53 protein-coding genes and 1 tRNA gene (1 of these 54 cut by a window edge) are annotated in these 57,196 nt (G+C 72.3%); 29 read left to right on the plus strand and 25 right to left on the minus strand.

What is annotated here, in order from left to right; translation table 11 throughout:
• The 6 genes from I847_RS22790 to I847_RS0109060 form a co-directional block, all read left to right on the plus strand.
• Positions 1-1,958 (plus strand): acyltransferase family protein (locus I847_RS22790; protein ID WP_034609698.1); only part of this gene is annotated, 1,958 nt, incomplete at its 5' end.
• Between the two features lie 103 nt (positions 1,959-2,061).
• On the plus strand, positions 2,062-3,180 hold the full coding sequence (locus I847_RS25530; protein WP_196804521.1) for an O-methyltransferase: 1,119 nt from the start codon (positions 2,062-2,064) through the stop codon (positions 3,178-3,180).
• Between the two features lie 59 nt (positions 3,181-3,239).
• Positions 3,240-5,717: a glycosyltransferase family 2 protein gene (locus I847_RS0109045; RefSeq protein ID WP_028049437.1), complete on the plus strand. Its 2,478-nt coding sequence runs from the start codon at positions 3,240-3,242 to the stop codon at positions 5,715-5,717.
• A 157-nt stretch (positions 5,718-5,874) separates the two neighbouring features.
• Positions 5,875-8,061, plus strand: coding sequence for a hypothetical protein (locus I847_RS22800; RefSeq protein ID WP_051274666.1), 2,187 nt, complete (start codon positions 5,875-5,877; stop codon positions 8,059-8,061).
• On the plus strand, positions 8,058-8,630 hold the full coding sequence (locus I847_RS0109055) for a hypothetical protein (protein WP_028049438.1): 573 nt from the start codon (positions 8,058-8,060) through the stop codon (positions 8,628-8,630). The genes I847_RS22800 and I847_RS0109055 overlap by 4 nt, the downstream gene beginning before the upstream one ends.
• Positions 8,631-8,737: 107 nt before the next feature.
• A tRNA-Gly gene (locus tag I847_RS0109060) sits at positions 8,738-8,808 on the plus strand.
• A 37-nt stretch (positions 8,809-8,845) separates the two neighbouring features.
• On the opposite strand, the gene I847_RS0109065 is transcribed toward I847_RS0109060, so the two are convergent.
• Positions 8,846-9,370, minus strand: a complete 525-nt coding sequence (locus I847_RS0109065) for a MarR family winged helix-turn-helix transcriptional regulator (protein WP_028049439.1) — start codon at positions 9,368-9,370, stop codon at positions 8,846-8,848.
• Between the two features lie 86 nt (positions 9,371-9,456).
• Between I847_RS0109065 and idi the strand changes: the two genes are divergently transcribed.
• From idi to I847_RS0109105, 8 genes are all read left to right on the plus strand, one after another.
• Positions 9,457-10,026, plus strand: coding sequence for an isopentenyl-diphosphate Delta-isomerase (idi, locus tag I847_RS0109070; protein WP_028049440.1), 570 nt, complete (start codon positions 9,457-9,459; stop codon positions 10,024-10,026).
• Positions 10,023-11,057, plus strand: coding sequence for a polyprenyl synthetase family protein (locus I847_RS22805; RefSeq protein WP_051274668.1), 1,035 nt, complete (start codon positions 10,023-10,025; stop codon positions 11,055-11,057). Before idi ends, I847_RS22805 begins: the two co-directional genes overlap by 4 nt.
• Positions 11,054-11,971 (plus strand): squalene/phytoene synthase family protein, encoded by a 918-nt coding sequence (locus I847_RS0109080; protein WP_051274670.1) that lies wholly within the window; start codon positions 11,054-11,056, stop codon positions 11,969-11,971. The genes I847_RS22805 and I847_RS0109080 overlap by 4 nt, the downstream gene beginning before the upstream one ends.
• Positions 11,968-13,542: a phytoene desaturase family protein gene (gene crtI, locus I847_RS0109085; RefSeq protein ID WP_028049442.1), complete on the plus strand. Its 1,575-nt coding sequence runs from the start codon at positions 11,968-11,970 to the stop codon at positions 13,540-13,542. Before I847_RS0109080 ends, crtI begins: the two co-directional genes overlap by 4 nt.
• Positions 13,539-13,865 (plus strand): lycopene cyclase domain-containing protein, encoded by a 327-nt coding sequence (locus I847_RS0109090; protein ID WP_028049443.1) that lies wholly within the window; start codon positions 13,539-13,541, stop codon positions 13,863-13,865. Before crtI ends, I847_RS0109090 begins: the two co-directional genes overlap by 4 nt.
• Entirely contained in the window at positions 13,862-14,188 is a 327-nt protein-coding gene (locus tag I847_RS0109095) for a lycopene cyclase domain-containing protein (RefSeq protein ID WP_028049444.1), read from the plus strand. Before I847_RS0109090 ends, I847_RS0109095 begins: the two co-directional genes overlap by 4 nt.
• Positions 14,185-15,087, plus strand: coding sequence for a prenyltransferase (locus tag I847_RS0109100; protein ID WP_028049445.1), 903 nt, complete (start codon positions 14,185-14,187; stop codon positions 15,085-15,087). Before I847_RS0109095 ends, I847_RS0109100 begins: the two co-directional genes overlap by 4 nt.
• Before the next feature lie 97 nt (positions 15,088-15,184).
• Positions 15,185-15,820: a hypothetical protein gene (locus I847_RS0109105; RefSeq protein WP_028049446.1), complete on the plus strand. Its 636-nt coding sequence runs from the start codon at positions 15,185-15,187 to the stop codon at positions 15,818-15,820.
• A 115-nt stretch (positions 15,821-15,935) separates the two neighbouring features.
• On the opposite strand, the gene I847_RS0109110 is transcribed toward I847_RS0109105, so the two are convergent.
• Positions 15,936-16,541, minus strand: a complete 606-nt coding sequence (locus I847_RS0109110; RefSeq protein ID WP_028049447.1) for a GNAT family N-acetyltransferase — start codon at positions 16,539-16,541, stop codon at positions 15,936-15,938.
• A 56-nt stretch (positions 16,542-16,597) separates the two neighbouring features.
• Between I847_RS0109110 and I847_RS0109115 the strand changes: the two genes are divergently transcribed.
• Positions 16,598-18,514, plus strand: coding sequence for a glycoside hydrolase family 15 protein (locus I847_RS0109115; RefSeq protein ID WP_028049448.1), 1,917 nt, complete (start codon positions 16,598-16,600; stop codon positions 18,512-18,514).
• A gap of 364 nt (positions 18,515-18,878) precedes the next feature.
• Positions 18,879-21,377, plus strand: coding sequence for a hypothetical protein (locus I847_RS0109125; protein WP_028049450.1), 2,499 nt, complete (start codon positions 18,879-18,881; stop codon positions 21,375-21,377).
• Between the two features lie 116 nt (positions 21,378-21,493).
• Here I847_RS0109125 and I847_RS0109130 read toward each other — a convergent pair whose 3' ends face one another.
• From I847_RS0109130 to I847_RS0109170, 9 genes are read right to left on the minus strand one after another with little or no spacing between them, the layout of a single operon-like run.
• Complete coding sequence (locus I847_RS0109130; RefSeq protein WP_028049451.1) at positions 21,494-22,516, minus strand: NADPH:quinone reductase; 1,023 nt, start codon at positions 22,514-22,516, stop codon at positions 21,494-21,496.
• Positions 22,517-22,560: 44 nt separating this feature from the next.
• The gene (locus I847_RS0109135) at positions 22,561-22,938 is read right to left on the minus strand and encodes a nuclear transport factor 2 family protein (protein ID WP_028049452.1); all 378 of its coding nucleotides are present in this window, start codon (positions 22,936-22,938) and stop codon (positions 22,561-22,563) included.
• Positions 22,939-22,970: 32 nt separating this feature from the next.
• Positions 22,971-23,396, minus strand: a complete 426-nt coding sequence (locus tag I847_RS0109140) for a cupin domain-containing protein (protein WP_155856081.1) — start codon at positions 23,394-23,396, stop codon at positions 22,971-22,973.
• Positions 23,397-23,440: 44 nt separating this feature from the next.
• Positions 23,441-24,019: a hypothetical protein gene (locus I847_RS25535; protein WP_155856082.1), complete on the minus strand. Its 579-nt coding sequence runs from the start codon at positions 24,017-24,019 to the stop codon at positions 23,441-23,443.
• Positions 24,016-24,549 (minus strand): DUF6286 domain-containing protein, encoded by a 534-nt coding sequence (locus I847_RS0109150; RefSeq protein WP_028049454.1) that lies wholly within the window; start codon positions 24,547-24,549, stop codon positions 24,016-24,018. Before I847_RS0109150 ends, I847_RS25535 begins: the two co-directional genes overlap by 4 nt.
• A complete protein-coding gene (locus I847_RS0109155; RefSeq protein ID WP_028049455.1) occupies positions 24,546-24,917 on the minus strand; it encodes an Asp23/Gls24 family envelope stress response protein in 372 nt (123 codons plus the stop codon). Before I847_RS0109155 ends, I847_RS0109150 begins: the two co-directional genes overlap by 4 nt.
• Positions 24,910-25,089 carry a hypothetical protein gene (locus tag I847_RS0109160; RefSeq protein ID WP_028049456.1) on the minus strand — a complete coding sequence of 60 codons (180 nt, stop codon included), beginning with the start codon at positions 25,087-25,089 and terminating at the stop codon, positions 24,910-24,912. Before I847_RS0109160 ends, I847_RS0109155 begins: the two co-directional genes overlap by 8 nt.
• Before the next feature lie 19 nt (positions 25,090-25,108).
• The gene (locus I847_RS22815; protein ID WP_196804522.1) at positions 25,109-25,447 is read right to left on the minus strand and encodes an Asp23/Gls24 family envelope stress response protein; all 339 of its coding nucleotides are present in this window, start codon (positions 25,445-25,447) and stop codon (positions 25,109-25,111) included.
• Complete coding sequence (locus I847_RS0109170) at positions 25,444-25,896, minus strand: Asp23/Gls24 family envelope stress response protein (RefSeq protein WP_028049457.1); 453 nt, start codon at positions 25,894-25,896, stop codon at positions 25,444-25,446. The genes I847_RS22815 and I847_RS0109170 overlap by 4 nt, the downstream gene beginning before the upstream one ends.
• Positions 25,897-26,069: 173 nt before the next feature.
• Here I847_RS0109170 and I847_RS0109175 point away from each other — a divergent pair, with 173 nt between their 5' ends.
• Positions 26,070-28,631 (plus strand): circularly permuted type 2 ATP-grasp protein, encoded by a 2,562-nt coding sequence (locus tag I847_RS0109175; RefSeq protein ID WP_028049458.1) that lies wholly within the window; start codon positions 26,070-26,072, stop codon positions 28,629-28,631.
• Positions 28,628-29,545: a transglutaminase family protein gene (locus I847_RS0109180; RefSeq protein ID WP_028049459.1), complete on the plus strand. Its 918-nt coding sequence runs from the start codon at positions 28,628-28,630 to the stop codon at positions 29,543-29,545. The genes I847_RS0109175 and I847_RS0109180 overlap by 4 nt, the downstream gene beginning before the upstream one ends.
• 31 nt (positions 29,546-29,576) lie before the next feature.
• Here the strand turns inward: I847_RS0109180 and I847_RS0109185 are convergent, their stop codons facing one another.
• The 4 genes from I847_RS0109185 to I847_RS0109200 all read right to left on the minus strand — a co-directional run bounded on the left by I847_RS0109185 (position 29,577) and on the right by I847_RS0109200 (position 33,482).
• Positions 29,577-30,473 carry a hypothetical protein gene (locus I847_RS0109185; RefSeq protein WP_028049460.1) on the minus strand — a complete coding sequence of 299 codons (897 nt, stop codon included), beginning with the start codon at positions 30,471-30,473 and terminating at the stop codon, positions 29,577-29,579.
• A gap of 362 nt (positions 30,474-30,835) precedes the next feature.
• The gene (locus I847_RS0109190; protein WP_028049461.1) at positions 30,836-31,366 is read right to left on the minus strand and encodes a DinB family protein; all 531 of its coding nucleotides are present in this window, start codon (positions 31,364-31,366) and stop codon (positions 30,836-30,838) included.
• Positions 31,367-31,653: 287 nt separating this feature from the next.
• Positions 31,654-32,934, minus strand: coding sequence for a GAF domain-containing protein (locus tag I847_RS0109195; RefSeq protein ID WP_028049462.1), 1,281 nt, complete (start codon positions 32,932-32,934; stop codon positions 31,654-31,656).
• A 143-nt stretch (positions 32,935-33,077) separates the two neighbouring features.
• Positions 33,078-33,482, minus strand: coding sequence for a hypothetical protein (locus I847_RS0109200; RefSeq protein WP_155856083.1), 405 nt, complete (start codon positions 33,480-33,482; stop codon positions 33,078-33,080).
• A 166-nt stretch (positions 33,483-33,648) separates the two neighbouring features.
• Between I847_RS0109200 and I847_RS0109205 the strand changes: the two genes are divergently transcribed.
• The 6 genes from I847_RS0109205 (at position 33,649) to I847_RS0109230 (ending at position 40,590) form a co-directional block, all read left to right on the plus strand.
• A complete protein-coding gene (locus I847_RS0109205) occupies positions 33,649-34,314 on the plus strand; it encodes a response regulator transcription factor (protein ID WP_028049464.1) in 666 nt (221 codons plus the stop codon).
• Positions 34,311-36,143 carry a sensor histidine kinase gene (locus I847_RS22820; protein ID WP_051274675.1) on the plus strand — a complete coding sequence of 611 codons (1,833 nt, stop codon included), beginning with the start codon at positions 34,311-34,313 and terminating at the stop codon, positions 36,141-36,143. The genes I847_RS0109205 and I847_RS22820 overlap by 4 nt, the downstream gene beginning before the upstream one ends.
• A 36-nt stretch (positions 36,144-36,179) precedes the next feature.
• Positions 36,180-36,788, plus strand: coding sequence for a TetR/AcrR family transcriptional regulator (locus I847_RS0109215; protein WP_028049465.1), 609 nt, complete (start codon positions 36,180-36,182; stop codon positions 36,786-36,788).
• An 81-nt stretch (positions 36,789-36,869) separates the two neighbouring features.
• Positions 36,870-37,919 carry a methyltransferase gene (locus I847_RS22825; RefSeq protein WP_034609707.1) on the plus strand — a complete coding sequence of 350 codons (1,050 nt, stop codon included), beginning with the start codon at positions 36,870-36,872 and terminating at the stop codon, positions 37,917-37,919.
• Positions 37,920-38,008: 89 nt separating this feature from the next.
• Positions 38,009-40,270 carry a DUF4157 domain-containing protein gene (locus tag I847_RS25540; RefSeq protein WP_051274676.1) on the plus strand — a complete coding sequence of 754 codons (2,262 nt, stop codon included), beginning with the start codon at positions 38,009-38,011 and terminating at the stop codon, positions 40,268-40,270.
• A 2-nt stretch (positions 40,271-40,272) separates the two neighbouring features.
• On the plus strand, positions 40,273-40,590 hold the full coding sequence (locus tag I847_RS0109230; RefSeq protein ID WP_028049466.1) for a hypothetical protein: 318 nt from the start codon (positions 40,273-40,275) through the stop codon (positions 40,588-40,590).
• Between the two features lie 6 nt (positions 40,591-40,596).
• Here the strand turns inward: I847_RS0109230 and I847_RS0109235 are convergent, their stop codons facing one another.
• Positions 40,597-41,511 carry a hypothetical protein gene (locus tag I847_RS0109235; RefSeq protein WP_028049467.1) on the minus strand — a complete coding sequence of 305 codons (915 nt, stop codon included), beginning with the start codon at positions 41,509-41,511 and terminating at the stop codon, positions 40,597-40,599.
• Positions 41,508-42,104 (minus strand): SigE family RNA polymerase sigma factor, encoded by a 597-nt coding sequence (locus tag I847_RS22835; protein ID WP_081680696.1) that lies wholly within the window; start codon positions 42,102-42,104, stop codon positions 41,508-41,510. The genes I847_RS0109235 and I847_RS22835 overlap by 4 nt, the downstream gene beginning before the upstream one ends.
• Positions 42,105-42,218: 114 nt before the next feature.
• On the opposite strand from I847_RS22835, the gene I847_RS0109245 reads away from it, so the two are divergent.
• The 3 genes from I847_RS0109245 to I847_RS0109255 all read left to right on the plus strand — a co-directional run bounded on the left by I847_RS0109245 (position 42,219) and on the right by I847_RS0109255 (position 45,316).
• Complete coding sequence (locus tag I847_RS0109245) at positions 42,219-42,587, plus strand: hypothetical protein (protein ID WP_028049468.1); 369 nt, start codon at positions 42,219-42,221, stop codon at positions 42,585-42,587.
• A 61-nt stretch (positions 42,588-42,648) separates the two neighbouring features.
• On the plus strand, positions 42,649-43,272 hold the full coding sequence (locus I847_RS22840) for a hypothetical protein (RefSeq protein WP_034609710.1): 624 nt from the start codon (positions 42,649-42,651) through the stop codon (positions 43,270-43,272).
• Between the two features lie 88 nt (positions 43,273-43,360).
• Positions 43,361-45,316: an NHL domain-containing thioredoxin family protein gene (locus I847_RS0109255; protein WP_028049469.1), complete on the plus strand. Its 1,956-nt coding sequence runs from the start codon at positions 43,361-43,363 to the stop codon at positions 45,314-45,316.
• Between the two features lie 220 nt (positions 45,317-45,536).
• On the opposite strand, the gene I847_RS0109260 is transcribed toward I847_RS0109255, so the two are convergent.
• The 3 genes from I847_RS0109260 to I847_RS0109270 form a co-directional block, all read right to left on the minus strand.
• Positions 45,537-46,973 carry a diguanylate cyclase gene (locus I847_RS0109260; protein ID WP_028049470.1) on the minus strand — a complete coding sequence of 479 codons (1,437 nt, stop codon included), beginning with the start codon at positions 46,971-46,973 and terminating at the stop codon, positions 45,537-45,539.
• A gap of 219 nt (positions 46,974-47,192) precedes the next feature.
• Positions 47,193-47,408 carry a hypothetical protein gene (locus I847_RS0109265; protein ID WP_028049471.1) on the minus strand — a complete coding sequence of 72 codons (216 nt, stop codon included), beginning with the start codon at positions 47,406-47,408 and terminating at the stop codon, positions 47,193-47,195.
• A 55-nt stretch (positions 47,409-47,463) separates the two neighbouring features.
• Entirely contained in the window at positions 47,464-48,492 is a 1,029-nt protein-coding gene (locus I847_RS0109270; RefSeq protein WP_028049472.1) for a hypothetical protein, read from the minus strand.
• A gap of 157 nt (positions 48,493-48,649) precedes the next feature.
• On the opposite strand from I847_RS0109270, the gene I847_RS0109275 reads away from it, so the two are divergent.
• Positions 48,650-49,351, plus strand: coding sequence for an alpha/beta fold hydrolase (locus tag I847_RS0109275; RefSeq protein ID WP_028049473.1), 702 nt, complete (start codon positions 48,650-48,652; stop codon positions 49,349-49,351).
• Positions 49,352-49,474: 123 nt separating this feature from the next.
• Here the strand turns inward: I847_RS0109275 and I847_RS27385 are convergent, their stop codons facing one another.
• The 5 genes from I847_RS27385 to I847_RS25550 all read right to left on the minus strand — a co-directional run bounded on the left by I847_RS27385 (position 49,475) and on the right by I847_RS25550 (position 56,126).
• Positions 49,475-49,813, minus strand: a complete 339-nt coding sequence (locus I847_RS27385) for a DUF6458 family protein (RefSeq protein ID WP_231384156.1) — start codon at positions 49,811-49,813, stop codon at positions 49,475-49,477.
• A gap of 92 nt (positions 49,814-49,905) precedes the next feature.
• A complete protein-coding gene (locus tag I847_RS0109285) occupies positions 49,906-51,975 on the minus strand; it encodes a prolyl oligopeptidase family serine peptidase (protein ID WP_028049474.1) in 2,070 nt (689 codons plus the stop codon).
• A gap of 124 nt (positions 51,976-52,099) precedes the next feature.
• A complete protein-coding gene (locus I847_RS25545; protein WP_231384157.1) occupies positions 52,100-53,041 on the minus strand; it encodes a type IV toxin-antitoxin system AbiEi family antitoxin domain-containing protein in 942 nt (313 codons plus the stop codon).
• A 276-nt stretch (positions 53,042-53,317) separates the two neighbouring features.
• Positions 53,318-55,417, minus strand: a complete 2,100-nt coding sequence (locus tag I847_RS22860; protein ID WP_034609714.1) for a cytochrome c oxidase assembly protein — start codon at positions 55,415-55,417, stop codon at positions 53,318-53,320.
• Positions 55,418-55,421: 4 nt separating this feature from the next.
• Positions 55,422-56,126 carry a copper resistance CopC family protein gene (locus I847_RS25550; RefSeq protein WP_051274680.1) on the minus strand — a complete coding sequence of 235 codons (705 nt, stop codon included), beginning with the start codon at positions 56,124-56,126 and terminating at the stop codon, positions 55,422-55,424.
• Between the two features lie 143 nt (positions 56,127-56,269).
• Between I847_RS25550 and I847_RS0109305 the strand changes: the two genes are divergently transcribed.
• Positions 56,270-57,196, plus strand: the 5' portion of a protein-coding gene (locus I847_RS0109305) for an MDR family MFS transporter (protein WP_028049475.1). 879 nt of this gene lie beyond the right edge of the window; 927 of the gene's 1,806 nt are visible here — the first part of the coding sequence; it begins with the start codon at positions 56,270-56,272; its stop codon lies beyond the right edge, outside the window.

Here is a 57,196-nt window from a genome sequence, read left to right on the forward strand (position 1 = left end):
TCGGTGTGGACGTGTTCTTCGTGATCTCCGGGTTCTTGATCACCGGGCTGATCGTGCGCGAGATCGAGTCCACCGGCCGCCTCAGCCTGTCCCGGTTCTACGCCCGGCGCGCCCGACGCCTGCTGCCCGCCACCGCCCTGGTCTTCGTGTTCGTCGCGGTCATGACCGTGGCCGTGCTGCCCGTGACCCGCTGGGACACCATCGCCCAAGACCTGCGCGCCGCCAGCCTCTACGTCATCAACTGGACCCTGGCCGCCCGCTCCGTGGACTACCTGTCCCAGGGCACCGCAGCCAGCCCCCTGCAGCACTTCTGGTCCCTGGCCGTCGAGGAACAGTTCTACGTCATCTGGCCCCTGCTCATCGTGGCCCTGGTCTGGGCCCTGCGCCGCGCCCGCGGGACCACGGGCGTGACCCGCGCGCACCTGGCCACCGGGCTGCTCGCGATCACCGTCCCGTCCCTGCTGTGGTCCTGGCACCTGACCGGCACCGACCCCGGCCGCGCCTACTTCGTCACGACCACCCGCCTGTGGGAGCTCGGCATCGGCGCCCTGCTCGCCGTCGGCGCCACCCAGATCGCCCGCATCCCCGCCCTGGCCCGCACCCTGGCCGGCTGGCTCGGGCTGGCCGCGATCGCCCTGGCCGCCTGGAAGTTCACCGCCGCGACGCCGTTCCCGGGCACCGCCGCCCTGGTGCCCACCCTGGGCGCCGCCGCGGTCCTGGCCGCGGGCCTGGGCACCAGCAAGGGCCTGCTCGTCCTGCGCATCCCGGCCATGCGCGACATCGGGACCCTGTCCTACTCCCTGTACCTGTGGCACTGGCCCCTGCTCGTGGGGGCCACCGCGATCTGGGGCGACGAGACCGGCCACCTGTGGGTCCCCACCGCCCTGCTCGTCGTCGGCTTCTCCGCCGTACCCGCCTGGCTGGCCTACTCCCTCGTCGAAAAACCCCTCCACCACAACCGCTTCCTCGCCGCCACACCCTGGCGCGCCGCCCTCGTCGCCCTCCTGTGCATCGGCCTCGGACTCGGCTCCGCCACCGCCGTCCAGCGGAGCGTCGAGCAGCCGACCTCCGCGGCGAGCGGAGCGGCGCGCGGCGCAGAGGCGCTCGGCGAGGACCCCACGAGCTCCCCCGCAGGAATCCCCGTCGACTCCGTACCGGCGTTCCTCCCGGCACCGCAAGACGCCAGCGGTGACAACGCCGACGTCTACGGCGACGGCTGCCACCAGGACCAGAAGGACGACAAGGCGCTGAGCTGCACCTATGGCGATCCGCAGTCGGACCGTGTGATCGCACTCGTGGGGGACTCGCACGCCGCACAGTGGCAGCCCGCGCTGCGCCTGCTGGCCGAGGAGAACGGGTGGCGGCTCGACACGTACACCAAGTCCGCGTGCCTCTTCGCTGATGTCGACGTGTGGCTGAGCTCCCAGAACGGCACGTACACGTCGTGCCGCTCCTGGGGAACGAACGTCGACAAGGCCCTGGCTGCGAACCCACCCGACGTCGTGCTCGTCTCGGAGAGCGGCGGATATGCCGTGTCGCGCGACGGCATCAAGGTCCCGCGGCCCGAGGCGGACCCGATCCTCGCCGCCGGGCTCGGCCGTACGTGGTCGCAGCTGCGGTCCCAGGGCAGCAAGGTTGTCGTCCTGATGGACACTCCGTGGGTCGGGATCGAGATCCCCGACTGCGTCGCCCTGAACCCGGACGCGTTGACGACGTGCGCTGCATCCCGGTCGGAGGCTGTCGACAAGTCCGCGCGCAGCTTCCAGGAGCTCGCGCTCGACAAGTCGCCCGACGCCGGGACCATCGACCTGCTCGACTACGTCTGCCCGCAGTCGCGATGCGCACCGGTGATCGGTGACGTGCTGGTCTACCGAGACTCGCACCACCTCACCGCGACGTACTCCAAGTCGTTGGCTTCGGCAGTCGGTGAGCGCCTGGCGGCCGCAGGCATCAAGTAGCCTCCGCAGGTGGCCTTTGGCAGAGCGGCGCGAGCGAACATGCGCGCCCGGCTTCTGTAGCGTTTCCATGCCGCCACCCGGCGGCTCCCTAGGAGGTTGTTTCATGCGACAGAGCCGCTCGTGGCGTATCGGGATCGCGGGAGCCGGAGTGCTGACCGTCGCGGCAGCGATCGCTTCCGCCGCCGGGGCAGCGCGGGTCGCAGGGGTCCTCGGGGCCCTCCTCCTGGGCTTGGGAGTGACCGTCGCTGTCGACATCCGCTCCCGCGCGGCGGATCTCGCACACATGTCGCGGCTGGCCGCCAAGCGGCGGACCGAGGACGGCGAGGCGGCGATAGCGCGGGACGCGGATGCCAGCCTGAAGCACGTCGAGCAGATGCAGCAGATGGAGCGACGTCTGCTCGTCGCGGTCGAGACCGAGCGGCTCCGGGCCGCGGATCGCCACCGTGAGGCGCTCGAGGGTCAGGCCGAGACGGCCGGCCACAACCGCGCGAGCTTCGACGCGCTCATCAGCGCCTCGAAGCACCTCCGCGCCGACATCGAGCTGCGAACGAAGAGCCTCCGAGGGGACGTCCTGGACGACGTCACGAAGATGACGCGCGACGAGGTCCGGCAGGTCGAGGCGCTGTTCCAGGTCCTCACACGCATCTCTCCACGGGCGCTCATGCCCCCGACTGGACGGTGGGCGATCGACGCCCGCAGCCTGACGCACCTGCTCGACATCGTCGCCGAGGAGAAGCCACGGAACGTGGTCGAGCTCGGAAGCGGCACGTCGACCGTGTGGCTGGGCTACGCCACAGAGGGCTTGGGCACCCGGATCACGAGCTTCGACCACGACGAGGAGTTCGCGTCGCTGACGCGAGCCGAGGTAGCACGTCACGGGCTTGCCGACACCATCGACGTGCGCACCGCGCCCCTGCAGCCCTGCGACCAGGCCGACGGCGCCCCGTGGTACGACACGGCCGTGATGGGCGACCTCGAGGCGATCGACCTGCTGATCGTCGACGGCCCTCCCGGCGGGACCAACCACCCCTTCGCACGCCGACCCGCCGTCCCGGTGCTCGCATCGAGGCTCTCGCCGAACGCCGTCGTGCTCCTCGACGACTCCGACCGTTCCGGCGAGGCCGAGGCAGTTCGGCAGTGGTGCGACGAGTACGGCTTCGAACGCCACGACGTCGGTGTCAGCCGGCTCGCGGTGCTTCGACGACCCACGACGGCACACTGAGTCGAGGGCGGCGTCGACATGACCCGTGCTCGATCCGTTCAACCCGACAGGCGCTGACTGTGTCCCACTCCCTGCCCTTCGAGTCGCTGCTCGCGGACTACGCCGCGCTCGCCCGTCGCCGCGGCGCGCCGACCCTGGAGGCAACGGCGCTCCGTACGCGGTCCCTCGCGCTGCGCGACATCGCCGCGTACCTGGGATCCGACGGTGGCGCGCTGTACGCGGACGTCCTCGCGTCCGCGCAGGTCCGCGAGGCCCTGTCGCCGAAGTGGGCCGCGAGCCTCGGCCGTATCGTCGGCCTGCAGCGGATCCTCGACGACGACGTGGCAGTCGCGATCGACCTGCTGAGCGACGCGGTGCCAGGCGTCCGCGAGGCGGAACGCCAGGTCTACGCGAAGCTGCAGGCCGAGCTTCTCTTCAGCGTGGGCCGTTACGCCGAGTGCAGCGCCGTGCTGGAAAGCCATCGGAAGCTCGCGACGGCTGAGCCTCACCTCACCACGGATCTCCTGAACCCGAACACCGGAAGCCCGTTCGCGGACGCCGACAGCTGGCTGGCGTCGTTCAACGCGCGATTCGTCACGCTGGGGCTCGCTCCCCTGGCCTTCGACCTCTCGGCCGAGATCCCGTTCGACGGCGTGACGAGCCAAGCACCCTCGCACGCCGGTGGGCCGCTGGTCAGCGTGGTGATGACGACGTACCAGCCGACCGAGCCCGCGCTGCGCGCCGCCATCCGCTCGATCCTCGACCAGACGTGGCAGGACATCGAGCTCGTCGTCGTGGACGACTGCTCGCCCGAGGACCCGGAACGGATGGTCCTCGACATCGCGGACGGCGACCCACGCGTGCGATTCCACCGCATGCCTCGCAACGGCGGCACCTACCTGGCTCGCAACGCCGGCATCGGGCTCGCCCAGGGCGACTACATCACGGGCCAGGACGACGACGACTGGTCGCACCCGGAACGCGTCGCACGCCAGGTCGAGGTGCTCCACGCGGACAGCTCGCTCGCCGGCACGCGGAGCAGGAGCGTCACCGTTCTCGACAACCTGGTCAACCAGCGGCCTGGCTACCCCGCGCATCGTCCGAACGCGTCCTCGTTGATGTTCCGCCGCGATCTGGCCGTCACGCTGGGCGGGTTCCTGCCCGTTCGCAAGGGCGCCGACTCGGAGTTCCACTTCCGGCTGGAGGCGTACACCGGGGGCCCGGTCGTCACCCTCAACGAGCCGCTCGCGCTGGTTCGCATCACCGTGGACTCGCTGTCCCGTGGCGACTTCCGCGCAGGTTGGCACCACCCGGGTCGTCGGGCATTCCGGGGCAGCTTCGAGCACTGGCACCGGACGTCGCCCCAGGCCGGGCTGCGCCTACGGCCTGGGACGCCGCTACCGTTCCCGGTGCCCAGCTCGTTCGCCGTCGACCGCCCCATCGAGCCACCCCGCTACGACGTCGTCTTCGCCGGTGAGTGGACCCGGTACGGCGGACCCCAGCGCTCGATGATCGAGGAGATCCGTTCGCTCGAGCCGCTCGGCCTGCGGATCGGCGTTCTCCACCTGCACGCCGCGCGGTTCATGGGTCGCGCCGAGCCGAGCCTGTGCGCCGCGGTGCAGCAGCTCGTCAACGAGGGTGTCGTGGAACGCGTCATCGACGACGAGCCCTCGACCAGCCGGTTGGTCTTCCTGCGCTACCCGCCGGTCCTCCAGTTCCCCCCGAGCGCGCCACTGGGTCTGGCGACCGAGCGCCTGGTGATCGTGGCGAACCAAGCCCCGTCCGAGCGGGACGGGTCGGACATCCGCTACGACGTGCGCTCGTGCTCCGACAACGCGGAGGCGCTCTTCGGCGTCCGCGCGCTGTGGTGTCCCCAGGGCCCCACGGTCCGCGGTGCCATCGCGGACCAGGTGCCGGCCGGTGAGCTCGCGGACTTCGACATCCCCGGCATCCTCGACGCGTCCGAGTGGAAGACCGAGCGGGTCTCGTTCCGCGGCGCGGAGCCGATCATCGGCCGACACTCGCGCGACGACCGGATGAAGTGGCCCGAGGACCCAGCGAGGCTGACGGCTGCGTACCCGACGGACGGGTCGGTCGATGTCCGCATCATGGGCGGCGCCGCGTCGGCGCTCACGCTCCTTGGCACGAAGACCGCCCCACCGGCGTGGCTCGTGCTCGCCCCGGACGAGATGGACGTCCGAGCCTTCCTCAACTCCATCGACTTCTTCGTGTACTTCCAGCACAGCCAGGCCTACGACGCGTTCGGACGCGCTGTCCTGGAGGCGATCGCCACCGGGTGTGTCGCCATCCTGCCCCACCACTTCGAGCCGGCGTTCGGGGATGCCGCCCTGTACGCGCAGGAGCACCAGGTGAAGGCCGTCGTCACGCGCCTGCACGCGGATCCGCAGGCCTACAGGCGTCAGGCGGAGCTGGCGATGCGCCGGACCCGGGAACGCTTCAGTCATGCGTCGTATCGCACCCTCGTCCAGGGTCTTCTGCCCGAGGGGCCTCCCTCTCCGGCCGAGGGCTCCGAGGCTGTGGCCGTCCGGAGCGCATGAGCCACCGGGTGGCGATCCGTTCGTCCTTCTCCGCGTACCATCGACGCGGCCGCGACTCCAACCAGATGTGTGGATGCGGCTGCGTTGGTGAACGGCCGCCCGGTTCAGCGTCGTGGGATACCCGAACCACGATCGTCGTCAGATCATCGAGGTGCATGTGAGCAGCGGTTCCCGGCCGTACGACGTCGTTCTCGCATCCGACCTCCGGCTGCCCGGCGGGACGACGGCGAGCATGGCCGAAGAGATCCGCGCGCAGGCCGCCGCGGGTTACCGGACCGGCCTCCTGCACGTCCCCAGCACGCTCGCCAACACGGGCCTCGGCATCGAGCCGCGCCTGCGCCGCTGCCTCGACGAGGGCCTGGCCGAGCTGGTCGTCGCCGGCCAGCAGGTCCATGCCCGCCTCGCCGTGCTCCGCAACGCGACGGTGTTCGCGACCGTCCCCGAGGGCCTGCCGGTGACGGCCGACCAGGCGCTGCTCGTCGCCAACCACGTGCGGGTCGACGCGGCGGGCGTCCAGCACTACGACGTCGAGGAGACGGACGCGGCGGTCGAGCGCTGGCTCGGCGTGCGTCCAACGTGGTGCTCGATCGGCCCCGCGGTGCGCGAGACGCTCGAGCCCGTGGCGGACCTCGTTGACGTGGCCCCGGGCGACTGGTTCAACCTGCTCGACGTCGACGAGTGGTCGCGGGAGCGGTCAGGTGTCGGGGCCGTGCCCGTCCTCGGCCGGCACAGCCGCTCGTCCGCGGCGAAGTGGCCGGAGCGCTCGGCGGACATCCGCGCGGCCTACCCGGTGGACGACTCGGTGCAGGTCCGGGTGCTCGGCGGGGCGGACGCCGTGGCGGACGTGCTCGGCAGCGTGCCCGAGCGCTGGATCGTCGAGGAGTTTGGGGCACGCGACCCGCGCGACTTCGTCGCGTCGCTCGACTTCTTCGTCTACTTCCACCGCAGCGACCTCGTCGAGGCGTACGGGCGCACGGTCATGGAGGCGATGGCGAGCGGCGCCGTCGCGATCCTGCCGGAGCACTTCCGCGACAGCTTCGGCGACGCCGCGGTGTACACGACCCCGGCCGGCGTCCAGGACGTCGTGCGGCGGCTCTCCGCCGACCCGGCCGCCTACCTCGAGCAGTCGACGCGTGGGCAGGTGTTCGTCCGCGGTCGGCACGGGCACGAGGCCCACGTCGCGCGGCTCGCTGCGATCCTCGGGCCGCCGACGGGGGATCCCGTGGTCGTGCCGACCCGCCGTCGTCGCCAGGACCGCGAGCGGGTGCTGTTCGTGTCCTCCAACGGCGCGGGCATGGGACACCTCACGCGGCTGCTCGCGATGGCGAACCGCGCGTCCGACGCCGTCGAGCCCATGTTCTTCTCGCTCTCGCAGGCGGTCGCGGTCGTCGAGACGTCTGGCCACCCGTGGGAGTACTGCCCGTCGCGGGGTGACCTCGGCTGCACGGTCGAGCAGTGGAACCCGCTGTTCGCCCAGCGGTTTGCGGACGTTCTCCGTCGGTACCAGCCGGCGGCCGTCGTCTTCGACGGGACGATGCCGTACGTCGGCATGGTGCAGGTCCGGCCGCAGTTCCCCGAGATCGCGTTCGTCTGGTCCCGACGCGGCATGTGGCGCGAGGAGACGACGACGAAGTTCCTCGAGCGCGGCTCGATCTTCGACCTCGTCGTCCAGCCCGGTGAGGTCGCGGCCGCCTACGACCGCGGTCCGGTCGCGTCGCTCGACGACGCCTACCGGGTCGGGCCCGTGACGCTGCTCGACCAGGACGACCTGCTCAGCCGCGACGAGGCACGCGCCGCGCTCGGCATCGAGGGCGACGCCCCCGCGCTGCTGCTCAGCCTCGGCGCCGGGAACATCAACGACATCGGCTCCGACCTCGACACCTTCGTGGACGCAGCCGACGACGTGCTGCCGGGCTGGACGCTGCACGCCACGCGCCCACCGATCCAGCGCCGCGGCGACCGGCTGCGCGACCACGTCGCGTCCCTGTCGGTGTACCCGCTGTCGCGCTACCTGCGGGCGTTCGACGCCGCGGTCGTCGCCTGCGGGTACAACAGCTATCACGAGTCCGTCCTCGCCGGGTTGCCCACGGTGTTCGTCCCGAACCTGCAGACGACGACGGACGACCAGCTCGGACGCGCCCGCTACGCCGACGACCGCGGGTTCGGTGCCTGCGTCGTCGAGGTCGACGCGGAGTCGGCCCGTGCGGCGCTGCGCACCGTCTCCGATCCGGCATGGGTCGAGAGGGCGCAACAGCGGATGGCCGACGAGTACCCGGGCAACGGTGCGGGCGACGCCATGCGGCGGGTCGAGCGCCTCCTGGTCGAGACGAAGGTGACGGCATGAGCGCCCGCTCCGCACTGCGCGGCGTCGCGCGACGTGCCCTCACACTCCCGGGAGTGCGGCGCGCCGCGAAGGCGGTCGCGCGTCGCTCCCCGTCGGCGAAGACGTTCGGTGTTCGTGTGCTCGGGCTCAGCGCCGGCCAGCCGAAGCGGCGGCGCACAGGGAAGGTCCGGATCGACATCCGGTCGGGCCACATGATGCTGCCCGGCCAGGGCTCCCGCTGGCCGATCACCGTCGTCGTCGCCGTCGGGTGCACCGCGGGTGACACCGAGCGGCTCGCTGCCGCCGTCGAACGCGCCCAGCTCACGAGCGGGCGGTTCCGGCCGCTGTTCGTCGTCGACAGCGGCGAGCTCGCGCCGTTCCGGTCTCGCAACTACGCGGTCGAGGTCGTCATGCCGCGCGGCACGTACGCGCGCGTCAACGCACAGGACTCGTACGGGGAGTACCTGTACGAGCGCGTCAGCCAGATCGTCTCGACGTACGGTGCGCGGTCGGTCGTCCCGGTCGTCCCGTCCGCGATCGAGGACATGTCGGGCGACGTGCTGCGCCTCGTCGGGACGCTCGACCTGTAGTCCGGCGAGGCGACGCGGGCGGACGCGTCACCCCGCTTTCGCTCCACCCGATCGGTCCGGGTATGCTGTCCGGGCTGCCGAGGGGACACCCTCTCGGACGGGCACATGCGGGTGTAGTTCAGTGGCAGAACTTCAGCTTCCCAAGCTGATAGCGCGAGTTCGATTCTCGTCACCCGCTCCGAGAAGGACCCGCACGCCTGCGGGGCACCAGCCGGTCAGACCGCCGGGTCCTTGGTCAGCGGCGCGGGCGTGGCCTCCGTGTCGAGCAGCTCCGCCATCGAGCGCAGGAAGTCGCGCAGATGAGGGCGCGACCCCGTCGGAACGTCCCGGACGATCGCCGCCATCGCGGCGTGCATCCGCTCGAGTCGCTCCCGGATCTCCCGATGGGCGTGCGGCGTGCTGGAGACGACGACCGACCTTCGGTCGGTGGGGTGCTCGGTCCGGACCAGGTGCCCGGAGGCCGTGAGCCGGTCGAGCAGCTTGGTGGTGGACGCGGTCGAGATGCGCAGGTACGCGGCGATCTCGCGCGGGTGCGCCTGGCCGCCGCGCGACTCGGCGGCGATCACGAACTGGAGGGCCTGGAGGTCCGTCTCGTTCATGTCCATGCCGGCGCTGAGGCGTCGCCGCATCTCCTGGTCGGCCCGACGGAAGTGGCGCACGGCCTCGAGCACCTCTCGCACTGAACTGTCGTCGGCGTACCAGTAATGTGTCGGGATCTCCGGAGCGGTCTCTTCGTTCACGGTGCAATGCTAGCCTGCCATATAACTAGCCAGGCTAGTAAAGAAGTTCTACGGTGGTCCGTGCGACCGACCCGAGGAGCGTGCACATGACCGCGACCATCCCTTCCGACGACCTCGTCGTTCTCCTCGGCGAGGACGGCGAACCCTGCGGCACCGCACCTCGCCGGACGGTCCACGGAGCCACCACCCCGCTCCACCTCGCCTTCTCCTGCTACCTGTTCTCGCCCGCAGGTCTGCTCCTGGTCACCCGTCGCGCCCTCGGCAAGACCGCGTGGCCCGGCGTGTGGACCAACTCGTTCTGCGGCCACCCGCGCCCGGGAGAGCCGATGGCGGACGCGATCGCCCGGCACGCGTGGACAGAGCTCGGGGTCGAGGTGGAGGACGTCGAGCAGCTGCTCCCGGACTTCCGGTACCGCGCGACGGACGCCGGCGGTGTCGTCGAGAACGAGATGTGCCCGGTGTGGTTCGCCGTCACCGACCAGGAGCCGCGGCCCAACCCGGCCGAGGTCGCAGAGCTGCGCTGGGTCGAGACGGTCGACCTCGGCCGAGCCGTGGCCAGCGCCGGCTGGGCCTTCAGTCCGTGGATGGTCGAACAGGTGCAGCAGCTCGCCGAGCTCGTCCCCGGCGGCCCTGCGCGTCTGGCGCGGGCGTCATGACGGCGCAGGGGCTGGACGTCCAGGCGTTCGCAGAGTTCTTCGCCCGCGGCACCGAACGGGCCGACGGAGCCGAGTCCCGGGCGCTGTGGGAGGCGATGACCGACGCGGCCGACGGGGGCAAGCGGGTGCGGCCGGACCTCCTGCGAGCCACCTACGAGGCGTTCGGGGGAAGCCGGCCGGAGGTCGCGCAGCAGGTCGGCGACGCGATCGAGCTCCTGCACACGGCGTTCGTCATGCACGACGACGTCATCGACCACGACCTGAGCCGGCGCGGGCGGCCCAACGTCTCCGGCGCGTTCGAGGCACGCGGACGCGCCGCGGGGGCCGGGGCCGCCCGCGCCCACCGGTACGGGCAGGCCGCCGGCATCCTCGCGGGCGACCTCGCGCTCGTCGGCGCCACGCGCCTCGTCGCCACGGCGGACACCGACCGGTGGACGGTCGCGCGCCTGCTCGACCTGCTCGACGAGACGATCCGTCTCACGGCGGGCGGTGAGCTGGGCGACGTGCGGCTCGGGCTGCACACGGACCGACCGACGCTCGCGGAGGTGCTGACGGTCGAGGAGCACAAGACGGCCGTCTACTCGTTCTCCCTGCCCCTGCAGGCGGGTGCGCTCCTGGCCGGGGCGCCGGACGGTGTGCTGCCGTCGCTCGACCGGCTCGGTCGCCTCCTGGGGATCGCGTTCCAGCTGCAGGACGACCTGCTCGGCACGTTCGGCGACGAGGCCGTCACCGGCAAGAGCACGGTGTCGGACCTGCGCGAGGGCACCGTCACGGCCCTCGTCGCACACGCCCGGACCACGGCCGTGTGGTCGACGATCGCCCACCACCTCGGCGATCCCGACCTCAGCGACGCAGCCGCCGACGCCGTCCGGGACGCCCTCGTCCGCTGCGGGTCCCGCGCCTTCGTCGAGGATCTGGTCGACCAGCACGTCCACCAGGCCCTCGTCCTCGCCCGCGAGATCGGCCCCGTCGCGGGTGTCGTCGAACGGCTCACCCAGGCGCTGCTCGTCGTCGGGCGGCGAGCAGCATGAGCCTGACGACCCGCAACCACACGCCGGCGCAGTCCTCGTCGGCGATCTACGACGAGGTGGCGACGGCCAGCGCCGCGTGCGTGATCGGCCGGTACTCGACGTCGTTCGCACGGGCCGCCCGGATGCTCGCCGAGCCGGTCCGCGGCCACGTCCGCAACGTGTACGGACTGGTGCGGCTGGCAGACGAGGTGGTCGACGCACCGTCGCTCCCGCTGTCGCACGCCGACCGGGCCGAGATCCTGGACGAGCTGCGGGCGGAGACCCTGCGCGCGACCGAACGCGGCTTCTCCACCAACCTCGTCGTCCACGCGTTCGCGCGGACAGCGCGCGAGTGCGGGATCGGTGCGGACCTCGTCGACCCGTTCTTCGCCTCCATGCGCACCGACCTGGACCGCACGACGCACGACGACGCGTCGTTCGCGACCTACGTCCACGGGTCCGCGGAGGTCGTCGGGCTCATGTGCCTGCGCATCTTCGTCGCGTGCGAGCCGGGCACCGCCGCCGAGCGTGAGGCCCGGTACGACGCGTCGGCCGAGGGTGCGCGCCGGCTCGGGGCAGCCTTCCAGAAGGTCAACTTCCTGCGGGACCTCGCCGCCGACCGGGACGACCTCGGGCGCAGCTACTTCCCGGCCGTCGGGACCGGGCACCTCACCGACGCGCGCCGGGACGCCCTGCTCGACGACGTCGACGCGGACCTCGCAGCGGCTGCGCTCGCGATCGAGGACCTGCCCGCCTCCTGCCGCCGCGGGGTGCGTGCCGCGCACGACCTGTTCGCAGCGCTCTCCCGACGGCTCCGGGCGACCCCCGCAGCGACGATCGAGGTCCGCCGGGTGCGGGTGCCGGGCCCGGTGAAGGCGCTCGTCCTGGCGCGCAGCCTTCTCGGTCGCACGCCGGTTCGAGTGGGCCGGTCATGAAGACGGCCGTCGTCATCGGTGCCGGCGTCGCGGGCCTCGGCACTGCGGCGCTGCTCGCCCGCGACGGGTACGACGTGGTCGTGCTCGAGCAGCAGGACCAGGTGGGCGGTCGGGCGGGTACGTGGGAGAGCGAGGGTTTCCGGTTCGACACGGGGCCGTCGTGGTACCTCATGCCGGAGGTCATCGACCACTTCTTCGCCCTGCTCGGCACGAGCGCCGACGCCGAGCTCGACCTGGTCCGCCTCGACCCGGCGTACCGCGCGTGGTTCGAGAGCGGCGCGGACCCGCTCGAGCTCCGGTCCGGGCTCGAGGACGCCGTGGCACGGTTCGACGCTGTCGAACCGGGTGCCGGATCACGGCTGCGCCGCTACCTCGCATCCGCCCGACGGACCACCGAGACCGCTCGCGAGCACCTCCTGTACTCGACGTTCGAGTCGCTGCCGCGACTGCTCTCGCCGAGGGTCCTGCTCCGGGCCGGCCGGCTGCTGCCGCTCGTCCTGCAGACGCTCGACACGTACGTCGGTCGGAGGTTCCACGACGAGCGGCTGCGACGCGTGCTGGGCTACCCCGCGGTGTTCCTGGGCACCTCACCCGACCAGGCACCGGCGCTCTACCACCTCATGAGCCACGCCGACCTCGTCGAGGGGGTGCTGTACCCGCGCGGCGGGTTCGGCACGCTCGTCGACGCGCTCGCGCGGCTCGCCGAGCGCGAGGGCGCGACCATCCGCACCGGCGCTCGCGTCATCGAGGTGCTGACCACGCCGCTGCCGGGTGCTCGGGTCACGGGGGTGCGGTACCTCGACGACGCCGGTCGTGAGCAGGTCCTGGCGGCGGACGTCGTGGTGGGCGCCGGGGACCTGCACCACCTGGAGACGGCCCTGCTCAGGCCGGACCTGCGCACCTACCCCGAACAGTGGTGGTCCCGTCGCGACCCCGGTCCGGGCGCCGTCCTCGTCTACCTCGGCATCAGAGGCCGGGTGCCCGAGCTCACCCATCACAGCCTGGTCTTCGCGGCGGACTGGCAGGCCAACGTCGACGCGGTCTTCGGCCGGGACCGGCACGTCCCGGACGCCGGTTCCCTGTACGTGTGCGCACCGTCGCGGACGGACGAGACCGTCGCGCCGCCCGACACCGAGAACCTGTTCCTGCTGATCCCGGTGCCTGCGGACGTCACGATCGGCGGCGGCGGCGACCCCGTCGTCGAGCGGGTGGCGGACGACGCGATCCGACGGCTCGCCACGGTCGCGGGGATCCCGGACCTCGCCGACCGTGTCCTCGTCCGGCGCACCGTCGGTCCCGCCGACTTCGCCCGCGACCTGTCCGCGTGGTCGGGCGGCGCGCTCGGCCCCGCGCACGTCCTGCGGCAGAGCGCCTGGTGGCGTGGTCGCAACGCATCCGCGAAGGTCGACGGCCTGCTGTACGCGGGCGGGTCGACCATCCCCGGCATCGGGCTGCCGATGTGCCTCATCAGCGCGGAGCTGGTGGTCAAGCGACTCCGCGGCGACCGGTCGTCCGGGCCGCTGGCGGTTCCGCTGACCTCCGCGCCCGTCCGCACCGGGGGTGCGGGATGAGGGGGTCGTACCTCGTCGCTCTGCTCCTGAGCCTGGCCGGCATGATGCTCCTCGACGCCAGGCACCGGCTGTTCGTCTGGGCAGTTCCGCGGCGCGCGGCGGTCGTGCTCGCCTGCGGTGTGACGCTCTTCCTCGCCTGGGACGCCGCCGCCATCGCGCGCGGCATCTTCGAGCGGGGGTGGGGAGGCGCACTGCTGGGTCTGGAGGTCGCACCGCACCTGCCGATCGAGGAGCTCCTCTTCGTGACGTTCTTCAGCTACCTCACGATGGTCGTCTTCACGGCGACCCACCGGGTCGTGGCCCGGCGGGCGGTGGACGCGTGACGTACGTCCAGCTCGACCTCCTCGTCGTCGCAGGCGCTGCCGTGCTGGCCGTGGTCGGGGCGCGGGCAGCGCGGCGGCGGCAGACACCGTTCGTGCTGCCGGTCGTCGTGACCCTCGCTCTCCTCGTGGCGCTGACGGTGGTGTTCGACAGCCTGATGATCAGCGCCGACCTGTTCCGGTACGACGCTGCCGCCCTCCTCGGCGTCACCCTGTGGCACGCCCCCGTCGAGGACCTCGCCTGGCCCGTCGCCGCGGCCCTCGCCCTGCCGTCGGTCTGGGTGCTGCTGGCTCCCGTGCCGGCCCGGGAACGGATCGACGCATGAGCACCCGCACGGAGCCGACGAGCCGAGCGGGCCTGCTCACCGGCGTCGGGCAGGTGCTGCTCGCCTCGCGGCCGCTGAGCTGGATCAACACGGCCTACCCCTTCGCGGTCGCGTACCTGCTCGCGGGCGGTGAACCCGGTTGGGCGCTCGTCGTCGGCACGGTGTACTTCCTCGTCCCGTACAACCTGCTGATGTACGGGCTGAACGACGTCTTCGACTACGCGTCGGACCTCGCCAACCCGCGCAAGGGCGGCGTCGAGGGCGCGATCCTGTCGCAGCGGTGGCACCGGGCCACCCTGTGGTCGGCGGTGGTCACCAACGTCCCGTTCCTCGTCGCGCTCCTCGTCGCCGGCGGACTCGCGTCCGGCGTCGTGCTCGCCGTGAGCGTCTTCGCCGTCGTGGCCTACTCCGCACCCGGGCTGCGTCTCAAGGAGCGGCCGTACGTCGACTCACTGACGTCGAGCACCCACTTCGTCAGCCCCGCCGTGTTCGCCATCGCCCTCGCGGGGGGCCGGTTCACGATGCCGGTCGTCGCGACGCTCGGCGCGTTCTTCCTCTGGGGCGCGGCCTCCCACGCCTTCGGTGCGGTGCAGGACATCACGGCAGACCGTGGTGCCGGCATCGCCTCGGTGGCGACGTCCCTCGGCGCCCGTCGCACCGTCCGGCTCTCGATGGCGGGCTACGCGTCGTCGGCCGCGCTCCTGCTGGTGGCCGGCGCGCCCGCGGCTCTCGCCGCCGTCGTCCCGCTCGTCTACCTCGGGTCGGTCGCGCCCTTCCGCGATCTCGACGACGACGACTGCGAGGACGCGAACCGGGGCTGGCGCCGCTTCCTGGTCCTCAATCTCGTGACCGGGTTCGTGCTCACGCAGGCCCTGCTGGTGGCGGCACTGCGCACCTGACGCGGCCCGGACGCGGGTCGCCGGTTGACCCGTGCACGCCGCCGTACAGGTGAAAGCACCTCAGTCACTTCACCCCATGACCGGCCGTGTCGATGGCATGACCATGAAGACGACCTGGACTCTTGCCGTGTCGGCCGTCACCGCACTCTCCGTCGGCACCGCCATCGCGGCGGCCACCGCATCGGCAGCGGCACCCGAGGCACCCGCGAGACCCGCCGACGTCGTGACGCCGGCGGCGCAGCGCATCTCGCTCGCGGACGTCCCTCTGCCCCCCGCCGTCGGCGACACGGTCCCGGCGTTCGCGGTCGAGGCGACCCGAGAGGCCGGCGCGTCCGTGTTCGTCAGCCCCAGCGGCGACGGCTCCGGCCTGGTGATCGACCCGGCCGCACCGCTGCCGGACGCGGTCGTCGCGGAGATCGACGCGGTGAACCGACCCACCTCGGACCTGGGGGCCGCGACCGCGCAGCTGGCGGCCCGGACGGCCGTGCGCGACGCGCTCGACGAGGCCGACACCAGCGTGCTGGTCCTCTCTGCGACTCCGACCTTCGACGCCGACGGCGCCGTCACGGGCGCGCTGTACGGGATCGTCGGCAACCACGACGCACCGCTGGAGTTCGCGACGAGCCACGGGCTGCGGGCCACCCCGTTCCACGACCGTACGGTCGCGAGCTGGCGCCGGTTCATGACGGAGAACCCGCAGTACAGGCTGGTGGACACCACGACGCTGTGGTGACCGCGCAGGGCCACGCTCCACCCTCCTGAAGCGCGGCCCTGCGTCGTCGGGGAAAGGATGCACCCGCGATCCGGCCGACGTCAATGACATCATGACTCTCGTCAAGGTGAAAGATCTACGCCAGGTCGAGGGTCAGCACCCGGGCACCTCCGTCGGGGCCTGCGTCCGTGAAGCCGATGCGGTCGTAGAAGGCGACGCCGCCGGTGTTCCGCGCATCGACGCCGAGGTGCAGGCCCGGGACGCCCCGCTCACGCAGGGCGTCGGAGAGCGCCTCGATGAGGCGCCGGCCGAGACCTCGACGTTGGGCACGCGGCAGCAGGTCGATGTGCAGATGGGCGGGGTAGCGCTTGTACAACGGCTCGTCGACGACCTCGGGCTCGTGGATGGTGCGCAGGAGCATGTGGTCCCGCGTGCCGTCGCCGGGGTCCTGCGTCAACGGGTGCTGCGCACGCAGGACCGGGTACCAGGACGACTCGAGCCAGCGCTGGAACCGGTAGGTGTCCGCGGTCGCGACGACGTAGCCCGCGACGCCCTGCGCGTCGACGGCGACGAACGTCAGCCCCGGGTCCGCGACCGGGTAGGGACCGGCGTAGACGTGCCCCAGCAGGTCAGGGTTGCTGTACAGGCCCGTCGCGTCGGCGCCTGCGTCCCCGGTGAGCAGGCAGATGCGGTACAGCGCGGGCAGGTCGGTCGCGTGGAACGGCCGGATCGTTTCGGGCATGTGACGACTTTGCCATCGGTGCTGACAAGTGCGCTCGACAGGACGACGCTGAGCAGATGGCGCCGGTCACCGCACATCAGCCCGAGACGCATCGCTCACCCTTCCCGCCCATCGCGAGCTACGCGTTCCTGTCCGACTGCGAGTCCAGCTGCCTGATCGCACCCTCCGGTGCGGTCGAGTGGATGTGCGTCCCGCGCCCGGACTCGCCGAGCATCTTCGCCTCGATCCTCGACCGTGGAGCCGGGTCGTTCCGCGTCGGTCCGCACGGCACGCGGGTCCCGTCGGCACGCCGCTACCTGCCCGGCACCCTGGTGCTGGAGACGACGTGGCAGACGCCGACCGGCTGGCTCATCGTGCGCGACGCCATGGTCATGGGTCCGTGGCACAACCAGGAGGAGCGCTCGGTCACGCACCGCAGGACGCCGACCGACGACGACGCCGAGCACATCCTGCTCCGCACCGTCACGTGCGTGAGCGGGACCGTGGACCTGCAGGTCGAGTGCGACCCGTCGCCGGACTACGGTCGCGACGAGGCCCGATGGGAGTACGACGGCACCGGCTACAACGCGATCCACGCCGACTCCGACAGCGGCCCCACGCTGCGACTCACCAGCAGCCTGCGCCTCGGCATCGACGGCCGGACCGCGTCGGCACGCACCCGCATGGTCAACGGGGACAAGGCGTTCATCGCGCTGTCCTGGTCGCCACTGCCCGCACCGACCACGTGGGACGAGGCCGCCGACCAGCTCTGGCGGACGCAGGAGTTCTGGCGGGAGTGGATCACCCAGGGCGTCTTCCCCGACCATCCCTGGCGCACCTACCTGCAGCGGAGCGCCCTCACGCTCAAGGGCCTGACCTACGCACCGACCGGTGCACTGCTGGCCGCTGCCACGACGTCGCTGCCGGAGACGCCCGGCGGCGAGCGCAACTGGGACTACCGGTACGCGTGGATCCGCGACAGCACCTTCGCCCTCTGGGGTCTGTACACCCTCGGTCTGGACCGCGAGGCCAACGACTTCTTCGCGTTCATCCACGACGTCTGCCGCGACAACAAGGACCTGCAGATCATGTACGGCGTCGGCGGGGAGGAGAAGCTCGACGAGTTCGAGCTCGGCCACCTGTCCGGGTACGAGGGGGCCCGGCCGGTGCGGGTCGGGAACGCCGCCTACGACCAGGAGCAGCACGACGTCTGGGGTGCGGTGCTCGACTCCGTCTACCTGCACACCCGCTCCCGCGAGCAGCTGCCCGAGGCGCTGTGGCCCGTCCTCAAACGGCAGGTGGAGGCGGCGATCAAGCACTGGCACGAACCCGACCGCGGCATCTGGGAGGTCCGCGGCGAACCGCAGCACTTCGTCTCCAGCAAGCTCATGTGCTGGGTCGCCCTCGACCGCGGCGCCCGGTTGGCTCGCATGCACGACGAGCCCGACTTCGCCGACCAGTGGAGCAAGCTCGCCGCCGAGATCCACCGGGACATCTGCAAGAACGGGGTCGACGAGCGCGGCGTGTTCGTCCAGCGCTACGGGTCCGACGCCCTCGACGCCTCCCTCCTGCTCATCCCGCTCCTGCGGTTCCTGCCCCCGAACGACCATCGCGTCCGCGCCACCGTCCTGGCCATCGCCGACGAGCTGACCACCGACGGTCTGGTCCTGCGCTACCGCGTCGACGAGACCGACGACGGCCTCTCCGGCGAGGAGGGCGCGTTCACGATCTGCTCGTTCTGGCTGGTGTCCGCGCTCGTGGAGATCGGCGAGCTCGAACGCGGCCGCGCCCTGTGCGAGCGGCTCCTGTCCTACGCCAGCACCCTGAACCTGTACGCCGAGGAGATCGACCCGCGCACCGGCCGCCACCTCGGCAACTTCCCGCAGGCGTTCACGCACCTGGCGCAGATCAACGCGGTCGTCCACGTCATCCGCGCCGAGGAGACCGCGGGCCACGACGCCATGCACTTCGAACCCCCCAACCGCGGCGGCTGATCCCGCCCGACCCTCCCTGGCCCCCACCCGGCCGCTCCGCCGGCCACCCCCCGGCCGCCCGCAGGGCCCGCTACACCGCTCGAGAACAACGTCGTGCACGCCAAGACGCCCCAGAACGTCGTTCAGGTTGTTCTCGACGGCCGCGAGGCGCTGCTCGACGGCAGTCAGCCGACACCGGTCACGGCGGATCGGCGGCCCGGGTCGCCGAGGCAGGTGGTCGGGTCGACGTGGATCAGGAGGTTGTGGGACGAATCCACCCCGTTTCAGGGTTCCGGTGCGCCGGCAGCGGGTGTCTGATGGGTCGCAAACGGTTGGTGCCGGCGTGGTTGCCAGCCCGGAAGAACGCGACCACGGGGGCGCGCACGTGAGGATCGTGTGGCGGCGGGGCGAGGGCACCGAGGGCCGGTCCCGGTTCGGCGCGCGCGTCCGGACGTCAGGTGCCTCCGCCGGTGGAGCAGGCGCACGGCGATGGGCCGGAGCCGGGACTGCGGCCGTCGTCGCGCTCCCGCTGATCCTCGCGTCGGCGTTGGGTGACGGCAACGCGCAGCAGCTCGTCTCGACACTGTCCGGCTCGGCGTGGGTGGCCTCCCCGGCGATCGGCGTCGTGTCGCTCATCGACGGACCTTCGCGGGCGATCGTCGCCTCGGTCAATGTCCGGGCGACCACGTCCCTCCTCACCGTCGAGCAGGCCAAGTCGTCCGCGTACGTCATCGACAAGGCCGCCGGCACGGTCGCGCGGATCGACGGCGCGATCTGGGCCGCGTCGCAACCGATCCGACTCGGCGTGCCGGGCGGCGAGCTCTCTGTGCTCCAGGGCGGCGGTGATGTGTACGTCCTCGACTCCACCCGGCGCACCGTGAGCCTCGTCGACCCGTTGACGCTCCAGCGGCGTCGCCAGGCTCCCCTCGGAGCGGCGCCCGGTCCCGGCGAGGCCGTCGTCGACGACCGCGGACGTCTGTGGATCATCGATGCCGAGGCGGGTGGGCTGAGCCGCTTCGACGGGTCGCTCCACGTGGAGCGCGACGCGGTCGGGCACGGCGACAGGCTCGTGCTCGTCGACGGCCGTCCCGTGCTGGTGGATGCGGCTGAGGGGTCGATCGCCCCGGTGACCGACGCCGGAGGTGTCGGGCGGCCTTCATGCGTGCGCATCCGCGCCGAGGACAAGGTGCAGCTCGTCGGTTCATCGACCGGCGGACTCGTCCTTGCCGCGATCTCGGCGACGGGCACGCTCGTGTGGGGCTCGGTCGGTCGCGACGACTGCGCGCACGTGGTCAGCCTGGTCGAGCCCGGCACGCCGATCGACTTCGGGCCCCCGGTCCAGAGCGGCGACTTCGCGATGGTCCCGAACCGCGCGACGGGCGAGACGATCGTCGTGAACCTGCGCAACGAGACCGTCGCACGCCTCGCTCTGACGCCGCCGGGCAACAAGGTCGAGCTCATCGGCAGGGACCCGCTCGTCTACTACAACGATCCCGACGGCGACACCGCCGGTGTGCTCAGCTTCGAGAACGGGGTCTGGGTCGCCGGTGACCCCCTCCAGAAGTTCGACCCCGTGACCGAGGAGCCGACGGCCGTGGTGCCGCCGGACACCGGCGTCGAACCCAGCCCGTCCGCCACGCCGGGCGGCGACACCACAGCGCCCCCGAAGGCCGAACCGCACCCCTCGAGGACCAACGCGCCACCGGCCAAGCCGGTGCCGGGCAGGCCCACCACGGCCGGCACCCCTCCGCCCGCCACCCCGCGGGGGCCCGCGGCTCCGGTCGTGGTGGGCCTCACTCCCGACGTCGAGCCCGTGCCGGCCGGCAGCACCTTGACGGTCAAGGCGGAGGTGCAGAACGCGCAGGGCGCGACGTGGACCTGGAGCGTGTCCGGCGCCACCGACTGGACCGAGACAGACGGGCAGGTGCAGATCCAGGTGCCCTCCGACGCCACCGGCACCATCGACGTCGGCCTGGTCGTCCGGGGGCCGGGCGGCGCGGGCTCGGGGAACCGGACGGTCGCCGTGCAAGGACCGGCCACCGTCGGGGCGACGTGCCTCCCGGTCGATGCGGGACTGGGCCAGACCGTGACCTGCACCGGCTCGGTCGACGGTTCGACCGCCGCGACGTGGACGTGGACGACCAACGGCCCAGACGGGCAGCAGACCCAGGACCTGCCCGCCGGTCAGGCGCTGTCGTGGGTGCCCGGTGTGACGGCCGGACCGTACGACGTGACCCTGACCGTGGCCTCGGGGGCGGCGACGCCGGTCGAGGGCCAGGCCGTGGGCACGGTGGCAGACCTGTGCCGGATCGCCCCGGACAACCAGCCGATCGACGTGCGATCCAAGATCACGCGCGGGACCGTGTATCCGACGCTCACGGGGTGCTGGATCACGGCAGACGCGACGCCGGCCTACACGCTGCCTGCCTGGGTCACCGAGGAGTTCGCGAACGTCAACCTCTCCGGGGACGGTACTGGCTACGTGCTCGTCGACTTCCTCCGGGCTGGCGTGTCGCCGACCGACGGGCTCAACGCGAACGCCGTCACGCTGACACTGCCCAACGGAGATACCGCGGTCTACGACGCGCTGGGCAACCGACCGCCGCAGCTGCTCGACGCCTATCAGTGCGAGGTGCAGGGAACGAACGCGCGGTTCGTGCTCAAGGCCTGGGACGGGGACTTCCCGAGTCTGACCGTGACCCTGACCGTCGGGTCGTACACCGCGCCCATGCAGCCCTTCACCACCCCGGGCGGCACCCCCGGCTTCTACCAGGCGATCGTGCCGCTCACGGACGTACCCGCCTCTGCGACGGTCTGGGTGGGCAACGTGAGCGACCCGTACGACCCAGGGGGAGGGATCGGCGAGAGCGTGGGTCCGTGCTGACGCGTGGGCGGCCGAGGACGTGCCATCGCCAGCACCTCGTCGTCGAGGTACCGCTCGAGAACAACCTGATGAACGCCCAGACCGTCCGCAGCGTCGCTCAGGTTGTTCTCGGCGGCTCAGCCGTCGACGTCGATGAGCACCTTGCCGACGGATCCCGCCTCGACGGCGTCGTGCGCCCCGGCCGTGTCGGTCAGCGGGAACCGCGTGATCGGCAACCCGTGCTCGGCGCCGACCCGCAGCGCTCCGTCGGCCAGCGCGTGCGAGACGCCGCCGACGGCCGCCCGCTTCCGTTCGTCGGAGACGGTGTAGGTCAGGACGAACTGCACGGCGACGTTCCTCGCCATCAACGGCATGACCGGCAGAGTCACCTCGGCCAGGTCGGCGGTGGCGTACGCGGCGATCGTCCCGTTGGCGGCGACCGAGGCGACGACGGACGTGGCGTTGCGCGCGATGTCGACGTCGACGACGACGTCGACCCCGGTCGGCACGAGCGCGTGCACCGCGGACGCGACGTCCTCGGTGCGGTAGTCGACGACGTGGTGCGCGCCCGCTGCACGCGCCAGCTCGGCCTTCTCCGGGGAGCTGATCGTCGTGATCACCTGGGCACCCGCCCACACGGCGAGCTGGATCGCCGCGTGCCCGACGGCACCAGCACCCCCGGTGACCAGGACCCATCGACCGTCGAGCGCGCCCGGTGCGAGACGGGCCGGACCGGCAGCGGCAGCCGTGAGCGCCAGGTGGGCGGTGAGCGCGGGGATGCCGAGCGAGGCCCCCGCGTCGAAGCTCTCGTCGTCGGGCAGCGCGACCGCGTGCGTCGCCGGCAGTGTGACCAGCTCCTGGGCAGTGCCCTCGCTGGTCTGCCAGGCGACGTCCCAGAGCCAGACCCGGTCCCCCGGCCGCAGCCCGCTGACGCCCGCGCCGACCGCGTCCACGACTCCGGCACCGTCCTGGTTGGGCACCTTGGCGACGTCGAGCGGGGCACCGTCCCCGCGACCCCGACGAGCCTTCCAGTCGGTCGGGTTCACGCCCGAGACGACCACCCGCACGCGGACCTCGTCGGCGTCGGGCTCCCTCGGTGCACGCTCGACCACGGTCAGGACGGAGGACGGACCGGTGCGGTCGTAGACGACAGCCTTCATGAGTCCGAGCCTACGGACTCGTCACCGGCGCACGTCCCGGCCGGTCAGTCCTCGTCCGACACCGTGTAGGTCTTCTCGGGCCAGTAGGCCCACTCCTCGAACAGCTCCGCGCGGCCGTCCGGGGCGAACTTCAGCACCCACAGGTCGCGGTACTCCTGCGGCTTGTCGCCGGTGTACTGCACGAGCACCCGCACGACGGCGTTCGGACCGTCGGCGGCGATCACGGTGGCGGTCATCTCGAACGGCGTGGGGTCGGCCCAGAAGCCGGCGATGGCGTCGAGGCCCTCCAGCGGTTCTGGGTCGTACGGCGAGCGCAGGTACCGGGCATGCTCGGTGAACAGCCGGTCCAGCCCTGCGACGTCCTGGTTCCGCCACGCGCGCTCATACCGCTCGACCCAGCCGGTGACGGCGTCCCTACCCATGTGGATGCTCCCAACGTTCGTCGGTCTGGGCGTCAGGGGGCTGAGGTCCCGGAGCGGCCGTAGCGGTCGTCGAGCCGGACGATGTCCGTGCGCCAGCCGACATGCGCCGTCGACACCTCGGCGAACACCAGCTCCTCGACGGCGGTGATGCGATGCACGGCGCCGGCGGGCAGGTGCAGGGTGTCGCCCGAGCGCAGCCGAGCGGTCTCCAGGCACGACGTGTCGCCGCCGTAGTCGACGTCGGCCTCGCCGGAGATGACGCACACGGTCTCCGTCTTCTCGGTGTGGAGCTGCAGGCTGAGCGACTCTCCCGCCCGGACGCGCAGGACCTTGCCGACGTAGACGCCGTCGACCTCGGCGAACACCAGCTCGCTGCCCCAGGGCTTGGGCACCTCGCGCGCCGGGTAGACCCTCGGCTCGCCACCGGTCATCGACGGATTCGTCCCGTCATCTCCCACCGTCGGATGGTAGCGCGCGCCACCCCGGGCCTCGAGGTACGGATTCACCGCACCCGGGCACGCTCCGGCGCCTGCCGACGCACCGACAGCTCGACGCGGGAGGTGAGCTGCTCCGCGGGGAGCACCCGGGCGAGGTCTGCCAGCACGGCGTCGCACGACTGGATCACCGAGCCCAGGTCCGCGTCCGGGTAGACGGTGACTCGGAGCCGCACGACGAGCTGCTTGCGGTCGGTCAGCACCGAACCGCGGGCGGACAGCACGCGCGGATCGTCTTCCAGCACCTCGGCGGCCGTCTCGACCGCCGGGCCGGGCAGGACCGTGAGCACGCCGGGCACGTCACCCGGGGGCAGGCGCAAGGGTCCGACGCCGCGACGCGGCAGGTGGGACAGGAGCCACCACAGCCCGAGCCCCACGAGGAGGGCGCCGAGCAGGACGGCGACGGCGACGAAGCTCCCGTCGTCGGTCACCTCGCCGGAGTCGACGTGCACCGACGACGGCGCGGACGGCCAGACGTCCTTCAGGAACCCGGCCTGCCAGCCGACCACGGCGAGGCCGAGCGCGACGAGCACCAGGCCGAGCAGCAGGACCACCACCCGGTCGACCGCGAGCACCCCTCGCCTCATCGCAGCCCCTCGACGTGGCGCGTCGTGACGTGCACGGTGACGGGCGTCGCGAGCCGTGAGAGCCGCTCCTGCAGTGCGGCACGCACGTCGGCGTCGACGTCGTCGCCCTCCAGCGCAGTGACGCTCACCGACACGGACTTCCGCCGCGCCGTCGAGTGCGCCGACAGCACGTACGGGACGTCCGACGCCGCGCTGCTGGCCATGCGCGCGAGGTCAGCGATGCCGATGGTCACGCCCGGCACGTCGAGCGGCACCCGGGTCCGGACGCGGCGGGCGAGGGCCACGAACACCAGCCACAGGCCCAGCAGAGCGACGACGACGCCGACCGCGGTGGACGCCACGGAGGGCTCGAGGCCGTCGGCATCGTCGATGACCGGCAGGAGCCAGGTCTCCCCCTCGACCTGCCCACCGATGACGAGCGCGTCCCGGATCACGACGACCCCGAGGGCGACGACGAGGAGCGAGAGCACGACGCCGACCCAGCCGACCCTGCCGGCACGCGTGGCAGCCGGGGCGGGCGCGAAGCTCATCGGACCCTCGGGGCGACAGCCTCGCGCGGCGGTCGCGCGACGTCACGGACGGTGACCGTCACCGCGTCGAGGTCCTGCGCGGCCTGCCGGACGAGCTCGCGGCCGACGGCCGTCTGCACCTCGCGAGCCACGGAGGCGGCCGACGACGGCCAGACGAGCGTGATCTCGAGCGAGACCCGCGCCCGCCGGCCGAGGCGGTGCCACTCGACCTTCGGGGAGGACGGTGCGACGCCCGGCACGCCGCGCGCGACCTGGCCGGCGATCCGCTCGAGGGCGTGGTCGGTGATGGTCAGGGAGCCGGGCAGCGCCTCGGCAGGCAGCTCGACGACCTGCGTGTCCGCCAGGCCCGACGAGGCGACCTCAGCCACGGCGCCGCCCGACGACGACCCCGCTCAGGTCCAGGCGACCGTCGAGCACGAGCCCGACGACGACGCCGATCCCGCCCAGGACGATGGCGAGCAGGAACATGGAGAACCCCCCGACGGCGGCGACGAGCGCGAGCAGGATGCCCGCGAACAGCCCGATGGCGACATTCGACATGGTCAGCTCCTCTTCTGGTTCATGGGACGTCGATGTCCTCGACGTGGACGTGCACGGGCATGGGGGCGATCGCGGACACGGCCCGCTGCACACGACCCGCCGTGGTCGGCACGGGCTCGATCCCGGAGACGACGATGTGCACCTCCGTGCCGTCGTCGTCGATCCGCACCCCCGTCACGCGGTGCCCGGGAAGGTAGGTGCCGAAGCCGCCGAACCGGCCGCCGTCGAGCCGCGACACCCCGGGCACGGCGAGGACGACCGCCTCGACGACCTCGGCGAGGTTGGTCGGCTCGGGGCCGACCGAGAGGACCTCGTGCGCGCGGTCGGCCCCGAACGTCGTCGGCACCGGCTCGGTCACTGGACCCGGGCCTCCACCACCACGGGCGCCACGTCCTCGTCGGGAAGGTGGACGTCGTTGACGACCACGTTGACCTCGACGACCTTGAGGCCGGTCATCCGCTCGACGGCACTGATCACGTTGCGCCGGATGCCGGTCGCCAGGTCCGCGATCGACACCCCGTACTCCGCGACGAGGTCCAGGTCGACCGCTGCCTCCGTCTCACCGACCTCCACGGACACCCCCTGCGCGTGGTTGGTCCGGGCGCCCGGGATGCGCTCGCGGATGGCGCCGAGCGCGCGACCGCCCCCGCCGCCGAGCGCGTGCACGCCGGTGACCTCCTTGGCGGCGATGCCGGCGATCTTGCTCACCACGGTGTCGGCGATCGTCGTGGTGCCCTCGGCGCTCACGAGCGCGCTCGGGCGGCGCGCTGCCGCGGCCTTGGTCGGGGCTGGGGTGGTCTCGCTCATCATGGCCTCACTCGGAGAAGCTCGGTACGACGGGGTCAGCACGACACGTCGAGCGGGGTGTTCCCGCCAAACTCACACTGGACCCCGAACGCCCGATGCGCACCCCGTGCGCAAAGCCCAACTCACCCCGCCGCCCACCGTGCGACCACGCCCGCGTGAGGGAGACTCTGCCTGTGACCGACCTGCTCTCCTCGCCGCGTCCCGCGGGCGACGTCCTGGAGCACGCGGCCGACTGGTCCTGGCTGCCGGACCCCGCGGACGTGCCCAGCGCCCCGACGCTGGCACACGCGCGCGACGAGGCCGAGAGGCTGCTCGCCGACCACGGAGTCACCTATGGTGCGGACCGCCCTGACGGCGACCACCCGTGGCACCTCGACCCGCTGCCCGTCACCATCGACGAGCCGGAGTGGGCGCGCCTCGACGCGGCCCTGGTCCAGCGCGCCGAGCTGCTCGACGCCATCCTCAAGGACGCGTACGGCCCACGCCGGCTGCTCACCGACCGCCTGCTGCCGCCGACCGTCGTCCTCGGGCACCGCGGGTTCGAGCGGGCGGTCGACGGTCTCCGGCTGCCGGGCGGTCGCGAGCTCGTGCTCACCGCGACGGACATCGTGCGCGACGGGTCGGGCGCGTGGTGCGCCGTCGCGGACCGGACCCAAGCGCCCAGCGGCATCGGCTACGCCATGGAGGACCGCCGCGTCGTCGCGCAGGTCCTCTCCGGGATCTACCGGCAGGCGTCGATCCAGCGGCTCGGGCCGTTCTTCCGCTCGTTGCGGCTGGCGCTGCGTGCCGTGGCACCCGAGGGTTCCGAGGAGCACCCACGGATCGTCCTGCTGACCTCCGGTCCGAGCAGCGAGACCGCGTTCGACCAGGCGTACCTGGCGAGCATGCTCGGCCTGCCCCTGGTCGAGGGCACCGACCTCCTGGTCCGCGAGGGTCGCGTGTGGATGCGCGGCGTCGAAGGTCTCGAGCCGGTCGACGTCATCCTGCGCCGTGTCGACGCGGAGTGGTGCGACCCGCTGGACCTGCGTCAGGGCTCACGCATCGGCGTCCCGGGCCTGGTCCGGGCGGTGCGTGCCGGGACGGTCAGCGTGGTCAACCCGCTGGGCAGCTCGGTGCTGGAGAACCCCGCCCTGCTCACCTACCTGCCGCGTCTGGCGCGGGTGGTGCTCGACCAGGACCTCGCGCTCGCGTCCGCACCGACGTGGTGGTGCGGCGAGGAGCGCTCGCTCAAGCACGTGGTGTCGCGCCTCGAGGAGCTCGTGATCCTGCCGACCGTGCACGGCACCGAGGTCGGCTCGATCCTGGGCTGGACCCTGAGCCGGCGCGAGCGCGAGCGGCTGGCTGCGCGCATCAGCGCCGAGCCGTGGCTCTGGGTGGGTCAGGAGCCGGTCGGTCCCGCCGGCCCCACCGTCGACGGCACGCCCGTGGGCGTCGGCAGCGACCTGCCGAGCTCCGAGGGGATCGGCCCCGCGGACCTCGGGCCGCGTGCGGCGGTCCTGCGGACGTACGCGGTCGCCCACGACGGCAGCTACACGGTCATGGCCGGTGGGCTCGCGCGCGTCGCCGAGGGGCACGTCGTCTCGTCGGCGCTCGGCGCGGCAGCCAAGGACGTGTGGGTGCTCTCCTCCCAGGCCGAGACCACGCTCGAACCGTGGGTGCCGTCCGACGAGTCGGCGGCGGGCGAGGCGGGGCAGCCCCGTCGCCCCGCGACCGGCATCTCGCCGCGCACCGCCGAGAACCTGTACTGGATGGGTCGGTACGCCGAGCGGGCCGAGGACACGTCCCGCTCGCTGCGCGTCGTCATCGACCGCTGGGACGACTTCCACCGGCTGCCCGCCTCCGCCGGCGGCCACGCCCTGCAGGTCCTGCTCGAGCCGCTCGGCGACTCGCCGTCCCTGCGCGACCTCGTCCTCGACCGCCACTCGGTCGGGACGGTCGCGCGCTCGATCCGGATGCTGGGCTCGTCGGCCGCAGCCGTCCGCGACCAGCTCTCGACCGACACCTTCGGGCCGCTCGCACGGATCGAGCGCGCACTTCGCGACGAGCGGAGCAAGACTCGCGGCCGCACGCAGGCCGACTCCCTGGACCTTGACACATCGCACTCCAACGCGGCGACCGCGGGTCTGCGGCCGGCTCTCGACAGAGTGCTCGAGGGGCTCCTGGCCATCGCGGGCATCGCCTCCGAGGGTCTCGTGCGCGACGTCGGCTGGCACTTCCTCGACGCCGGCCGACGCATCGAGCGCGCGCAGAACCTCATCGTGAGCCTCTCGGCGCTCGTGCAGCGGCGTGCGGCGGACGTCGACGCGCTCGTGCTGGAGTCGGTGCTGCTCAGTCACGAGTCCGCCATCACGTACCGCCGACGTCACCAGGCGGCGCCGACCGTCGCCGACGTGCTCGAGCTGCTCCTGCACGACCGCACCAACCCGCGGTCCCTCGCCTTCCAGCTGGATCGGCTGCGGGAGGCGCTGACCGTGATCCCCCTGGCCGGTGGCTCCCCGGACCAGCGCGACCACCTGCTCGCCGACGTCGTCGACCTGCTCGACGAGCTCGATGCCGCCACGTTCGCTGCCGCGGTCACGGACGACGGCCGACGTACGCGCCTCGCGGAGGCCCTCGAGTCGATGCTCTGGCGCCTGCGGTCGACCGCCGACGAGATCGAGCGTGTGCACTTCGTCAAGGTCGCGCCGAGCCGGTCGCTCGAGGACCCCTGGGACGCCCGGGCCGGTGCCGCATGACCGGCCGCCGGTACGACCTGGTGCACCGGACCACGTACGTCTACGCGGACGTCGTCACGGACTCGTACGGCCGCACGACGATGACGCCCCGCGACGTGCCGGGGCAGACCTGCATCGACACGGTCGTCGAGATCTCCCCCGCCCCGGCCGACACCGCCGCGCACGTCGACTACTTCGGCAACCGGACCACGTACTTCGGCGTCACGACGCCGCACACGACGCTCGTCGTGACCGCGCGCTCGACCATCGAGGTCACCCGCCCGACGCCGTCTGCGGAGTCCCTGCCGCGGGTCGGCTGGCAGGAGGTCGCCCGGCGCGTGGCCGCCGGCGACGTCGACCGGCTCGACCCCGACCTCGCCGACCTGCGCGAAGCCGTCCTGCCGTCCGCGCACGTCACGCTCGTCGACGAGGTGCGCGAGTGGGCCGCACCGACGTTCGCCGAGGACAAGCCGCTGGCCGACGTCCTCGTCGAGCTCGCCCACCGCATCCGCACCGAGCTGGCGTACCGGTCCGGGTCGACCACCGTGCACACGACCCAGGCGCAGCTGCTCGCGCAGAAGGCCGGCGTCTGCCAGGACTTCGCGCACCTGATGATCGCGGCGCTGCGGCTGCACGGCCTGCCCACCCGGTACTCCAGCGGGTACATCGAGACGCGGCCCGCGCCCGGCCGGGAGAAGCTGCGTGGCGCGGACGCCTCCCACGCCTGGGTGTCCGCGTGGATCCCCGGTGCCGGGTGGATCGAGGTCGACCCGACCAACGACCAGCTGGTGAACGACCAGTACGTCCTGCTCGGCTGGGGTCGCGACTACGACGACGTGCCGCCGCTGCGGGGCGTCATCTTCACCGAGGGCTCCGGTTCCCAGCTGAAGGTCGCCGTGGACCTGGCGCCCGCCGGGAGCCCACGCTTCGCCTGACGAGCGGCGGTGGCCTTGTCGCTCCACGGTGCTACCGAGCGGCGGTGGCCTTGTCGCTCAGCTCACCAGGCGTGACGACGAACCCGCCGCTGTCCACCACCGTGCCCCCCGCACCCCGCCACAGCGCCGCCGCGATCCGCGCGACGGACGACTGCACCCGCGAGCGCGCGATCAGGTGCAGCTGCGAGGGCGTCTCGGAGTGGAGCTGGTCGGGGTCGGGCGGCTCCCACGTCACGCGATAGGCCCAGGGTCCGTACGCGCTGGCCTCGAGGGTCGGGAGCACGACCGGGATCTGGTTCGACCGAGCCAACCGCACGGTGATCTCGCCGTCGTACTCGAACGTCGCCGTCACGGCGAGCACTCCGCTCTCAGACTGGGTGGGGGCGCCGACGCGGGCGCCGCTCATGGCGGGCCGCACGAGGGGCAGCGCGTCCTGCGCGGTCAGGGCGAGCGGCGACCAGAGCGTCAGGTCGATCGCGGCCCCGGGATCCGGCGTGACGAGGCGCGAGCGGTCCACCGGGACGATGGACCCCCCGACCCGCCGCGCGGCCGCGGACATCCAGCCGTAGACGACGTGGACGCCGGACCCGTCCGTGGAGTCGAGTGCGTACAGGTCCACGTCGCGTGCGCCCAGACCGGCCTCACGGGCGTCCGCGACGTCGAGGGCGGTCGGCCCCTCGAGGGTCGTGCCGGGCGCGAGCTCCAGCACTCCCGGAGCGGTGGACGGCGGAGCCTCCGCGACCATGCCGCGGAACCGCGCCCCGGTCATCGGCCGTGGGGCCGCGCTGTCGGCCGCGACGGGACTGCGTGCCCATGACGTCGAGGGGAACCACGCGGACGCCAGTGCGGCCACGTCGGTGTCCCGGGGGACGACGAGGACGTTGCGGCCGTCGACGTGCTCGGGGAGCCTCAGCTGCACCTGGTCCATGGCGGCGGACCGTACACCGCGCGTGATGCGAGCGTGTTACGGCTGGGCGCGTCCTGCGGGCGTGGACGCACACCGTCGTTCGACCGTCGCCGCAGGTCAGGCGCGAGAGCACTAGTCCGTTCGGGTGGTCGTCCACCGATCACGCCGCCTGTGCACAGGGTTGTGGAAAACTCCTGTGGACAACGAGCGGTTCCGGTGGATGCCGAGCGCCCTGGACGCCCAGACCCCCGCGCGGGCTGCGCGTGTCGCGCTGCACATGGTGTGGACAACTGCTGTGGACAACTACCGGAACGTCCCAGGTCGGTCGATCCGCCAGGGACCAAGGTCCCCCGTTCGGGAACACGCCGGGCGACGCGCCGACGTCAGGCGTCGACGTCGTGCAAGTGGTGGACCACGTCGTGCAGGAAGTACTGCCCCAGTGTCAGCACGGTGAACTGCGACCCGTTCGAACGCGTCCCGGCGCGGTCCCACTGGTCGGCCGCCACGCCGTCGAAGCGGGCGGCGATGACGTCGGCGGCGGCCGCGAGACTCGTCGCGACGACCGCAGGGTCCTGCAGGTCGTACCGGTCCGCGAGCGCGGTCGCGTCCTGGTCCCAGTTCTCGAACTGCGGGTCGTCCTGCGTGAGCAGCAGCTCGAGGCGCCCGTCGAAGATCAGCAGCACGTCGCGCACGTGGGCGCCGTACTCGAGGGTCGACCACGTGGTCGGAGCGGGCCTCTCGCGAGCTCCCGGCCGTGCCAGCGCGGAGACCCACCGCGGCGTCAGGTCGCGGACGACCCCGCCGATGGCCGGGCCCTCGATGTCCGCAGCCGTGAACCCGCACTCGGGGCACCGTTCCGCGAGCACCCAGGTCCAGTCCTTGGTGTCGGGCTCGGGGATGGGGTTCGTCGTCATGCCGTGCAGGGTAGCCCGCGTCGGCGGTCCCGTGACGCGTCGCGGTCGGGCGACGGATCCCCTCCATCCGTCGCCCGACCGACTCGCCGCTCCCGGGCCGGCACGCTCTCGCCCCTCGCGATCGCCCGCCGGCCGGCCGGAAGTAGCCGAACGGTGCTGCACATCCCCTCGGCGGCCTCCCTCATGTCAACCGCCTCAAGGCGCAGCCCGGAAGCTCCGCCCGATCGAAACGTTACGGCCCGGTCGTTGCAGGAGAGTTGCAACGGTTGCGCAAACGTTGTCCGGGGCTACCGACGGTCCGGCGGCGCTCCGAGTCGGCGGCCGAGCATGTCCAGCCGACCCACGGCCTGCACGTGCACCGGGGAGCCGCGCGGGGCCAGCCACGCCAGCCGCTCCCACGCCTGCCAGTCGTCGGCGCCCTCGTCGGAGGCGACCCATCGACCCAGGACGCCGGGCAGCGAGCTTGCGAGGACCGCTGCTCGCATGTCCGCGGAGAGCTCCTCGCGGGCCCGTTCCACCCCGGGTGCGACCGAGCGGAGCAGCAGGGGTCCGGGGTAGCTGGACAGCGCGGCGTCGACGTCGTCGGCGGCGATCAGCTCGCGCACCATGTCGACGTCGGTCCGCAGCCGCGCCGTCAGCCGGTACGGACGGGACTCGCTGAGCAGTGGCCCGACGATGCGTCGCAGCCGCGAGACCTCGGCGCGCACGGTGACGTCGGAGAGCATCTGCTCGCTGAGCAGCACGGCCAGCTCGTCGGCGCTCAGCCCGGCGGGGTGCCGGGCCAGCAGCAGCAGGATCTCGGCGTGCCGCAGGCTCAGGCGCACGTCGACGCCCCCCACGCGGACGGTCGGCGTGGCGGACAGCACCCGCAGGCGAGGCATGAGCTCGAGGTCACCACCGCTGCGCACGATCAGCCGGCTGCTCCGGGTGGTGCGCTCGGCCACCGCCCGGGCCAGCTCGGCCTCGACGGCGGCGACCGTCGCCCGGACCAACGACATGACGACCGCCGACGCCACGACGGGGCCCCCGGTCACGTCGAGCACACCGAGCACCTCGCCCGTCGGCGCGTGCACGGGCGCGGCTGCGCAGCTGAACGGGTGGACCTTGCGCGCGTAGTGCTCGTAGCCGACGACCTGGAGCGGCTGGTCGATCGCGAGCGCCGTACCGAGCGCGTTGGTGCCGGCGCAGTCCTCCCGCCAGAGCGCCCCCTCGACGAACCCGACGCCCTCCATCTGGCGACGCACGCCCGCCTCACCCTCGACCCAGAGCAGCCGGCCGGCGTCGTCCGTCAGCGCGGTCACCCAGCCGGCGTCGGACCCCGGCGCGACGAGAAGCTCGCGCACGACCGGCATCGCGGCGGCCACCGCCAGCGAGCGGCGGTAGCTGGTCAGGGACCGTCCCGCCATGTCGACCGGCGCGTTCTGCACCTCGGGGTCCACCCCGCTGCGCTGGCTCCGACGCCACGAGTCCGCGACGACCGGACGCACGTGCCGGCCCGGCGCCCGGCCCGTCGTGACGAAGCGCTCGTGCGCGGCACTGACGTGCGCGGCGTCCGCGAGCTCCGTCATCCGACTCCCGTCGACCGCTTCGTCGAGCGTTGACGTCGTCGCAGACAGGGGTGGCTCACGACGATCTGTTGGTCGAAGTGTACGAAGGATCCCCGCACTTGCGCTTCACCCACAGCCGTACGGGTTTTGTGATGGTCCGGCGCTCAGTCGACGACGGCGTGGGACCGACGCGGCGGTGTGAGCGCGAGGACCACGCCGACGAACGTCACGACGACGTCCACCGCCACGAGAAGGACGACGGCCGCCGGGACACCCGCGAAGAAGGCGGGGACCGCCGTCAGGACGGACACGATCCGGGCGCCCGCGACGATCCGGATCGCCCCGCGGCTGCGGGTACGCAGGGCGACGACGACGAACACGATCGTCACCAGACCGAGCAGCGAGTCGAGCACGAGGATGCCGAACGGTGGCCCGACCTCACCGTCCGGCGTGGGCCCGAGGACGGAGAAGACGTCGAGCAACCCGATGAGGCCGAGCAGCGCGAGCCCGACCTTGTTCCGGGTGAGCAGCGGGGCGGGCGGGGTCTGCGTCGTGGCGGTGGTGGTCATCATTCCTCCTGAGATCGATGCGCTCGGCGAGCGCGACAACCACACGTTCCCGTCCGCACACACCCAGTGGGATCCGTCGATGCCTTCATCTTGGCCGGGAGATCACCCAGGTGTCGTGGGGGCCCAGCCCTACTCCTGAGCACGGTCGACGCAGGATCATGACGACATGCTCGATCCTGCCGCCGGCCCGATCCGGGTCGTCATCGCCGACGACCACCCGGTGGTCCGGCGCGGGCTCGCCGCGCTCATCACGTCGATCGAGGGCTTCGACGTGGTGGGCGAGGCCGCGGACGGCGCCTCCGCGGTGCGTGAGACGCAGCTGCTCCACCCCGACGCGGTGATCATGGACATCGCGATGCCCGGGGTCGACGGCCTGGAGGCGACCCGTCGCATCGTCGCCGCCGCCCCGGACGTCGCCGTGCTGGTGCTGACCATGCACGACGACGACGACACGGTCTTCGCGGCCATGCAGGCGGGCGCCCGCGGCTACCTGCTCAAGGGCGCGGACCAGGACGACATCACGCACGCCCTGCGGGCCGTGGTCGGCGGCCAGGCCATCTTCGGTCCGGGCGTCGCGCGACGCGTCCTCGGATACCTCTCGTCGACGCCGCAGGCGCCGGGGGTGGTCTTTCCCGAGCTCACCGCCCGCGAGCGCGAGGTGCTCGACCTGATCGCGCGGGGCTCGTCGAACGGGACCATCGCCGGGCAGCTGTTCCTGTCGCCGAAGACGGTCGGCAACCACATCTCGTCGATCTTCGCCAAGCTCGCCGTGGCCAGCCGTGCCGAGGCGATCGTGCGGGCACGCCAGGGCGGCCTGGGCGGAGGCGCATGAGGCAGCGCGGGACGGTCGTCCTCGGAGCGGGGGCGCTCGGTCTGCTCACGCTCGCCGCCTGTGCCAGCCTCACCGCGCCACCCGGGACCTGGGGGACCGACCAGCGGTTCGCCTCGGCAGTGACCGCGGTCGGCTGGAGCGCGGCCGGTGTGCTGTGCGTCCGGCGTGCGCGGCTCTTCGGGGTGCTCAGCCTTGCCGTCGCGGTCGCCGGGGCTCTCTGCGCGCTGATCGGCGCGGGTTGGATCCTCCAGGTCGAGACGGCAGACCGGCTCGGACTCGTCACGCTCGTCGCGCTGCTGCCGGCGGCCGCCGTGTGCTTCCCGTCCGGCACGGCTCGCGCGCCCTACGTCGCGGCTGCACTGGTGGTGCTCGGAGCGTTCGGGGTCATCGCGGCCGTCTGGGGCGTCAACCCGTGGTTCGTCCAGACGGCCACGCTGACCGCCCCGCTGATCGTCGTCGCGGTCGTGTGGTGGCGCATCGAGCGCGGTCCCGTCGACGAGCGCGACGCGGTGCTGTGGTTCGCGCTCGGCATGGGCGGCTCAGTCCTGGTCGTCATCCCTCTCGCGTTCCTCGCGCACACGATCTTGGCGAGCGCCGTCGCGGCGTTCGCCCTGCTGGTCGGCCCGGCGTCGGCGGTCGTCGGCGTGCGCTGGCCCGAGGTGCGCCCGGTCCGCGTCGTCCTGGTGCGGTCGGTCTCGGTCGTCATGGCGGCCGTCGTCACGATCTCCCTCTTCCTCGGCGTGGCCGCTCTGATGGAGCTCACCTCCGGACGCGTGCCGACCCTCGGCGAGCTGAGCTTCGTCGCCGTGCTGTGCGCGGTCGTCTTCGCGCCGATCCGCCGCACCCTCGACGACGTCTCGGACCGGCTCATGCTGGGCGATCGGGTTGACCCGGTCGCGGCCGCAGCCCGGTTCGCCGACGAGCTCTCGCACTCCGACGACCCCGTGGTCGCGCTCCGCGGGCTGCGCGAGGTGCTCTGGCTGCCTTACGCGGCACTCGCGGACGCGGGCGGCCCGATCGCCCGGTCCGGGACCGAGCCCTCCGAGGGCACGTACCGGCTGCCGCTGCAGGTGGGCGACCACGCCGTCGCGACGCTCGACATCGGCCTGCGGCCTGGCGAGACGGGCCCGGCCCCCCAGGACCGGGCCGTACTGCGGATGGTGGTGCCGGCACTGGCTCAGGCCGTGCACGCGCGGGCGCTGGCGGCCGCCCTGCGCGAGTCGCGCGAGCACGTGGTGAGCGCCGTCGAGGACGACCGCCGGCGCCTCCAGCACGACCTGCACGACGGGCTCGGGCCGACGCTGACCGGTGTCGCGTACGCGTCGGACGCCGCTCGTAACCTGGTGCACTCCGACCCGCACGAGGCCGAGGCGCTGCTCGTCGCCCTCCGGTCCGACATCGCCGCCGCGATCGACGACGTCCGGCGCCTCGTCGACGGCCTGCGCCCGCCGGTGCTCGACCAGGTCGGTCTGGTCCCGGCGCTGCGCCAGCACAGCACGCACCTGTTCACCGCGGAGGGCACCCGGCTCGAGGTGCGCCTCGACGTCACGCCGCTGCCCACGCTGAGCGCCGCCACGGAGGTCGCGGTCTACCGGATCGTCACGGAAGCGCTCACCAACGTCGCGCGGCACGCACGCTCCCCCGTCGCGGACGTCTCGATCGGGACGTCCGACGGACGGCTGCAGGTCTTCGTGGACGACCACGGTCCGAACCTCGAGCCGTGGGTTCCCGGCGTGGGCCTGTCGTCGATGCGCGAGAGGGCCGAGCTGCTCGGCGGAACGTTCGACGTCACCGCCGGGAGCGTCCGGGTGGAGATCCCGCTCACGTAGCGCGATCTTCGTGACAGAACGTGGGATCATGTCACCATGCCCAAGATCATCGGCGGCTCGTTGCACGAGCACCGCGAGCAGACGCGCCAGAAGCTCTTCGCCGCGCTCTCCGCGCTCATGGCCGAGCAGGGGTTCGATGCCATCACGCTGGCCGAGATCGCGGCCGCGGCCGGAGTGGGGCGTACCGCCGTCTACAACCACTTCCCCGACAAGGAGTCGCTCCTGCTCGGGTTCATCACGCACGAGACCGAGCAGTACGCCGCATCGCTGCAGCGCTCGCTCGACGACATCGACGACCCGACCGAGCAGCTCCAGACGTACGTCCGCCAGCAGGCGGCGCTGACCCGGGTCTACCACCTGGCCCCCGGCCCGGAGCTGCGGTCGGTCCTCTCGCGCGGCACCCAGCAGCGCGTCCGCGAGCACGTCGTCGTCGTCGAGCAGATCCTGCGCCGCATCCTGGCAGCAGGGATCTCCTCGGGCGCCTTCCCGGACCAGGATCTCGACGTGACCGTGCCCCTCATCAACGCCTGCCTGTCCGGTCGCGGCGTGCCCGCAGAAGGCCCGGAGCGGGAGCGCGCCATCCAGCAGACCGAGCAGTTCGTGCTCCGCGCCGTCGGCGCCGCCCTCGTGCCCGTGCCGGCCTGACGGGTGCCCAGGAACCGCAAGAACCGCAGCGCAGCACCGCCGGCCCACCACGGCAGCCACCCGACGTCCCGTCGGCCAGGCGTGCGGCCGTCCGCCCGTCGCTCGGAGGCGGTCGAGCTCACCTTCCTGCCCGGCCTGGCGGACGTGCTTTCCGACGAGGCGTCCGAGCTGTTGCTGACCAGCGGTCCACCGACGCCCGTGCGAGGTCGTGACGACGCCCTGGAGATCGCCCTGCTCGGACCGCTGGCCTCCGTGGCTCAGCTGCGCACCGCCGTCGCCGCATTCGTCGTCCTGCGCTTCGACGTCCCCCGCCCGAAGTCACTGACCAGCGGCGACCACCTCCAGCGGATCGTCGACGCGATCGGCTCGTCGATGCGGGTCGGCCGCTCGGCGTCGTTCCGCTTCGAGGCGGCCGGGTCGGACTCCGCGGTGTTCCAGCGGCTCGCGGCTCTGCTCGCCGAGGCCACCGGGCTGGCCTACGACGAGACGGGCGGCGAGCTCGTGCTGCGCGTCCGCCGCGGCGTCGAGCCCAGACCTTCCGGCGACCCCGGGTGGGACGTGCTCGTGCGTGTGGGGAACCGGCCTCTGTCCGCTCGGCCGTGGCGGGTCGCCGACTACCCCGGCGCGGCGAACGCGACGATCGCTGCGGCGATGGTCCGCCTGGGCGGCGTCGTGCCCACCGACCGGGTGCTCAACCTCATGTGCGGGTCCGGCACGCTGCTGGTCGAGCGACTGGTCGCCGGCCCGGCGGCCGAGGCCGTCGGGGTCGACCTCGCGCCCGACGCCGTCGTCGCCTCGTCGGACAACCTGGCCGCGGCCGGGGTGAGGGCGCAGATCCTCCACGGTGATGCGCTCGCCGCCGTCCCCGGATCCTTCGACCTGGTGCTCGCCGACCCGCCCTGGGGGACGCTGCACGGTTCCCACGAGTCGAACGCCGCACTGCACGCCGGCCTGCTCAGGGCCGCCTACGAGGCTGCGGCACCGGGCGCCCGGCTCGTCGTGCTCACGCACGAGATCAAGGTGATGGAACAGGCCGTCCGGGACGCCGACGCACTCTGGCGCCTGCGCGACCAGGTCCGGGTGTTTGCCAAGGGACACCATCCGCGCATCTGGGTGCTCGACCGCACGTAGCTCTCGACCACCGGCGCGACGCTGTGGGAGGGTTGTCGATCAGGATCAATGCCACGAACGTGGCATGACCGCGCGCGGGGGCGACAGTCATGGGCACGGAAGCCACACAGGTTCAGGCCGTTCCAGCCGCCCGGGCCGAGGTCCTTCCGGCCTCGTCGCACGGCGCAGCCCCGGCCGCCCTGGTCCCCCTCAGCGGGCTGACCGTCGGACACGCGGAGGATGCCGCGGAACGGGACGCGGACGAGCGGGCCGACTCCGCCCTGGAACGGCTGCGTCGGGCATCACCGGCCCCCGTCGCGTTCGGGGGCGACGACGTCCGGCGGTCCGCTGCTCCGTCCTCGGGCGCCATCGGCCTCGCCGGCGGCCCGGTGGACGCCCCGACGACGACCAGCATCGAGCGCCTGCGCGGGCGTGGGAACCCCCTGCCGACGCCGGTCCGCGGTCGCATGGAGCAGGCGTTCGGCACCTCGTTCGGGGGGGTTCGGATCCACACCGGCGGAGAGGCAGCAGGGCTCAGCGCCTCGATGTCCGCGGCGGCGTTCACGACCGGGCGGGACGTGTTCTTCGGACGCGGGCAGTTCGCCCCGGACACCCCCGGCGGCGAGCGAGTCCTCGCTCACGAGCTGGCCCACACCCTCCAGCCGGACAGCGGCTCGCTCGGCCGGATCGCGATCCGACGGCAGCTGACCGACAAGCGCGTCAAGGAGGCCCCGGTCGTCGTCGACATCGCCGCGATCCCCCACCTGGACACAGCCGTCCTGTTCCTCACGGGGTTGGTCAAGCACGACGGGACCGTGGCGTCCACCGAGGCGACCGCCGACGCCAAGGCGTTGAAGGCGCGGATCAACACGCTCGTGCTGACCACGGACCAGTGGGACACGCAGGACGTGAAGACGGCCGAGAGCAAGCTCGACGAGGCCATGAAGCAGGCCGCCGGCTGGAAGGCGTTGGCCGTGCTGCCCGCGGACGCCCCGACGCGACCCCTCGCCGTCGTCCAGAAGGCCCTCAAGGACATCGCCACCGCGCACACGAACGCCGAGAGCGAGGCCGAGAAGGTCGCCGCCGAGTGCCGCGACGGCCTGACGGCGAAGGCCGCCGACATCAACTACACGCTCCCCGCCACGCGCAACTACCTGCTCAAGGCCAAGGCGACCTGGAAGAACAAGTCCACCAACCACTACAAGAGCGCGCTGGCCTCGATGCGAGCCGCCGGCGAGACCATCGGTCTGCTGAGCTTCGACCGCGAGACGGTGGCCGAGTGGAAGAAGGTCGAAGCGCTCAAGGGCCGGACGACCACCGCCCGCTCCCCGATCGACGAGGTGCTGAAGAAGCACGTCGCGGCGCTCAAGGAGGCCCTCCCGACCGCGACCTTGAACTACCGCGGGAGCCTCGCTAGCGGCATGAAGTCCCCGAAGAAGGTGGTGCCCGGCAACGGCCCGCCCGCGCTCGTCGAGTTCGACAAGCCGTTCGCCGAGGTCGACTCGGAGAGGGGAACCCGCACCACCAACGAGGCGGCCGCCTTCGACGTCGACGTCAACGTCGTGGCGCCGGACCTGTCCGAGTACGGCCTCTGGTCGGGGCCCTTGTCCAAGGGGCGCCCCCGCGACAGCGAGGAGGACGCCCTCTGGTACTACGACTCCCTGATGGCTCTGCAGAAGGCGATCAAGACGGACCTCCTCGCCCTCGGGATGCCCGGCCTGGACCTCGCCGGTTTCGAGATCTACCTGCGGAGCACCGCAGAGAGCGAGGCGAACCTGAGCAAGGGAACGCCGTACCCGTCGTACATGCTGGAGAGCGCCGGCCTGTCCGGGATGGCGGCATCGCTTCCGCAGGCTCCCGCCTACGAGCTGACGCGCAGGCTGGAGGAGTACGCCCTCAGCCGCTCCGCCACCGTCAACAACGTCAGCTACATGGCGCCGCTGTCCACGTGGGACCCGTACTTCGTCGCGCTCAAGACCCACATCGAGACCAAGGGTCCGCTGGCGGTCTACATGCCCGAGGTGCAGGTGCAGGTGCAGGAGACCGGGGCGAGGGTCACGACTGCCCGTCCCGACCGGGCGTCGAAGAAGGCGGAACCGAGCAAGCTGACGGAGAACGGCTTCGTCCAGCTCAAGGAGTCCATCACCGGCCCCTCCCAGGCTCTCGTGGGCGCCGTCCTCTACGGGACCGTCGGGGAGCCCGTCGACTCGGGGACCGACGTGAAGGTGGGCAGCAACAAGTCGGGCGACCTCTTCGTCCTCTGCTCCCGACGAGGGCTCGCGGCGGGCAGCAAGGTGATCGTGCAGGTGAGAAGCATCCTGCGCAGCGGCCAGCCTTCCTGCGCCCTGCTCAAGACCCTCAAGGAAGGCTGACCATGCCCCAGATCGTCGGTGGCCGGCTCACCGTCAGCGGCGACGGCGGCAGCCTCGTCGACGCCATCGGCTCCGCCCTCGGTGTCGAGCTCCGGTCCACCTTCTCGGAGCCGGACGACGACACCGAGTACTACGGCGGTTCGCTCCTGGGCCTCCGGTTCACGGTGACGATCGTCGGCCACCGCTCTGATGCCGCCTACGAGCTGTCGTACCTGGCCGAGGACGACGCCTACGTCTCCGGCGCGACCCTGGTCTCCCTCGACTTCCACCTCGAGCGGCTGCTCGCGGCCGCGGGGTTGACGGCGAAGACCAAGCCCTGAGACGTCTCAGCTCGGGCCGACGCCGACCGGCTCGACGAAGGTCAGGCCGTCGGGCACCGCGTCCGCCGGTCCCTGCTCGAGGTAGACGACATGGGTGTCGGGATCCTTCAGCTCCAGCAGGTGCCCGTCGCTCGGGTCGACGATGGTGAAGCTGTCGGCGTCCCACCCGTACCGGGTCCCCGACCGTCCGTGCGAGTCGGTGACCTCCGGCGTCACGACGACGCCGTCGAGGCCGGAGAAGACGCTCCACAGCGCCCGGCGCAGCGCGGGTGAGGCGGGAGACTGCACGAGGTTGAAGACCTTGCTCGCCACCACCTGGTCGCGGGTGACGGAAGGGGCCGGCGTGTAGCACGCCGCCAGGCGTTCCCCGAGCGCGTCCGGGGTCGTCGGCAGGGCGTAGAGCGCGTCCCAGTCGATGTCGACCGGCTTGCCCCCGCAGTTCGCAGGGTCGGGGAGCGTGGCGAACGCGTTCCGGGTGATGAGCTCGGCCTTCGACAGGTCGCCGTCTCGCACCGTCGCACCGTCGCCCCGGTGCGGTGCAGCGAGGTCTAGGCCCAGGGACCGCAAGGCACCGTCCCCGTGGTGGGGAAGCCACGTCTCGGCTCGGTGCGTGGCGCCGTCCACCCCGTACTCGTAGGCCTGGTGCCAGAAGTTCGCGTCCGGCCAGCCGGCCTCGTCCGGCGACGTCGCCTGCGCCGAGGCCGCCGGTGCGACGCTCGCTGCGCGCACCGGCCAGCTCTGCACCGCCACCGCACCCCCGACCACCAGTACTGCCGTGAGAGCGCCGGCCGACGCACTGCGACGGAGCAGCCGACGCCGGCGTGCACCGCTGATGACCTGCGACGTGTCGACGTCGACCCGCGGCGCCACGATGTCGACCCGTGCCCGCAGAGTGCGCGTGAACTCCTCGTCGATGCTCATGATCCGTTTCCCCCTGGCGTGTGGTTGTTGCTCATTGCGGTCCGCAGCAGCACGAGGCTGCGCGACGCCGTCGACTTCACGGTGCCCACCGAGACGCCCAGGTCCTCGGCGACCTCCCGCTCGGACAGCCCTTCGAGGTGGCGCAGCACGACGATCCGTCTCTGCCGCGGCGTCAGCGTGGCCAGGGCGCGGACCAGCTGGTCGCGCTCCGCGTGCTGTTCCGCGCCGGCCTCGAGACGACCCTCGGGCAGCTCTGTCGGGGCGGTCAGCACCTCCCGCCGGTGCTTGCGCCAGCTGTCGATGCGCAGGTTCGCCAGCGTCCGGCGCGCATACGCGAGCGGGTCGCGCTGACGCGCCTTGGGCCAGGCCAGATAGGTGCGCATGAGCGCCACCTGGACCAGCTCCTCGGCCCGGTGGGCGTCGCCGCAGAGGAGCCAGGCCGTGCGCGACAGTCCGGGCGTCGCGAACGCCATGAAGGCCGCGAACTCGGTGTCCCGGTCGACGTGGGCCGCCGAGGCCGGGACGACGGCGACGTGCTCGGTGACGGCGGCTTCGGGAACCGGCGGGTCCGCCGGGATCGTGGAGGTCGTCATGCCTAGTACACGATCCGCAGTCTCCAGAGGTTGAGTGGGCAGCTGCCGTATCCCTGTGACGGGCTGCTCCCTAGAGTTGTGGCCACGCCCACCCATCATCGGAGCCGCGCCGCCATGACCGAGACCGTACCCACACCCGAGCCGGCACTCGTTCAGATCGGCGACATCGTCGTCTCCGAGCACTGGGTGGTGACTCCCAACGGAACCGCGCCGCTCGCCGGGTCGCAGTGGAGCGTGCGGGATGCCACCGTCCGCACCCAGGTCATCCCGACCTACGCGATCGTGCTGGCGATCGTCTTCGCGCTGGCGTGCCTGCTCGGGCTGCTGTTCCTGCTCATCAAGGAGGACAAGGTCACCGGCTTCGTCGAGGTGACCGTGCGGTCCGGCTCGCTCGCGCACCTGACGCAGATCCCCGTGCCCGGGCCGGCCGCTGACGTCGTCGCGGACCAGGTCCGGTACGCGCAGCAGCTCGCCGCGAGGTAGCTCGGCCGCCGTTCGCCGGCCCGGGGTCAAGCAGGACGGCTCCCGTGCCGATGGTGCACACGTGACACACCGATCCGCCGCACGGCTCGTCGCGACGGCGGCACTGCTCCTGGCCCTCGCCGGCTGCGCCGCGCCCGCCGCGCACACCCTTCCGACAGACACCGTCGGAGCCGACCGCGCCGTCCCGATCCCCGTGTCGGACGGCCACGCGCCGGTATCTCCACCAGCTCGGTCAGCGCCACCAGCGGCGGAGCAGCCGTCCGCTGCGGAGATCCGGGCGTGCTGGACCGAGGTTCCGGCCGGTGCCACTCGGGCGGCCCGCGCCTACGCTGCGGCCCTCAACGCCGCCACCTCCGCCGGGCTGGCGATCGACCACAAGATCCACGCCGCGGGCGACAAGGTCCACCTCGACGACCTGTCCAGCCAGCTCGCGGTGGACGCGACGCTCGTCGTCGACGTCCAGGCCATCGAGTTCCCGGACAACGCCGCCCCCGCCGCTGCCGACTTCCTCGCTGCGGTGCGCGCCTACGACGAGTTCCTGAGCGCGACGCTCCAGGCGGGCGACTTCGGCGAGGACTACGGCGACGTGGACAGCCACCTCATAGAGCAGCGCGGCCGCCGCTCCTCGCATCTGCGCGACGTGCTCGACCTGCCACGGGCGGGCTGCAACCTGCGTCGCCCGTAGCGGTCCCGGCCGACGTCGGCCGCGGGCCGACTCAGGGGCACCGGACAACCCATGACCCTCGTCGCAACGGACGTTGGACAATGGACGGGTGCGTGAGAGTCGGCTGCCCAGGGTCCGTGCCTCCGAGCTTGTCGGGCGGGGGTGGCTGAACACCGGCGGCCGGTCGCTGACGCTCGCCGATCTGCGCGGCAAGATCGTGATCCTCGACTTCTGGACGTTCTGCTGCATCAACTGCCTGCACGTCCTCGACGAGCTGCGGGAGCTCGAGGACCGGTATCGCGACGTCCTGGTGATCGTCGGGGTCCACTCGCCGAAGTTCGCGCACGAGGCCGACCCCGCCGCGCTGGCGGCGGCCGTGCAGCGCTACGAGGTCCACCACCCCGTGCTCGACGATCCCGCGTTGACCACCTGGTCCGCCTACACAGCGCGCGCGTGGCCGACGCTCGTCGTCATCGACCCCGAGGGGTACGTCGTCGCGCAGATGGCCGGCGAGGGGCACCGGCGCAACGTCGAGATCCTCGTCGACGAGCTCGTCGCGCTGCATGCGTCGAAGGGCACGCTGCACCGCGGCGACGGTCCGTACGTGCCACCCGCGCCCGAGCAGGGCACGCTCCGGTTCCCCGCCAAGGTGATCGCCCTGCCCGACGGCCACCTGCTGGTCGCGGACGCCGGCCACCACAGCCTCGCCGAGCTCGACGGCGAGACGTTGGTCCGCCGGATCGGGACGGGCGAACGCGGCTTCGTCGACGGGCTTGCCGACGAGGCCAGGTTCAGCGAACCCAACGGCCTGTGCCTGGTGCCGGAGGAGCTGCGTCAGTGGCTCGACTACGACGTGCTCGTCGCGGACACCGTCAACCACGCGCTGCGCGGCGTCCGGCTGGCCGACGGGCGGGTGACCACCGTGGCCGGGACGGGCGCGCAGTACATGGTGGGCGCGGCCGACAACTTCCTGCCGTTCGACGACGACGAGGCCGACGAAGAACCCGCATCGCTTCCCGTGATCGGCGAGCCCGGCGATGCGTCGGCCGCGTTCGCCTCGTCCCTCTCCCTGTCGACCGGCGGGTCGCCGACCGTCGACTTCATCCCCGGTCCCCGACGACAGAAGCTCTCCTCGCCCTGGGACGTCGTGTGGTCCCGGGCGCTCGGCGGGTTCGTCGTGGCCATGGCCGGCAACCACACGCTGTGGGAGTTCGACGACAAGCAGGGCTCGATCAACCAGCTCGCCGGCACGCTGAACGAGGGTCTGCTCGACGGTCCCCTCGACGACGCCTGGTTCGCGCAGCCGTCCGGTCTCGCCGTGGGTGCCGACGACAAGATCTGGGTGGCCGACTCCGAGACCTCGGCGCTGCGCTGGGTCGACCCCGTCGCGCGGACGGTGCACACCGCGGTCGGTGAGGGACTGTTCGACTTCGGGCACCGCGACGGCCCGGCCGCCGAAGCGCGCCTGCAGCACCCCCTCGGCGTCGCCGTCCTGCCGGACGGGTCCGTGCTGATCGCGGACACCTACAACGGGGCGGTCCGCCGGTTCTCCGGCGGTTCCGTCTCGACGATCGCTACCGACCTCGCCGAGCCCAGCGGGCTGCTCGTCCTCGACGACTCGGTGATCGTCGTCGAGTCCGCCGCCCACCGGCTGACGCGGCTGCCCCTGTCCCTCGGCCGCCTCGAGGACCGCGGCGCGCACCGCACCCGGCGACCCGTCACCGAGCTCGCGCCCGGGTCCGTGCGCCTCGACGTCGTCTTCACGCCCGCGACCGGGCAGAAGTACGACGACCGCTACGGCCCCTCGACCCGCCTGCAGGTGTCGTCGACGCCGCCTGGCCTGCTGCTCGAGGGCGCCGGGGACGACGTTCCGCTCGACCGCATGCTCCGTCTCGATCCGTCGGTCCGCGAAGGCGTCCTGCACGTCACTGCGCATGCCGCCTCGTGCGACGCCGACCCCGCGGTCGAGCACCCTGCGTGCCACCTGAACGCTCAGGACTGGGGAGTGCCCGTCCGGCTGGTCGAGGGCGGCGCGACGACGCTCACGCTTCCGCTGCACGGCTGAACGCCCGCCGGCCCGGCTCACGCGCGCTGCACCCACCAACGAGGCGCAAGCTAGCGCGCGCTGCACCCACCAACGCGGCGCAAGCTAGCGCGCGCTGCACCCACCAACGCGGCGCAAGCTAGCGCGCGCTGCACCCACCAACGCGGCGCAAGCTAGCGCGCGCTGCACCCACCAACGCGGCGCAAGCTAGCGCGCGCTGCACCCACCAACGAGGCGCAAGCTAGCGCGCGCCACGAACAGCCACGCCTGTCAGCGCGTCGAGCGACGTCAGCACGACGTCGCCGGTCGCGGCGGTGGCCGACATCCCGATCTCGACGAGCCACGGACCGTAGCCGACGACGACGGTCGCGAACTGCGCTCCTACCTCGGCCGGGCTGCCACCGCGGGCCACCGCAGCGGCGGGTTCGTCAGGCGAGGCACCCTCCCGACGGGTCAGCACCGTCCAGGTGGAACCGCCGAGCGTCTCGGTGGCGGCGGCCGCGAACGCGCACAGCCGCGGCACGACGCCGGACTGGGCGGCCGCGATGGCCGACGACCCGGCGACGATCACGCGCTCGGCGGTGACGTTCGGGTCGGCCGTCGCGGGGACCGTCGCACGCAGGGCGCGGGCGCGGGCGCGCTTGGCCTTGTACTGCGCGGCGTCGGCCTGCCGGAACAGGTGCCGCGCGGAGACGGACCCGGTGACGGCGGTCGAGGCGATCCCGTAGGAGATCGCGGCGCCGTGCGGCAACGGGAACGCGGCCACCGTCGCCGCCATCGTCTCGGCGACCTCGGAGCGACGTCGACCGACCGTGACCAGGCAGAACTCGTCGCCACCGATGCGCGCGGCCGTCGAGCCCGGCAGGGCGTCCGCCGCACGGCTCAGCACGTCGGCCACGGACCGCAGCAGGTCGTCACCAGCGTCGTGGCCCATGTCGTCGTTGACGCGCTTGAGCCCGTCGACGTCGCACATGACGATGCAGGTCTCGTGGCCCGACTCGAGCGCGGACTCGGCCTCCGAGTCCGCGACCCGGCGATTGGCCAGGCCCGTCAGCGGGTCGTCGGCGACCAGGTGCCGCACCTGCGCCTCGAGGTCGACGCGGGCGACCGCGCCCGCGACGAGTGCCGCGAGCACCTCCGCACGGGCGATGTCGTCGACCCGGAACGGGGTGCCCGGACGCGCACGGGTCGCGACGATCTGCCCCCACACGGTGCCGTTGACGATCAGCGGTGAACCGAGACCGCTCGCGGCGTCGACCTCACGCAAGGAGGCGACCTCGATCGGGTCGCCGGCGTCCGGGTCGTCGTCGGCCGTCGGCTCGTCGTGGATCGTGCGCGCGTGCGCGACCCAGCTGGCCCGGTCGCGGATCATGTTGCGGAGGGCAGGCCGGTCGTTGGCGCGGTAGGACGCTCGCGAGAGCCACACCATGCGCGGATCCGTCGGCCGGGGCTCGACCGCGACGGTCCGGCACGTGTCCTGGTCGATCCGACAGAAGGCGACACCCTGAGCATCGAGCACCTCGAGGGCCGTCGAGGTCGCGACGTGAGCAACCTCGTCGATCGAGCGGCAGCGGTCCAGACGGTGCGCGGCGAGGGCGAGGGCGCGCACGCCGACCATGCTCGCCGCAGACCTGCTGTCCGAGCGCGCACCCTGAGCCGACATGCCGCGACGCGTCACTGGGTCATCATCGTCCCTCGCCGGCCCTCGGTGCGATCTCGACGCATGAGAGGTCGATGAGATCACCCGTCCTGGCGCAACAAATCGCCCGAAGCGCACGCGAATCAAACAGTTGCCGAGAGGGAACAACACAAACACGCGCGAGCCCGTCGTGACATTGCCTCGAATGGCGCAACGACATCGCCGTCACGGACCACGTGACCACGAACGTGGCTCCGGTCACGCGCTTGCGCGCACCGTGCCGACCACCCGGACCTGGACGTCCACACCGTCGACCATTCCCGGGAGGTCGTGGCGCCCGTCGCGTGAGACGTTCACTCGGATCTCGTACCCACCGTTGGCCCGAGCGATCCCGATCCCCCGCACGTCCGAGCGGCCCTGCAGGGTCGTGCGCAGCCGCTCCTTCGCCGCCCGTGCCTGCTGGATGTCCGCCACCCGTGCACCGCCTCCCACCACGCACTCCGACCGTGGCCGGGACGCGGGACGGCCCTCAGACCAGGGTCGCTCCGAACGCGGCGAGCACGGCGTCGATGGGGTTGACGTAGGTCAACCCGGACCCATTGTCACCCCCGGACTCCGACCCCGCATAGAGCAGACCGATCGCGACACCGTCCTGGCGGTACACGAGCGCACCCGAATCACCCCCGCGGGAGAACGGCCCGGGCCCGGTCGACTCGACCTCGATCTGGTTGTCGAAGCTGAGCTCGCCCAGCTCGTCGCCGTAGCCGACCACCACGTCGTCCAGCTCGATCGCGGTCACCCGGCCGTGCGTCACGGCGGTCGTCCGACCGATCTTTCCCACGGACTCGCCGCCGAGGACCTCAGCCGTCGTCGTCACCCTGCCGACCGGGTACTGCAGATCCGGCTGCGTGAACTCCTGGTCCAGTCGGGCGACGGCGGCATCGACGAGCGCTCGCCCGTTCGGCAACAGATCCACCCTGGCCGCGAGCGTGCCGACGCGGTCCTTCGGGTCGGTCCCACCGTCCGCCGCGCCGGGCTGCACGATGTCGTCGCCCACCTGAGCGGCAGGCGTGCCCGAGAGCACGTGGTAGTTGGACAGCACGTGGACGGCGCCGTCGACGTGCACGAACGCGCCGAGCGTTCCCGCGCTGACGCGGACGTGCCCGATCGAGACGCCCGGACGCAAGGGCCGGACACGCCCCGTCTCGCCGAGCGACTGGGCACGGACCACCGGCGGTCGCAGGCGGACCGCCCTTCCGTCCGCGCCCGAGTCCGCGCCGAGCGTCCTGATCCGGCCCGTTCGACGAACGTCCACGTCCTCGGGACCGACCTTGTCCACGACCCTGCGTGCCACGCTGCGCACCGAGGACAGGCCGAGCCGGTACCGGACGGCGAGCTGGAAGGACCCGTCCGGCTGCCGTGCCAGCCCGAGCGCCAGCGCCGGCGCCTCCACCGACGCCGTCCTGGCGACGTCGGACGGTCGAACCACCCGCTCCGACAGATGCCGCGCGTAGTCCACCATCTGCGCCTTGACCTCGCGCGCCTCGACCTCGTCCATCTGTCCCCCTGCTCCGCCGGCGTCGGACGCCGGGATGAATGCCCGGTCTGTCCGGGCAGGGCCCAGTCTGCCCGGAACCACCCACACGCGTCGCTCCCCGGGGGTACAGCGCCTCCTCACCCGCACGCGTGTCGGTGGTCGGGGACAGGCTGTCCCCATGGCTGCTTCCGTGATTCTGGTACCTGGTGCATGGCTCGGCGCGTGGGCGTGGGACCGCGTGGTCGGGAGGCTTCGAGACGAGGGCTTCGACGCCTACCCGATGACTCTTCCGGGGCTCGATCCCGACGCCACCGATCGCGGCTCTATCACGCTGGAGGATCACGTGCGCGCCGTCGTCGACCTCGTCGACACCCTGGACGGTGAGGTCGTGCTGGTCGGGCACAGCGCGGGCGGCACGGTGCTCAGCGAGGTGGTGGACCAGCGGCCGGCGCGCGTCCGGCGGGCGGTCTACGTGGACAGCGGGCCCCAGCAGGACGGCGCCGTGCCCAACCCTGCGATCGCCCCGGACCAGGCCGAGGAGGCGCTTCCGCCGTGGGAGGTCCTCGGTGAGCAGAGCCTGCAAGGCCTCTCGGACGAGGACCTCGCCGACTTCGCCCGGCGCGCCGTGCCGCATCCGGCGGCGGCGCGCCGCGGGCCGGTGCACCTGCGTGATCCGGCGCGCTTCTCGGTCCCGGTGACCGCGATCTGCACGAGCCTGTCGTCCGAGCAGCTCAAACCCATGGCGCACGGGGGGCCGCCGTTCTTCACCGAGCTGTCCGAGTTCGACGTGACCTACGTCGACCTCCCGACGGGGCACTGGCCGATGTGGTCGCGACCGGACGACCTCGCCGACGCGATCGTGGAGGCGGCGCGAGCCTGAGACGTCTCGCGGGAGCTGCGGTTGGCGGTGGCCATGCTCGGGCGGCTCGCCGAGGTCGGCGATGGTTCCTTCGACGACGAACGCCGCCGACCTCGCAGGCGAGGTCGGCGGCGTTCGGGAGGGTCAGACAGCCGGCGGCGCGGCGGGGGCCTGAGGAGCGGGCGGCGCCTGGGGGGCGGGCTGCGCCTGCACCACGGGGGTGGCCGGAGCCACGGGCACCGCCGGGACCACAGGCGCGGCCTGGGGCGCGGGCTGGGGTGTGGTCCGCTGCTCGATGACCTCACGGTGGGACGTGTTGTTGCGCTGCGCGTTCATCGCGATGGCAAGGATCAACGCCAGCGCTCCTGCGCCCATGCAGATGTAGCCGATCAGGGTCAGGTTCACGCCGTCGATACGGTCACTGACTCCGAACGACATGATCGCGCCGATCACGATCAGCGCGATTCCGCCTCCGATACCCATGTCGGTCCTCCGTCCTGGCGGGCTAGGGATGCCCGTCCATGAGCGGCGAGTCTGGTCCGGGTCGACGACGCCCGCACCTCGAGCGGCAGGAATCACCCCAACGTGTCGGGGTAGAGAACGTCCTCGCCGAGCACGTGCTGCGCCAGGAACGCCTCGACCACCTGGTACCAGACGACCGCATGCTGGGGGCTGAGCACCCAGTGGTTCTCGTCCGGGAAGTACAGGAACCGGTGCGGGCTGTGACCGTCCTCGTCGGCGGGCAGACCGCTCTTGGACAGCAGCTCGTACCAGAGCCGCAGCCCCTCTCCGACGGGCACGCGGTAGTCCTTGTCGCCGTGCACCACCAGCATCGGGGTGGTGATCGCCCCGACGTGCAGGTGGGGTGAGTTGTCGAGCGCCATCTGCTCGGTCATCTCGCGGCCCCAGTAGTAGGCCACGTCGGTCGTCGGCCCGAACTGGTCCAGCGCCCACAGGCTCGCGTGCGTGACGATCGCCGCGAACCGGTCGGTGTGGCCGGCCACCCAGTTGGCCATGTAGCCGCCGAACGAGCCGCCCATCGCCGCCGTGCGGGTCTCGTCCACGTCCTCGCGCTCCACGGCGGCATCGGTGATCGCCAACAGGTCCGTGTACGGCGCCGCACCCCACGCGCCCCAGCCGTCCTGGATGAACTGCTGGCCGTATCCGGTGGACAGCGCCGGGTCCGGCAGGAGGACCGCGTACCCGCGGGCGACGAGGATCCACGGGTTCCACCGCCAGGACCAGGCGTTCCACGAGCTGAGGGGGCCGCCGTGGATCCACAGGACGAGCGGAGCCTTCTCGATCACGCCCTCCTGCGCCTGTCTCGGTCGGGCCAGCCACGCCCGGACTCGTCGGCCGTCGGTCGTCGACTCCACCTCGTCCAGGACACCGGGCAGCTCCACGGGGCTCACCGGGCTGGGCAGGGGTGTGCTCGCGACCGGCGCGTCCTGGGTCAGGTCGATCCGGACCGGGTGCGACGGTGCCAGGTACGACGTCCGCAGCGCGTACGCGGTCCGACCGTCGGGGCTGACGTTGACGTCCGTGAACACGGCGTCGTCGCTGGTGACCCGCTCGACCGCGCCCGTCGCCAGCTCGATGCGGAAGATCGGCCCCCGGCCGTCGTCGTCGGCCGTGACGAGCAGTGCGTCCGAGTCGGGCAGCCACACCGGACCGTGCGGCCAGCGGTCCCACTCGTCGGCCAGGGCGCGCGGTTCGCCGCCGTGCAGCGGCACCACCGCGAGCCGCACCACCGGGGCCTCGTACGGCGTCGACAACGTGTCGCGGCTGTACGCGACCCACCGGCCGTCCGGCGAGATCGCCGGGCTCCAGAGGTCCGCCGCGGGATCGTCGACGAGGACCCGGCGCTCACCGGTCGCGACGTCGATCGCCACCAGCTGGCTACGGCTCGCTCCGCCGCCCATGGGCACGTGCCACCCGCTGACCACCGTCGCGCCGTCCGGGCTGATCGCCGAGGCCTGGTCCATGAGGTGCCGCCGGCCGTCCGGGGTGACGTCCGTGAGCGTCAGCCGCGGATCGGTCACGCCTGCGACCGGGTGCGTCACGCGCTCGCTCAGGGTCGCCGTGAACAGGTGCGGGCTGTGCGGACCGAGGTCGGCGTCCCAGTACCGAACCGGGAACCCGTCGTGCAGGATCGCCGAGACCTTCTTCTCCTTGCGCGCCTTGCGGAGCCTCTCGTCGGCAGCATCGTCGACGGCCGACGGCAGCACGTCCGACCCCAGGAGCACCACCGCCGCATCCCGGGCCACCCGGACGCCGGACACTCCCGCCAGCCGGTCGGCGATCAGCCGCGCCTCGGCGCCGTCGTGCGGCAGCAACCACAGCGCCGGCCTCGGGTCGTCGTCGCCCTCGTTCTTGTCCGGGTCCGGACGGGCACTGGTGAACAGCAGGTCACCGTCGCGCGTGAAGGCCGCGCTCGCCTCGCCCTTCGCGCTCCGTGTCAGTCGCCGGGCAGGGGTCTCGCCCGTCGGGTCCACCTCCCACAGTGCCGTCACGAACTTGGTCCGCTTGGCGTCCAGCGTCGCGACGCTGGTCACCAAGCGCGTCCCGTCCCGGCTGAGCACCAGCCCGCTGAGCCGCGGAATCGCCACGTAGTCGTCAAGGTCATGAAAAGCGGTCTCACCCATGCCCCCCGTCCTACCACCCGCCACCGCGTCCGCGCCCGGGGGCGCTGCGGTTCACCTGCCGCTCGAACTTGCTGTTGCGCGCCGTATTCGGCCGGATGGCGCGCACAACGACAAGTTCGCCCTCTCATCGCACGTGGGCGAGTGCTGTTCGGACCAGGGCAGCCACCGTGCCCCGGCGGCCGATGTCGTCGGCCGTGACGCGTAGGAGCTCCACGTGGGCGGTCGCGAGCATCGCGTTCTGACGCCGCCGATCGCGCAACAGCGCCACCGGGGCTTCGTGAACCTCTCGCCCGTCGACCTCGACGATGAGCCAACGGCCACCGGGAAGTCGCCATCCCAGGTCCCCGCGGGCGACGAACGCTCCGTGACGGTCTCTGATCTCCACCTGGAGCTCGTCCGGCGGAACGCCTCCGTCCACGCAGTCCAGTCGCGCGAACGTCTCCAGCGGCGACTCCGCGCGTCGGTCGACCAATCGGATCCGGTTCCTCACCTCGACCGCACCGCGTCTGCCGACCAGGAGTCCCTCGATCACGGCAAGTCCCTGGTCGGTGAGCAGGCCGCGGTGCAGCACGTCGTCGAGCACAGCCACCGCGTGTCGTCGCGGCAGGTCGGGAAGCGCCTGGACCAGCGCGGGGACCAGGGCCGCAATCTGCCGGGGGCCGTACCGCATCACCTGGGTCCCCTCGAAGTACCGGACGCGGATGCCGTCGCGCGGGCGGATCGACCGCCCTCGGGGCAAGGCAACTTCGGGCGCGACGTGGGCCGGCACTCCGGCGACACCGTGCAGCACCAGGGCGCACTGGCCGACCGCGACCGCCTCGGGGCCGTAAGCGAGCAGCCCCAACCAGGCGGCTCGCCGTCGACGACGTTCCGGGTCACGTATGCCGTCGCCGGGAGCGACGTCGAGGACGCCCCTGGTGGGGCGCTGCCAGATGCCCGACGCGACGAGCCGGGTCCGCTGCCCGCGAGTCACTCCGGCCGCATCGCACTGTGCCGACGAGAGCAGCGCCCCCTGCATCAGCGCGAGGGCGATCAGCGACGGTGGAATGTCTCGAGGCGGGCGCACCCAGGGAACTGTGCCGACTCGCCGCCGGCCGGCCACGGTGCACCGGGACTCGGTCGTGACCGCGGGGCTGTGGTCGGCTCGGCCCGCGCCCGACGGCACCACGGTCGGCCTCACGCTCGACGAACTTGTCGATGTGCACGGCATCCGGCCGAATGACGCGCACAAGGTCAAGTTCGCCGGCGGTGGAGCGCGGGCGAGGGGTGCGGGTGCGGGTGCGGGGGCGCCGGAGTCGGAGTCGGGGCGCCAGCGCGGGTTGGCGGCGGGCGCGCTGCGGCGTCAGGGGGCTGGTGGGTTGGCTGCGTCTCGGGCGGCCAGGTTCGCGAGCATCGCGTTGTACTCGTCCATCTCGATGTCGCCGTCGCGATCGACCCGTCGGTCGCGGCGGCGGGCGGCGCGTTCGTCGTCGCGCGACCACTGCACCGCCACGACGACCGCGAGGACGAGGGTCGGCAGCTCACCGATGCCCCACGCGAACGCGCCACCGGCCTGCTGGTCCGCGATGGCCGACACGCCCCACGGCCGACCCATCAGCCCGAACCAGTCGGCGACGAACAGGGCCTCGGACGTGACCAGGGTGACCCCGAAGAACGCGTGGAACACCATGGTGCCGAACAGCAGGAGGATCCGCTGCGGGTAGCCCCAGCGGCGCGGTCCGGGGTCGACACCGATCAGCGCGTTGACGAACAGGTACCCGGCGAGCGTGAAGTGCACGACCATCGCGAGGTGCCCGACGCCGCTGCGCAGGGTCCACTCGAACAGTCCGGAGTAGTAGAAGAGGACCATCGAGCCGATGAAGTTCACGGCTGCGACCAGCGGGTTCGCCAAGAACGTCCCGACGCGGCTGTGCACCAGGGTGAGGATCCACTCGCGCGGTCCGCGGGACGCGTCCGAGCGCAGGAGCGACGACCGGACCGGCAGGGCGCGCAGCGCGAGGGTGACCGGCGCGGACAGGACGACGAACAGCGGCACCAGCATGGCCAGCGTCATGTGCTGGATCATGTGGCCGCTGAACAGCACGTGGCCGTACAGGTTCGGGGCGCCGTTCGTCGCCCAGCCGAACAGCAGGAGCCCGACGGTCCAGGACGCTGCGCGCAGCAGCGACCACTGGTCTCCACGCCGGCGGAGCCGCACCACCCACCGCCAGTACACGACGAGCCCGGCGACGGTCGCGAACGCGAGCAGCAGGTCCCAGCGCCACTCGGTGATCCAGCGCATCGGGGTCGGCTCGGGCGGCAGCGGGTGCCCGGTGATCTGGTAGGCCGGCGACGGGTCGACGGGCGGGTCCTGCGAGACGGGCGGGGCTGTGGCGCCGAGCGCGACCGCGACCCCGGACACGGCGCCCATGACGAACAGCTCGACGAGCACGAGCCGCCAGAACAGCACCCCCCCGACGCGTCGCACCGAGCCCGACGCCCCACCCGCGAGGCGCGGGAGGACGCGCTGCCGGTGCGCCAGCCCGAGCAGTCCGAGGACGCCGAACAGCGCCGCCTTGCTCAGCAGCAGGACGCCGTAGGTCGTGGTGAGGTCGGACCAGCCGCCGGTGCGGAGGAGGCCGTTGACCAGCCCGGACACGCCGACGGCGACGAAGCACCACCCGGCGACGACCGAGTACCGGGCGACCGCCGCGGACAGGTCCGTGCCGATGCGCGTGACCAGGAGGGCGAGGGCCGCGAGGGCCCCGATCCACAGCGCGGCGCCGACGAGATGGACCACCATGGCCGACGTCGCGATGCTGTGCCCGGACGCGCCCGCCGCGTGCCCGAGCTGCGCCTGCTGGTACAGGGCGACGAGCACCGCCACGGCGGTCCAGGCGGCGCCGGTCGGGGTCGCGACGACCAGGGACAACGCCGTGACGACGGCCGCGACGGTCGTGATCAGCAGGAGCGTGCGGCCGAGGTCGATGTCGGTGACGAACACCCCGAGCTGCTGCCCGAACGCGTCCGAGCCGAGCGCCACCCCCGCGACGTCCGCGTAGGTCAGGACGAGGTGCACGATCGACGCCACCGTCCACGCCCCCGCGGCGACCCCGGCGACGACCAGGCTGTGCGGATAGGCGGAGCCGTCGGCGGTCCCGACGCCCACGCGTGCGTTGCGCACGGGACCGTCCTCGGACGCGACCCGCGGCAGGATGCCGACCGCCAGGAACAGCGCCCCGAGGGTGACGGCCCCGGCGAGCTCGGAGAGCGTCGACGAAGCGGGCAGCCCCCACCGGACGAGCGGACCAGGGTCGCGCAGGATCGTCGGGAGCGCGGCGCCGGAGAACCAGATGCCGAGCAGCGCGAACGCGACGGCGGCCAGGGGGAGGACGACGACGCGCCACGGGCCGAGAGGTCTGGGAGCGCCGGTTCCCCGGGCGCTCGTCGCCGGCGCACTCACCCGCTCAGCCTAGGTTGCCGTCGTCGTCGAGCGGACGCCGCCGCATGAGCAGCACCGCCGTCAGGCCACCGGCAGCGACGAGCACCGCGGCGATGCCGAGGAGGACGCCCACGGGGACGTGCCTCGCTTCCGGGAGCTCGGAGATGACCGGGGCAGCCGCGGCCGGACTCGATGCGGTGGCAGGGTCGGGATCGGCGACGGGCTCGGCCGACGGCGTCACCGGGACCATCGTCCCGTGGTCCATGACCATGGGCTGCTCGGCGGCGGCACCACCGGCCGGGTCGACGGGAGCGCCGGCGCCCTGGATCGTCGTCGGACCCTGCGTGGTGAAGGTGTACTCGCCCTCGACCGCGTGCCCGTCGTCGGAGGTGACCCGGTACATGACCTTGTAGAGGCCCGCCGGCAGGTCACCGGCGATCGCCTGCGAGACCACCGGCCCGTTCGTCGTCGGAACGCCGACGTTGACCACCGCCTGGTCGGGTCGGTGGACCATCAGCGCCACGCCCAGGGGCGAGACGTCCTCGGCGAACGTCAGCGTGATGTGGTCGGGCATGACCGGCAGCACCGCGTCGGCGGGCGGGTCGGTGCTGACCAGCTGGTTGTGTGCCTGGGCCGCCGTGGCGCCCAGCAGGACAAGTGCGCAGAGTCCGACGACGACCGCGACTACGCGCCGGACGGCCCTGCGCAGGGCCGTCGTTGGCTCGGACATGCGGGAAGGGTAGTCGCTGAAGGCCGAACCGGTCGCCCGTGACCGGGAACACATGCGCGCCCGGTCGTTGTTGTCACCTGGGTGCGGGATGGTTGTCCTGCGCAACCAGTCATGCGTCCCCCACCCCCGTTCGAGAAGGCTCCATGACTCAGCAGAGCACCGACGCACCCCCGAACGCCTCGGCCTTCAAGGCCCCGACGCACCGCGAGATCCTCACGATCCTCGGCGGTCTGATGCTCGGCATGTTCATGGCCGCGCTGGACCAGACCATCGTCGCCACCTCGATCCGGACGATCGGCGACGACCTCAACGGGCTCTCGCTGCAGGCATGGGTGACCACTGCGTACCTGCTCACGGCGACGATCTCGACGCCGCTGTACGGCAAGCTGTCCGACATCTACGGGCGCAAGCCGCTGTACATGATCGCGATCTCGCTCTTCGTGCTCGGGTCGTTGCTGTCCGGCACGTCGAACTCGATGTACGAGCTGGCCGGGTACCGCGCGCTGCAGGGCCTCGGTGCGGGCGGTCTCATGGCGCTCGCCATCACGATCCTCGGCGACCTGGTCGCACCCCGGGAGCGCGCGCGCTACCAGGGCTACTTCCTCGCCGTGTTCGGCGTCTCGAGCGTGCTCGGGCCGGTGGTCGGCGGGTTCTTCGCCGGCACGGAGACGATCCTGGGCATCTCCGGGTGGCGCTGGGTCTTCCTGATCAACGTGCCGATCGGCATCATCGCGCTCATCGTGATCTCGCGAGTGCTGCACCTGCCGCCGCTGAAGCGGATCCAGCACCGGATCGACTGGCCCGGCGCCCTGCTCCTGGTCGTCACGCTGGTGCCGATCCTGCTCGTCGCCGAACAGGGTCGGGAGTGGCACTGGGACTCTCCCAAGGCGATCGCCTGCTACGTCATCGGGGTCCTGGGCCTGATCGGGTTCGTCGTCGCAGAGCGTTTCGCCAAGGGCGACGCGATCCTGCCGCTCTACCTCTTCCGCAACCGCACGTTCTCGGTCGGCGCGGGGGCCAACGTCGTCATCGGCCTCGGCATGTTCGGCGGCCTGGCCACCCTGCCGCTC

This window comes from Cellulomonas sp. URHD0024, from assembly GCF_000426185.1.
Classification (GTDB): Bacteria; Actinomycetota; Actinomycetes; order Actinomycetales; family Cellulomonadaceae; genus Cellulomonas.

What these genes read in the sequence shown, in the direction of transcription:
- I847_RS0109235 (WP_028049467.1), bottom strand. Translation starts at nt 41,511, where the DNA reads ATGAGCATCGACGAGGAGTTCACGCGCACTCTGCGGGCACGGGTCGAC.
- idi (WP_028049440.1), top strand. Translation starts at nt 9,457, where the DNA reads ATGACCGCGACCATCCCTTCCGACGACCTCGTCGTTCTCCTCGGCGAG.
- I847_RS0109275 (WP_028049473.1), top strand. Translation starts at nt 48,650, where the DNA reads ATGGCTGCTTCCGTGATTCTGGTACCTGGTGCATGGCTCGGCGCGTGG.
- I847_RS0109270 (WP_028049472.1), bottom strand. Translation starts at nt 48,492, where the DNA reads ATGGACGAGGTCGAGGCGCGCGAGGTCAAGGCGCAGATGGTGGACTAC.
- I847_RS0109180 (WP_028049459.1), top strand. Translation starts at nt 28,628, where the DNA reads ATGACCGGCCGCCGGTACGACCTGGTGCACCGGACCACGTACGTCTAC.
- I847_RS0109100 (WP_028049445.1), top strand. Translation starts at nt 14,185, where the DNA reads ATGAGCACCCGCACGGAGCCGACGAGCCGAGCGGGCCTGCTCACCGGC.
- I847_RS0109215 (WP_028049465.1), top strand. Translation starts at nt 36,180, where the DNA reads ATGCCCAAGATCATCGGCGGCTCGTTGCACGAGCACCGCGAGCAGACG.
- I847_RS0109170 (WP_028049457.1), bottom strand. Translation starts at nt 25,896, where the DNA reads ATGAGCGAGACCACCCCAGCCCCGACCAAGGCCGCGGCAGCGCGCCGC.
- I847_RS0109080 (WP_051274670.1), top strand. Translation starts at nt 11,054, where the DNA reads ATGAGCCTGACGACCCGCAACCACACGCCGGCGCAGTCCTCGTCGGCG.
- I847_RS0109205 (WP_028049464.1), top strand. Translation starts at nt 33,649, where the DNA reads ATGCTCGATCCTGCCGCCGGCCCGATCCGGGTCGTCATCGCCGACGAC.
- I847_RS0109110 (WP_028049447.1), bottom strand. Translation starts at nt 16,541, where the DNA reads ATGCCCGAAACGATCCGGCCGTTCCACGCGACCGACCTGCCCGCGCTG.
- crtI (WP_028049442.1), top strand. Translation starts at nt 11,968, where the DNA reads ATGAAGACGGCCGTCGTCATCGGTGCCGGCGTCGCGGGCCTCGGCACT.
- I847_RS0109200 (WP_155856083.1), bottom strand. Translation starts at nt 33,482, where the DNA reads ATGACCACCACCGCCACGACGCAGACCCCGCCCGCCCCGCTGCTCACC.
- I847_RS25550 (WP_051274680.1), bottom strand. Translation starts at nt 56,126, where the DNA reads ATGTCCGAGCCAACGACGGCCCTGCGCAGGGCCGTCCGGCGCGTAGTC.
- I847_RS22805 (WP_051274668.1), top strand. Translation starts at nt 10,023, where the DNA reads ATGACGGCGCAGGGGCTGGACGTCCAGGCGTTCGCAGAGTTCTTCGCC.
- I847_RS0109105 (WP_028049446.1), top strand. Translation starts at nt 15,185, where the DNA reads ATGACCATGAAGACGACCTGGACTCTTGCCGTGTCGGCCGTCACCGCA.
- I847_RS0109285 (WP_028049474.1), bottom strand. Translation starts at nt 51,975, where the DNA reads ATGGGTGAGACCGCTTTTCATGACCTTGACGACTACGTGGCGATTCCG.
- I847_RS25535 (WP_155856082.1), bottom strand. Translation starts at nt 24,019, where the DNA reads ATGAGGCGAGGGGTGCTCGCGGTCGACCGGGTGGTGGTCCTGCTGCTC.
- I847_RS0109230 (WP_028049466.1), top strand. Translation starts at nt 40,273, where the DNA reads ATGCCCCAGATCGTCGGTGGCCGGCTCACCGTCAGCGGCGACGGCGGC.
- I847_RS0109135 (WP_028049452.1), bottom strand. Translation starts at nt 22,938, where the DNA reads ATGGGTAGGGACGCCGTCACCGGCTGGGTCGAGCGGTATGAGCGCGCG.
- I847_RS0109190 (WP_028049461.1), bottom strand. Translation starts at nt 31,366, where the DNA reads ATGACGACGAACCCCATCCCCGAGCCCGACACCAAGGACTGGACCTGG.
- I847_RS22835 (WP_081680696.1), bottom strand. Translation starts at nt 42,104, where the DNA reads ATGACGACCTCCACGATCCCGGCGGACCCGCCGGTTCCCGAAGCCGCC.
- I847_RS25540 (WP_051274676.1), top strand. Translation starts at nt 38,009, where the DNA reads ATGGGCACGGAAGCCACACAGGTTCAGGCCGTTCCAGCCGCCCGGGCC.
- I847_RS0109150 (WP_028049454.1), bottom strand. Translation starts at nt 24,549, where the DNA reads ATGAGCTTCGCGCCCGCCCCGGCTGCCACGCGTGCCGGCAGGGTCGGC.
- I847_RS27385 (WP_231384156.1), bottom strand. Translation starts at nt 49,813, where the DNA reads ATGGGTATCGGAGGCGGAATCGCGCTGATCGTGATCGGCGCGATCATG.
- I847_RS0109245 (WP_028049468.1), top strand. Translation starts at nt 42,219, where the DNA reads ATGACCGAGACCGTACCCACACCCGAGCCGGCACTCGTTCAGATCGGC.
- I847_RS0109130 (WP_028049451.1), bottom strand. Translation starts at nt 22,516, where the DNA reads ATGAAGGCTGTCGTCTACGACCGCACCGGTCCGTCCTCCGTCCTGACC.
- I847_RS25530 (WP_196804521.1), top strand. Translation starts at nt 2,062, where the DNA reads ATGCGACAGAGCCGCTCGTGGCGTATCGGGATCGCGGGAGCCGGAGTG.
- I847_RS0109195 (WP_028049462.1), bottom strand. Translation starts at nt 32,934, where the DNA reads ATGACGGAGCTCGCGGACGCCGCGCACGTCAGTGCCGCGCACGAGCGC.
- I847_RS0109160 (WP_028049456.1), bottom strand. Translation starts at nt 25,089, where the DNA reads ATGTCGAATGTCGCCATCGGGCTGTTCGCGGGCATCCTGCTCGCGCTC.
- I847_RS0109090 (WP_028049443.1), top strand. Translation starts at nt 13,539, where the DNA reads ATGAGGGGGTCGTACCTCGTCGCTCTGCTCCTGAGCCTGGCCGGCATG.
- I847_RS0109185 (WP_028049460.1), bottom strand. Translation starts at nt 30,473, where the DNA reads ATGGACCAGGTGCAGCTGAGGCTCCCCGAGCACGTCGACGGCCGCAAC.
- I847_RS0109115 (WP_028049448.1), top strand. Translation starts at nt 16,598, where the DNA reads ATGGCGCCGGTCACCGCACATCAGCCCGAGACGCATCGCTCACCCTTC.
- I847_RS0109055 (WP_028049438.1), top strand. Translation starts at nt 8,058, where the DNA reads ATGAGCGCCCGCTCCGCACTGCGCGGCGTCGCGCGACGTGCCCTCACA.
- I847_RS22820 (WP_051274675.1), top strand. Translation starts at nt 34,311, where the DNA reads ATGAGGCAGCGCGGGACGGTCGTCCTCGGAGCGGGGGCGCTCGGTCTG.